Raw genomic sequence first — 49234 nt, forward strand, 5'->3', positions numbered from 1 at the left:
GTCGCCGCGGTCTTCCATATCGTCAACCACGCGACCTTCAAGGCCTCGCTGTTCATGGCCGCCGGCATCATCGTCCATGAAACCGGCACGCGCGACATGCGCCGGCTGAGCGGCCTTTTCCATTACATGCCGATCACCGCGACGCTCGCCATGGTGGCGAGTGCCGCCATGGCCGGCGTGCCGCTGCTCAACGGCTTCCTGTCGAAGGAAATGTTCTTCGCCGAGGCTATCGAGACGCATCTCGTCAATGCGCTCGATTCGGCGACGCCCTATGTCGCGACGATTGCCAGCATGTTTGCGGTCACCTATTCGCTGCGCTTCATTCACAGCGTCTTCTTCGGGCCGCTGCCGTCCGACCTGCCGAAGAAGCCGCACGAACCGCCGCGCTGGATGCGCGCCCCCGTCGATTTCCTGGTGCTCGCCTGTCTGGTCGTCGGCATCATTCCGGCGCAAACGATCGGGCCCTTCCTGGATGCCGCTGTCGTCTCGATCCTGCGCGAGGATACGCCGAGCTACAGCCTGGCCGTCTGGCACGGCCTGAACATCCCGCTGATCATGAGCTTCGTGGCGCTCTCAGGCGGCGTCGGTCTCTATTTCCTGATGCGCTCCTATCTTGCGACGGGCACAGAGGGTCCGCCGGTCTTCCGCCTGCTCCAGGGGCAGCGCATCTTCGAGCGCGTTCTGGTGACGCTGTCGTGGAAATGGGCCCGCTCGCTCGAGCAGCGCCTCGGCACCCGCCATCTGCAGCCACAGATGCGGCTCCTGGTGTCCCTGGCGCTCGCCGCCGGGGCCCTGCCGCTTGCTCTTGGCGGCTTTCGGCTGCCGCCGCTCATCGTCCGCGGCATCGATCCGGCTTTCGCCCTGCTTTGGGGTGTCGGCATCGCCTGCGCTGTCGGCTCGGCAATCCTGGCGAAATTCCACCGTTTGGCATCGCTCGTGCTGCTCGGCGGAGCTGGGCTCGTCACCTGCATCACCTTCGTCTGGCTGTCTGCTCCCGACCTTGCCGTCACCCAACTCCTCGTCGAGATCGTCACCACGGTGCTCATCCTGCTCGGTCTGCGCTGGCTGCCGAAGCGCATCGAGGAGCCCGCGACGGCGGATATTCCGATGAAGGTCCGCTTCCGGCGCCTGCGCGACTTCCTGCTCGCGACCATGGCGGGCGGCGGCGTGGCGCTCGTCGCCTACACGGTGATGACCCGGCCCCTGGTGCCGGAGACCATCGCCGGCTACTTCCTCGGACAGGCCTATCACGAGGGCGGCGGCACAAATGTCGTCAACGTCATTCTTGTGGATTTCCGCGGCTTCGACACGCTCGGCGAGATTGCCGTCCTCTGCATCGTCGCGCTCACGGTCTTTGCGCTGCTGCTGCGCTTCCGCCCGCACCTGGACAGCTTGGAAACGCCCGAACAGCAAAGAGTGCAAAACGCCTATGACGACGATCACCCGGAGCGGGCCGAGGGCGACAGCGTCGCCGAATATCTTCACATCCCTTCGGTGATCATGCGCTGGATGTTTCCCGTCACCGGCATGCTCGCCGCCTATCTGTTCCTGCGCGGCCACGACCTGCCGGGCGGCGGCTTTGCAGCAGGAATAGCCATGTCGATCGGCTTCATCCTGCAATATATGTCGGGCGGCACCCGCTGGGTGGAGGAGCGGTTGCGCATTCACCCGCTTCGCTGGATGAGCATCGGTCTCCTCGTCGCCCTGGCGACGGGCGTCGGATCCTGGCTCTTCGGCTACCCGTTCCTCACATCGCGCGCCGAATATGCCAGCCTGCCGGTCATCGGCAAGGTTCCGCTCGCAAGCGCCATCCTCTTCGACCTCGGCGTCTTCTCCCTGGTGCTCGGCGCCACGGTGCTGATGCTCATCGCGCTGGCGCACCAGTCGGTCCGCCGCGCTGCCCGCGTCCACGCGCGGGCGGCGCGACCCGAAAGGGAGGCGGCACAGTAATGGAGCTCATTCTTTCCGCCGGCATCGGCGCACTGGCCGCATCGGGCGTCTATCTTCTCCTGAGACCGCGAACCTATCAGGTGATCATCGGGCTTGCGCTGCTCTCCTATGCGGTCAACCTCTTCATCTTCAGCATGGGGAGGCTCCGGGTGAACGCCCCGCCGGTGCTCGAACCCGGCGGCGCGGGCGACCTCTTGCGCTATACCGATCCCGTGCCGCAGGCCCTCGTACTGACTGCGATCGTCATCGGCTTCGCGATGACCGCGCTTTTCCTCGTCGTGCTGCTCGCGTCACGCGGCTTCACCGGCACCGACCATGTCGACGGAAGGGAGCCGCCGCGTGGTGACTGATTGGCTGCACCATCTCCTGATCTTGCCGATCCTGCTGCCGCTCGCCGTCGCGGCGGTGTTGATCCCGATCGACGAGCGCGAGCGCACCCTGAAGGGAGCGATCGGCTTCGCATCGACGCTCGTCGTCTTCATCGTCACGATGATCCTGATGCGGCTTGCGGCGGCAGGCGAAGGCAGCCTGCCGGGCGGCGGCGTCTACCAGCTCGGCAATTGGCCGGCGCCGTTCGGCATCGTCCTCGTCCTCGACCGGTTGTCGGCGCTGATGCTCTGCCTTGCGAGCGGCCTGGCGCTTGCCGCGCAAGCCTATTCGATGGCCCGCTGGCACACGGCCGGTCACCATTTCCACTCGCTGTTTCAACTGCTCGTCGCCGGTCTAAACGGCGCCTTCCTGACGGGCGACCTGTTCAACCTCTTCGTGTTCTTCGAGATGATGCTTGCGGCTTCCTACGGACTGCTGCTGCACGGCTCTGGCCCGCTTCGCGTCAAGGCCGGGCTGCACTACGTCGCCATCAATCTCGCCGCCTCGTCGCTGTTCCTGATCGGTGTCAGCCTGATCTACGGCGCCACCGGCACCCTCAACATGGCGGATCTCGCCACGAAGCTCGCCACGCTCGCGCCGGAAAGCCGGCGGCTGGTCGAAACCGGCGCCGCGGTGCTCGGCGTCGCCTTTCTCGTCAAGGCGGGCATGTGGCCGCTGAGCTTCTGGCTGCCGGCGGCCTATGCGGCAGCGACCCCGCCGGTCGCCGCTGTCTTCGCCATACTCACGAAGGTCGGCATCTACGTCATCCTCCGCCTGCACATGCTCGTCTTCCGGACAGCGGCCGGCGCATCGGCCGGCTTCGGCCAGGACTGGCTTCTGACCGGCGGCATGCTGACGATCGCTTTCGGCACCATCGGCGTGCTTGCTTCGCAGGCCATGGGCCGGCTGGCGGCGTATTCCGTCCTCGTCTCTTCTGGAACGCTGCTCGCGGCGATCGGCCTCGGACGACCGGAAATGCTCGCCGGCGCCCTTCTCTATCTGGTCAGCTCGACGCTGACGATTGCCGCCTTCTTCCTGCTCATCGAACTCGTCGAACGCGGCCGTGATGCCGGCGCCGACGTTCTGGCGGTGACGATGGAAGCCTATGGCGACTTCGACGAGAACGAGGAAGAGGAGGAAGTGGGCGTCGCCATTCCTGGCACGATGGCCATTCTCGGTCTCTGCTTCTGCCTCTGCGCCATTCTGCTGTCGGGCCTGCCGCCCCTTTCGGGCTTCATCGCCAAATTCGCACTGCTGCGCGGGCTCTTCAACGGGCCCGAGGCGAACCAGGCGATCCCGATTTCCGCTGGCGACTGGACATATGTGGCGCTTCTCATCCTTTCGGGCCTCGCCGCCATGATCGCCCTGAACCGTGTCGGCATCCGCACCTTCTGGGCGTCGATCGAGGGAACCATACCGCGCGTCGTCGTCATCGAGATCACGCCGGTTGCCATTCTCCTCGCCGCCTGCGTCTTCCTGAGCTTCCAGGCCGGCCCCGCGATGCGATACATGCAGGCGACCGCCGACGATCTGCTCGCCCCCCTTGTCCATAGCGAGCGGGTCCTCTCCGCGCCCAGGGCGGGAGGTCAATAGCGATGCGTGCCTGGCTCCCCTATCCGCTGTTCTCGATCGCCCTCTTCCTCATGTGGTTGTTGCTCAACCAATCGGTTGCACCGGGCTCGATTGTCGTCGGCGTCTTCCTGAGCGCGCTGCTCGGCTGGGTCCTGGTGAAGCTGCAGCCGACCCGATCGCGGCTGCACCGTCTAGGACTTATGGGAAGCCTCGCGCTTGCGGTCGCCGCCGACATCGTTCGCTCGAATGTTGCCGTTGCGGGGATCATCCTGCGAGCCCGGGGCAGGCCGGCGAACACCGGGTTCATGAGCGTCGACGTCGATCTGGAAAACGAGAACGCGCTGGCGCTGCTCGCCTGCATCCTGACGGCGACCCCCGGCACCGCTTGGCTAGAATACGACCGGCGCCGGAAGAGCCTGCTCATACATGTGCTCGATATCGACAACGAGGATCTGTGGCGGCGAACGGTCAAGCGCTACGCAGCAGGACTGAAGGAGATACTTCAATGATCGCGCTTGCAATCGTCTGGTCGATCCTGCTCGCCCAGGTCATGCTCGCTTTGGCGATGGCCTTCGCACTCTATCGGATGATCAAGGGACCACGCGCCCAGGATCGCATCCTCGGGCTCGACACCCTCTATATGAACGCGATGCTGATGCTGCTTGCCTTCGGCGTTCGCACCGCCAACTCGATCTATTTCGAGACAGCGCTGATCATCGCTCTGATTGGCTTCGTCTCTTCCATCGCTTTCGCGAAATTCCTCATGCGCGGCGAGGTGATCGAATGAGCCATCTGACCGACTTGCCGCCCTGGGCGGCGATCGCCGTTTGCGGCTTGCTGCTCTTCGGAGCCGCGATGACGCTCATCGGCTCGCTCGGCCTGTTGCGCCTGCCGAGCTTCTACGACCGTCTGCACGCCCCGACAATCGCGACCAGCGGCGGCACGATTCTTATCTGCCTCGCCTCGATGCTCTGCTTCGCGGTGCTGCAGAGCCGCTGGATTTTCCACGAACTGCTGATCATCTTCTTCATCACGGTGACGACGCCGGTGACGCTGATGCTGCTCGGCCAGGCGACTCTTTACCGCGACCGTGTCGAGAACCGCCAGGACGTGCCGCGCAAGCCGAAGCCCGCCGCGGAACTGGACTCCGAATGATGCCGCTCTATTCGCGGCCGCGGAAGCGGCGCTGATAGGCCGGATCGTAGAGCGAGCTCTCCCGGAAGTCCGATGCTTCCAGCCCCGGTCCCACGAAGATCAGCGCGGTACGCTCGATCGGATCGGCCGCGACCCTGTCGGCGATGTCCCCGAGCGTGCCGCGCAGGACGCGTTCATCCGGCCAGGAGGCCTTGACGACGATCGCCACCGGGCATTCGGCGCCGTAGAGCGGCGTCAGTTCCTCGACGACGCGGTCGAGCGCATGGATGGCGAGGTGGATCGCCAGCGTCGAGCCGGTGGCGCCGAAGGCGGCGAGCGTCTCGCTGTTCGGCATCGGTGATGCACGGCCGGAAACGCGCGTCAGCACCAGGCTTTGCGACACCGCCGGAATGGTCAATTCGCGGCCGAGCGTCGCCGCGGCGGCGGCGAAGGCCGGCACGCCCGGCGTCATCGTATAGGCGATGCCGTGTTTCTCCAGCCGCCTTATCTGCTCGGCCACCGCACTCCAGACGGAGAGGTCGCCGGAATGCAGCCGCGCGACATCCTCGCCGGCTTCGGCCGCGCGCACATATTCCGCCTCGATCTCGTCGAGCGACATCGGCGCCGTGTCGATGATGCGGGCGCCGGGCGGGCAATATTGGAGGAGCTCCGGCGAGACGAGCGAGCCGGCATAGAGGCAGACTGGGCAGCGGCCGATCAGGTCCCTGCCCCTGACCGTGATGAGGTCTGCTGCGCCCGGTCCCGCGCCGATAAAGTGAACGGTCATTGTCTACCTCTTGTTCTGCTCAGCTCTTGACCCAGGACCATTGCGTCACCGGCATGGCCGGACGCCAGCCCGTCATCGTGCCGACCGGCGCAGCGCGGGCGATATCGATGCGGATCAGCGAGCCGCCGAGCCGGGCGTGATGGGCAAGCAGCACCGCTTCCATTTCCGTCGTCACGGCGTTGGCGACCAGCCGGCCGCCGGAGGAAAGCGCGGCGATCGCCGCCTCCATGACGCCGGCATCGCTGCCGCCGCCGCCGATGAAGATCACGTCCGGACGGGTGAGCCCGCGAAGCGCTTCCGGCGCCTGCCCCTCGACCACCGTCAGGCCGGGCACGCCGAAGCGGCCGGCGTTGCGGCCGATCCGCGCCGCCCGCTCGGGCGATGCTTCGATGGCGATCGCCCGCATCGCCGGATCCGCCAGCATCCATTCAATGGCGATCGAGCCGGAGCCGGCACCGATGTCCCAGAGAAGCTCGCCCTTGCGCGGCGCCAGCGCCGAGAGCGTCAGCGCCCTGACCTCGCGCTTGGTGATCTGACCGTCATGCTCGAAAAGCGCATCGTCGAGCCCGCCGGCAAGCGGCAGGACGCGTGCCCCGCCACCCGCGACGATCTCGACCGCGCAGACGTTCAGGGCGGCGATGTTTTCCAGCGCGAAGCTCGCGGCAATATTCCGGGAGATGCGCTCGCGTTCGCCGCCAAGCGCTTCGAGAACGGTAAGCCGTGACTGACCGAAGCCGCTTTCGCTGAGCAGTTCGGCAAGCGCCCTGGGACCGTTCCCATCCGACGTCAGCGCCAGCACGCGGGCGCCCGGCTGCAGCTGCGGCCGGATGAGGTCGAGCGGGCGGCCGTGCAGCGAGATGGTTGCCACGTCCTGGAGCGGCCATCCGAGCCGCGAGGCTGCAAGGCTGAAGGCCGAAGGCGCGGGGATCGTCCGGATTTCGCTGGCATCGATACGGCGCGCCAGTGTGGCGCCCACGCCGTAGAGGAAGGGATCGCCGGAGGCGAGCACCACGACGGGACTGCCGCGCCTCGAAGCGATCGCCTCGACCGATTTCTCAAAGGGGCTTTGCCAGGCTTCGCTCTCGCCCTGGATCAGGCACGCCGCAAGCTCGATATGACGGACGCCGCCGAAGACGACGGGGGCTGCTGCAATCAGCCGCTTGGCCTCGTCGCCGAGACCGGCTACACCATCTTCCCCGACCCCGATTACGGTCAACCAGGGAGCGACAATGGCCGAGCCGCTATTCGACATGTCAGCCACGGGCAGACCTCGCATCCTGATCCTCGGCGGCACGACCGAGGCGCGGCAACTTGGCGAAAGGCTTGCGGCCGATCCGCGCTACGACGCGGCGATCTCGCTGGCCGGGCGCACCGCCGATCCGCGGCCACAGCCATTGCCGACGCGCGTCGGCGGCTTCGGCGGCGCCGAGGGACTGGCCGTTTTCCTGCGTGAAGAGAATATCTGCCTGCTCGTCGATGCTACCCATCCCTTTGCCGCGCGGATTTCCCACAATGCAGCGACTGCCGCGGCGGCAACCGGAAAGCCGCTCTTCGCGCTGCGCCGGCCCGCCTGGGAGGCCCAACCGGGCGACCGCTGGACGCGCGTCGCCAGTGTCGCCGAGGCGGTGTCCGCCCTTGGCGCCGCGCCGCGCCGGGTCTTCCTGGCGATCGGCCGGCAGGAGGCGTTCCACTTCGAGAAGGCTCCGCAGCACAGCTATCTCGTTCGCAGCGTCGACCCCGTGACGCCGCCGCTCAATCTTCCCGATGCCACCGCGATCCTCGCGCACGGCCCGTTCGCGGAAGCCGACGAGCTCGACCTGCTCCGTCAACAGGAGATCGATGTCATCGTCGCCAAGAACAGCGGCGGCACCGCCACCTACGGCAAAATCGCCGCGGCCCGGAAGCTCGGGCTCGAGGTGGTGATGGTCGAGCGCCACAAGCCCGCCGATGCGCCGACGGTCTCCACCTGCGATGAGGCGCTCGAACGCATTCATCAATTCCTATCCCCGGTGAAGGACCGCGGCGTGTAGACGAGATCCGGTTTGCCGCTACGGGCAACGATCCGCGTCTCCGGCGAGCCGATGATCACGCAGGTCGCCATGTCGGCGCGATCGGCATCGGCTTCGCCGAGCGGCATGACCGCGATGTGCTCGTCCGGCCGGCCGGCCGCCCGACCGAAGATCACCGGCACGCGGGGCGGCAGGACCTCGCGCAGGATATCGAAGGCCTTGCCGAGTTGCCAGGGACGTGCCTTGCTGATCGGGTTGTAGAGGGCGATGACCAGTCCCGCTTCCGCCGCGAGCCGCAGCCGCTTGGTGATGACCTCCCAGGGCTTCAGATTGTCCGACAGCGACATGGCGCAGAAATCGTGTCCGAGCGGCGCCCCGATGCGCGCCGCCACGGCAAGCATGGCGGTGACGCCGGGGGTGATCGTGAGATCGACCTGCCGCCACGCCTCTGGCCCATTGTCGATCGCCTCGCAGACGGCGGCCGCCATCGCGAAGATGCCCGGATCGCCGCCGGAGACTACGCAGACATCAACACCGGCGCTGGCGCGCATCAGGGCGGCGCTCGCCCGGTCCAGCTCTTCGCGGTTGTCGGAGGCGATCCGGCGCTGGTCGGCTCTCAGATGCAGCCGGTCGAGATAAGGAGCATAGCCGAAGAATTCGGTCGCGACCGCAATCGCATCCTGCGCCTCCGGCGTCATCTGCCCCGGATTGCCAGGCCCCGTTCCGACGATGAAGAGCTTTCCGGTCATGATCTCTCCCCTGCACCGGGCCGATCCTTCCAGCCGGGAACGAGCACCAACGAGAAATATGGGGCGGCATCGTCCGGCTTCTCGCCGAGCGGAACCATCGCCGCGTTCTTCATCGTGCCGCGCTCGACATAGACGGCGGCGTCGAGCCTGCCCGCGGCCGCAAGGGCGCGGCGGATCTTTGGCAGGTTGCGGCCGACTTTCATGATCACGGCGGCTTCGGTGTCGGCGAGGCGGCGCTGAAGCTCTGCCTCGCCCATCGTGCCGGGAAGAACCGAAAGCACCTCGTCCCCCTGCACCAGCGGCAGGCCGGCAACCGACCAGCAGCCGGACATCGCCGTGATGCCGGGAATGACTTCGGCCGGGAACCGGCCGGCGAGCCGCACATGCAGGTGCATGTAGGAGCCGTAGAAGAGCGGATCACCCTCGCTCAGCACGGCGACGGTCCGCCCGGCCTCGAGATGTGCGGCGACCCTTTCCGCGGAGGCGTTGTAGAAGGCGGTGATCTGGCGCTTATAGGCCTCGTCGTCCTTGTCGATCTCGGTCGTCACCGGATAATAGAGCGGCAGTTCCACGAGGTCCGCCTTGAGAAGACCTTCGACGACGGCGCGGCCGTTGCCATTGCGCCCGGCCTTGGCGAAATAGGCGACGACATCCGCCTCGCCGAGCGCCCGCACCGCCTTGACGGTCAGAAGCTCCGGATCGCCGGGGCCGGTCCCGACGCCGATCAGCCTGCCCAACCCGCTCACAGCCCCGGCCTCGCCAGCGAATTCAGCGCCGCCGCCGTCATCGCACTGCCGCCGAGGCGGCCGCGAACGATCGCGAAGGGAACGCCATAGGAATTCTCGGCAAGCGCGTCCTTCGATTCCGCCGCGCCGACGAAGCCGACCGGCATGCCGAGGATCGCCGCCGGCTTCGGCGCGCCGTCGCGCAGCATTTCCAGGAGATAGAAGAGCGCCGTCGGCGCATTGCCGATGGCAACGACCGAGCCCGCCATCCGCTCGCCCCAGAGCTTGAGCGCCGCCGCCGAGCGCGTATTGCCGATTTCGGCGGCGATCTCCGCCGTCCGCGGATCGCGAAGCGAGCAGATCACCTCGTTGCCGGCCGGCAGCCGCGCCCGGGTGACGCCGTGGGCGACCATCTCCGCATCGCAGAAGATCGGCGCACCGTTCTTCAGTGCCGTGCGTGCGGACGAGACGAAATCGGGAGAGAACACGAACTGGCGCGCTGCCTCGACGGAACCGCAGGCATGCACCATGCGAACCGCTAGGTCGGCCTCCTCGTCCGAGAAGCCGGAAAGATCGGCTTCCGCCCGGATGATCGCGAAGGAACGCTCATAGATGGCGTTGCCATCGCGGATATAATCGTAGTCAGGCATTTCTATCCCTGTTCAAACGCTGCGGCGATGCGCGCGGCCCCGAGCCGTGTAAGACAGGAGCGCGCCGATTCGCCAGCGTCTTTGTTTTTTCTGACCAGCGCATTGAGCCCGGCCAGCACGGCTTTTATTCCGTCTTCATCCGTGTAGGCGCTCGGCGCGACGGAAGCAGCCCCATTTACGACAAGCGCGTATCCTGATGGCGCACCGACAAGCGTCAGCGCGGAAGCCGTGGGCCTGGCGCACCCTTTGGGACAGCCCGAGAGATGGACTGCGAGCGAGCCGTCGAGAAGGTCGGCACCGACGTCGAGCAATAGCCCGGCCACCGCCTTGGTGTCCATCAGCGCCGAGGCGCAAGCAAGTCCGGCGCAGGTGGCGATGTGATTGCGCGGATCATCGGCGGCGACCAGGAAACCATGGGAAAGCGCGAGCCGTTGCGCGACGGCGGCAGCCTCGCGCGACAAGCCGAGGACGAGGAGGCCATGGCGTGGTGCGAGCCGTATTTCCGTTGCGCCCAGTTCCTCGGCGTGGTGCAGAAAGGCAATGAGGCTGGCGCTATGCGTCTGTGCAAAAGCGAGAGCCATACCGAGCACGATGCGACCGTCGCCGAAATCGTGAATGCCCGCCGGCAAAAATGGCAAGGCGCCGCGCTCTATCGTCGGGAAGGCGCCGATATCAGCGGACAAGCGCTTCCGGATGCGGTCCGCATCGAGGTCCCGACCGCGTGCGGCCGCGCCCAGGGAATCCAGGCCAGCGAGAATTTCCATCACCGCGGGGACAACCCGTTCCGTCTCCAGAAGGGCAACGGTCCGTTCCGAACGCGCCGTGCCGCCGAGAGACAACAGCCAGCGAAAACCATCGTCGCTGTTCTGCGCTTCAACACGCAGGTCAGCCGAACTATCACGCAGATGAAAGCGGCCACACCCATCGATAACGATCGACAATTTCGGCGCGAGTGCAAGCGCCGGCCGCCGGCCGGCAATCGCCGCTCGCAGCGCCGCTGCCAATGGTCGAGGATCGGCGATCTCGTTTGGATCGAATCCGGCAAGCGGTGGCGTTTCGATCACGATCCCAGTCGCAACGGCAATTCCCGCTTCACCAATCGCGGCGGCAAGGGCCGGAACGCTTGCTGCGGTCAGCCCGCGGACCTGCAGGTTTCCCCGGGCAGTTACTTCGATGATGCCGCTGCCACAGGCCGCCGCCGCGTCGGCCAGCGCCCGTAGCTCGGCAGGTGTGAGACCATCCGTCGCCGGACGCAGCCGCACGAGCAGACCATCTCCGGTCTGCATCGGCGTTGCGAGCGACGGACAGGCGCCGCGGCGCATCGATGTGCCGGGTTTAATTTGTGACCTGGGCGCAGCGCAGCTCGTCATCCTGTTCCAATATCCTCGGGGCGCATTGCGGGCACACACTCCGCGTCTGTGATAAAGCCTATATCACAGCCGCCTTCCTTGAGAGAGATCAAAGCCCCGGCATGCGTCCACCCTTACGACCGTCCGTGGCGGCTACTCGTCGAAGTCGGCACCCTTGCGCAGCAGATAGATATCCATAATCCAGCCCATGCGCTCGCGCGCTTCGGCTCGCGTCTTTAGGATTTCTTGCCTTACGTCGGCGAGGCGCCCGGAAATGACGATCTCGTCCGGCGTACCGAGATAGGCGCCCCAGTAAATCTCCGCATCCGGATCGTCGATCTTCTGAAACGCCTGTTCGCCATCGAGCATGACGACGGCCGTCTCGCTTCTGTGCGGAAAGCTCTCGGCAAGCCGGCGACCGGTAGTGATCTCCACGGGCTTGCCGACGAGGTTGAGCGGAATGCGATGGCTGGCGCAAAGCGCCTGAAGGCTGGTGATGCCCGGAACCACGTCAAAGTCGAAGGCAACGCTGCCCCGCGCACGAACCCTTTCGACAATGCGGATCGTGCTGTCATAGAGCATCGGATCGCCCCAGACGAGAAAGGCGCCGGTCTGCCCGTCCGCGAGTTCGCTCTCGAGCAGCGCCTCATAAGTGCCGGCGATGCTGGCATGCCAATCATCGACGCTTTGCACGTAGCTGCGCTCCTCGGTCCGGCGGACCGGCACGGCGAATTCGACGGTCCGGCTGTCGCTGCGCGTCACGTAGCGAGCGCAGATGTCGCGGCGCACTTCGGCAAGCTCCGTCTTCTTCGCTCCCTTGGTCGGGATGAAGAGCACGTCGGCCCGGTTCAGCGCATTGATCGCCTGGACCGTGATGTGTTCGGGGTTGCCCGCCCCGATCCCGATGACCAGGATATGCCGCATGCCGTTTCTCCCGCTATGCGCAGTGCATGTCGCCCAAAAGTGTGCAGCGGTTTTGGGGCACCGACATGCACAAAACAAATTCCTAAAGCGCGTCGCATCTTTGAGTGCGCCGCGCTTTAGACACCAGCCTTTGACGGATCGGCACCGGCGACGCAAGGTCCATGCACGACAGGAGAGGCCACGACGGCGTCAGCAGGGTGCCGCGGCCTGCCGATCGACGGCGAGAGGAGGATCCTCCGGCAGCCGCCAATCGATCGGATCGAGCCCCTTCGACTCCAGGAAGGCATTGGCCTTGGAGAAATGCCTGCAGCCGAGGAAGCCCGCATGCGCCGAGAGCGGCGACGGATGCGGCGCGGTCAGCACTAGGTGGCGGGAGCGATCGACGAAGGCCGCTTTCTTCTGCGCGTAGGAGCCCCAGAGCAGGAAGACGACCGGCTGGGCCTGCTCGTTGACGGCGCGGATGACCGCATCGGTAAAGCGTTCCCAACCCTTGCCCTGATGCGAAGCCGCCCGGCCCCGCTCGACCGTCAGCACGCTGTTCAACAGCAGCACCCCCTGGCGGGCCCAGCTTTCGAGGAAGCCGTGCCGGGCCGGTGGAATGCCGAGGTCGTCGCGAAGTTCCTTGTAGATATTGACGAGCGACGGCGGCGTGCGCACGCCCGGCCGGACGCTGAAGCAGAGTCCATGCGCCTGGCCGTCGCCGTGATAGGGGTCCTGGCCGAGGATGACGACCCGGACCCTGTCGAGCGGCGTCAGGTCGAGCGCCCGAAAATATTCGCTGCCTCTCGGAAAGACCTGCCGGCCGTGCTGCTTTTCATCCGTGAGAAAGCGCTTGAGATCGGCCATGTAGCCGTGGAGGAATTCGTGCGCCAGCGCCGTCTTCCAGCTCTCTTCCAGCCTGATCGTCGCATCCATGGATTCGCCTCGCGTGGTTCCGCCTCGCAAATTTAGCCCGATGGGCGCCTATCGCAAGCGCTTGCGTGGCATTTGCCCTTTCCGTTCACCGCTTTGATTACCCTTGTCACGGAGCATTGTATTTCTACGGATATAGCGCTAACGAAGACGGAGAGCCGTTATACCCTGACAAATATCACGAGAGATGGAGACAGGCATGCTCAAGGGACGGAGAGAGTGGATCAAGGGCTTCGGGTTGTCCGGCTTGATGCTGGCGCTCGGCATGACTTTGGCGGGCGCGGCATTCGCCCCCGCCCAGGCAGGCGAGAAGGTAATGGTATTCGCTGCGGCGAGCCTGAAGAATGCACTCGACGAGATCAACGCCAAATGGAAAGAGGAAACCGGCAAGGAGACGACCGCCTCCTATGCGGCAAGCTCGGCGCTCGCAAAGCAGATCGAACAGGGCGCGCCCGCCGATATCTTCATCTCGGCCGATCTCGCCTGGATGGATTACCTTGCCGAGAAGAAGCTGATCAAGGACGAAACCCGCTCCAACCTGCTCGGCAACCGTATCGTTCTCGTTTCCGGCAAGACCGACGCCGCGCCTGTCGAGATCAAGCCGGGCCTGGACCTTGCCGCTCTTCTCGGCGACGGACGCCTCGCGATGGGCGCCGTCGATTCGGTTCCGGCCGGCAAATACGGCAAGTCGGCACTCGAAAAGCTCGGCATTTGGCCGACGGTCGAAGCAAAAGTCGCGGGAGCTGAAAGCGTGCGCGCCGCCCTGCTTCTCGTTTCGCGCGGCGAGGCCCCCTATGGCATCGTCTACCAGACAGACGCGGCCGCCGATCCGGGCGTGAAGGTGGTCGGAACCTTGCCCGAAGACAGCCACCCGTCGATCATCTACCCGATCGCGATCACGGCCGAGAGCAACCCGGACGCCGCGGCCTATCTTGAATTCGTCAAGTCGCCCAAGGCCGCAGCACTTTTCCAGGCACAGGGATTTATCGTGCGTGAATAGGGTCTTGCGCCACTGGCCTTCGACCGGGCAGAAGGTTTTCGCGTCGTGCGTCTAGTTTCGGCGAGGCGCCTCTGTGATACGGGAGCACGAAATTTGGAATGGATGGCCTTGAGCGACGCGGAATGGACGGCCGTCCGGTTGAGCCTGCGGGTGGCAACGGTCGCGATGCTTTCGAGCCTGCCGGTCGCACTTCTCGTCGCCATGGCATTGGCACGCGGTCGCTTCTGGGGCAGGTCGATCCTGAACGGCATCGTGCACATGCCGCTGATCCTGCCGCCGGTCGTCACCGGCTTTGTGCTGCTCCTGCTGTTCGGCCGGCGCGGACCGATCGGCGCCTTCCTCGCCGACAATTTCGGCCTTGTCTTCTCCTTCCGCTGGACCGGTGCGGCGCTCGCCTGCGCCGTCATGGGCTTTCCGCTGATGGTGCGCAGCATCCGGCTGTCGATCGAAGCGGTCGACCGCAAGCTGGAGGACGCCGCCTCAACGCTCGGCGCCAATCCGATCTGGGTTTTCCTGACCGTGACCGTGCCGTTGATCCTTCCCGGCATCGTCACCGGCATGATCCTTTCCTTCGCCAAGGCGATGGGCGAGTTCGGGGCGACGATTACCTTCGTCTCCAACATCCCGGGCGAGACGCAAACGCTTTCCGCGGCGATCTACAGCTTCACCCAGGTGCCGGGCGGCGACGCCGGCGCCATGCGGCTCGCCATCATCTCCATCATCCTTTCGATGACGGCGCTCATGCTGTCGGAATTGCTCGCCGCCGCTGCTGCGCGACGGACGGTCGCCGCATGAGCCTCGAGGTCGAAGCCAGCCACCGGATCGGCTCATTTGCCATCGACGCCGCCTTCCGCTCGGAGGGCGGCGTGACGGCGCTTTTCGGCCGTTCCGGCTCCGGCAAGACCTCGCTGGTCAATATCGTCGCCGGGCTGCTGCGACCCGATCGTGGCCGCATCGTGCTCGACGGCGACGTTATCGCCGACAGCGGGAAGCGGCTCTTCACCCCCGTTCACCGCCGGCGCTTCGGCTATGTCTTCCAGGAGGCCCGGCTCTTTCCGCATCTGAGCGTCCGCCACAATCTCGCCTATGGGCGCTGGTTCGCCGGTGCCGGCAAATCCGCCTCCGAGTTCGCCAAAATCGTCGAGATGCTCGGCATCGGGGATCTGCTCGAGCGTCGTCCTTCGACTCTCTCTGGCGGCGAGCGCCAGCGCGTCGCCGTCGGGAGGGCGCTGCTTGCTACTCCGCGGCTGCTGCTGATGGACGAGCCGCTCGCCGCCCTCGACGAGGCCAGAAAGGCGGAGATCCTGCCCTATATCGAGCGGCTCCGCGACGAGACGAAGATACCGATCGTCTATGTCAGCCATTCCGTCGCGGAGGTGGCGCGGCTGGCGGAGCGCGTGGTGGTGATCGAGGACGGCCGGGTCAAGGCATCCGGCACGGCCTCCGTGATTCTCAACCAGCCGGCAGCCGCCATCGCGCGGCGCGAAACCGGCGCCCTGGTCGAAGGCGCGGTCGAAAGCCATGACGCCCAGCACAGGTTGACGGTCGTGCGGGCCGGCGAATGCCTGATCCGCATACCGCATCTCGTCTCCGCGCCGGGCAATCGCCTCCGCCTTTACATCGCCGGGCGCGACGTGATGCTCGCCACGACGAAACCGGAAGGAATCAGCGCCCTCAACGTCCTGATGGGAACGATCGTCGACCTTTCACCGGCGCAGGAGGGCAGCGTCGACGTGCGCGTCGATTGCGGCGGCAATGTCATCGTCTCCCGCATCACCGCCCTCTCCCGCGATGCGCTCGGACTTGAGCCCGGGAAGCCCGTCCACGCGATCATCAAGACGGTCGCGCTGGACTATTAGGACGGCTGCGCAGGTCGTTTCGGGGATGCGCTTTCCGTTCGGTGCGATGCTTCGCCGGATCGCGCCGCTTCCAGCCAATCGAGGTCCTCCGCGATCGCCTCCCTGGTCCTCGCTTCCATCCCCCGAAAGCGCTCGATCAGCGTCTCGCCGAAGACGGTAAGCGCCGCACCCCCGCCCTGCTTGCCGCCGCGCTGCGACTCGACTGCGGGCTCTTTGAACATTCGGTTGAGCGCATCGACCAGCAGCCAGGCGCGCCGGTAGGACATGTCCATCGCGCGACCGGCGGCGGAGATCGAGCCGGTCTCGCGGATCAATTCGAGAAGCATGATCTTGCCGCGCCCGAGGCGATCCTCGGGCGGGAAATCGATGCGCAGGACGGGGTGTAGCTCATTGTCGGCTTCGGGCATGCGCCGCAGCATAGACATTGCGGCAGGCGGCGAAAAGGCCTGCACTCAGAGGCTCATGCCGCCGTCGACCACATGCACATGGCCGGTCGTATAGGCCGAAGCGTCGCTGGCGAGATAGACGGCGAGGGCAGCGATTTCCTCGGGCGTGCCAAGCCGGCCCATCGGCTGGCGGGCGATGAAGGCGGCGCGCGCCTCCTCGTAATTGCCCTGCGCCCGCATCCGTTCCTCGAGCGACGGCGATTGCACGGTGCCGGGCGCAATGGCGTTGCAGCGAATGCCCTTGCCGATGTAGTCGATCGCCACCGACTTGGTGAGGCCGATGACCGCCGCTTTGCTCGCGGAATAGACGAAGCGGTTCGGCACGCCCATCGGCACGCCGGCGACCGACGACATGTTGATGATCGAGCCGCCGCCTTTTTCGAGCATGCCCGGCAGCAAGGCGCGGATCATCCGGAACATCGATTTGACGTTCAGGTCGAAGGCGAAGTCGTAGTCCTTCTCGCTCGTCTCCAGGATCGTGCCGGCATGGACGAAGCCGGCGCAGTTGAAGAGGACGTCGACGGGACCGGTGCGCGCGGCAAAATCGGCGATTGCCGCTTCGCTCAATACATCGAGCTTCGCGACCTCGATACCGACGGCCGCAAGCTCGGCGAGCTTGTCCTCGTTGACATCCGTCGCGATGACCGACGCCCCTTCCCGGCTGAACGCCTCGGCCGCCGCGCGGCCGATACCTTGTGCCGCAGCCGTGATCACAGCACGCTTGCCCGCAAGAAGTCCGCTCATTATCCGCCCCATCGAACCGGTATGATTGTCAGCGGGGGCCTGCTCTGCGGCCCCGCATCTCGCTTCTCAACAGACATCGAAGCCTGCGGGCCTGTCAAGCGGGTACTTCGTATTTTTATCGAAAAAAGACAGAACCCGGCGATGATAGAGCTGTGCATGACGAGCCGCAGCGGTCTCCTGCAAGCTTGATCCCGGCGGCCGAAAAATGCAGCGATAGAAGACCGCCCCTGCCCTTCTGCGAGAACTACGATGCCTGGCCCCACCCTTGATCCCGTCGTCACCGACCCGTCGCTGCCGCGCAAAGCAGATGTCGTCATCATCGGCGGGGGTATCATCGGCGTCAGCGCGGCGCTTTTCCTCGCCGAGCGCGGCGTCAAGGTGGTGCTCTGCGAAAAAGGCGTGCTAGCCGGCGAACAGTCGAGCCGCAACTGGGGCTGGGTGCGGGTCATGGGCCGCGACCGGCGCGAGATCCCGCTGGCGATGGCATCGCTGAAGATCTGGGACACGCTCGATCGGCGGGTCGGTGGCGAAACCGGATTTCGCCGCAGCGGCATCCTCTATATCTCCGAGACCGAGCAGGACATCGCCAATCGCGATGCCTGGCTGGCGCTTGCCAAACCGCATGGCGTCGATAGTCGACAGATCGGCCCCGAAGAGACCGAAGCTCTGATGGCCGGCGCCGCAATCCGCTACAAGGGCGCACTCTACACGCCGAGCGACGGCAGGGCCGAGCCGCAGAAGGCCGTGCCGGCGATCGCGGCTGGAGCCCGCCGCGCCGGTGCGACGATCGTCACCGCTTGCGCCGTGCGCGGCATCGAGAAAAGTGGCGGACGGGTGAGCGCGGTCATCACCGAGAAGGGCCGCATCGAAACGGCGGCGGTCGTGCTTGCCGGCGGCGCCTGGTCGCGGCTTTTCTGCAAGGGGCTCGGCATCCGCCTGCCGCAGTTGAAGGTGCGCAACACCGTGCTCAGGACCGCGCCGGTCGAGGGCGGGCCGGACGGCGCCGGCGCAACGGGAACCTATGCCTACAGGAAACGCCTCGACGGCGGCTATACGATCGCCACCGCCGGTGTGAACCTGCATCCGTTCGTCCCCGACAGCCTGGCTTTTTTCCGTGACTTCCGGCCGGTGCGGAAGGCCGACCCGGACTCGGTCCAGGTGGGCTTCAGCGCCCAGAGCTGGCGCGAACTGTTCGAGATCACGCCCGTTCCGCTCGACCGCCCGGGCGCCTTCGAGCGGCACCGAGTTCTCGATCCGCAACCGAATGCGCGCTCGGTCCTGCGCACCCTTGAGGCGGCGAGACGTGCGTTGCCGGCGCTGCGGCAGGTCGAGCCGGTGCAGATCTGGGCCGGGCTGATCGACGTCACGCCCGATGCGGTGCCGGTCATTTCGCACGCCGACGCACTTCCCGGCCTCGTCATCGCCACCGGCTTTTCCGGCCATGGCTTCGGCATCGGGCCCGGTGCAGGACACCTCGTGGCGGACCTTGTCACCGGCGACAGACCGATCGTCGATCCCAGCGAATTTCGGCTGTCGCGATTCTCGGACGGCACGCCGATCGAGATCGCACCGCCCGTCTGAGAGCGATTTTCCCAAACCGATCGCGAAAGAAAATTACGCGCTGCCGGGGCACGGTCACGGCTCCGCGATCAGTCCGGCGCGGACGCCGGCATGAATCTGTCTTTCTTCATCCGGACGTTCGGCTCGCTGCCGAAAACCCTTCATCAAACCCCGAACTCATGGCAGTCTGTGGCTGTAACCCTTTGGGAGAACGAGGGTTGTCTATGACTGCACTGCCCGAGGCGCAGGAGCGCCCCGGGCAATCGCCGATGGTCATGGACGTCGCACGACCGCGAGACCATTCGCTCAGCGGTTGACCTCTGTGCGATGCGCAATCCGGAAGGGAGGCCGGAACCTGCATGGATGAATTCAGCCGACTGAGTCTGCATGTCCCCGAACCGGCCGTCCGGCCCGGTGATCAGCCCGATTTCTCCAACGTCAAGATTCCGAAGGCGGGGTCAGTGCCGCGGCCCGAGGTCGATGTGGAGCCCGAAGCGATCCGCGATCTCGCCTACTCGATCATCCGGGTGCTCAACCGCGAGGGAGAGGCAGTCGGCCCCTGGGCCGGTCTGCTCTCGGACGAGGAGCTGCTGACGGGTCTTCGGCACATGATGATGCTGCGCGCCTTCGACGCCCGAATGCTAATGGCGCAGCGCCAGGGCAAGACTTCCTTCTACATGCAGCATCTCGGCGAGGAAGCAGTGAGCTGCGCCTTCAGAAGAGCGCTCCGCAAGGGCGACATGAATTTCCCGACCTATCGCCAGGCGGGGCTGCTGATCGCCGATGATTACCCGATGGTCGAGATGATGAACCAGATCTTCTCGAACGAGCTGGATCCCTGCCACGGGCGGCAGCTGCCGGTCATGTACACGTCGAAGGAGCACGGCTTCTTCACCATTTCCGGCAACCTCGCCACCCAATATGTCCAGGCGGTCGGCTGGGCGATGGCGTCGGCCATCAAGAACGACACCCGGATTGCCGCCGGTTGGATCGGCGACGGCTCGACGGCCGAGTCGGATTTCCACTCGTCGCTGGTGTTCGCCTCCACCTACAAGGCGCCGGTCATCCTCAACATCGTCAACAACCAATGGGCGATCTCGACCTTCCAGGGCATCGCCCGTGGCGGTTCCGGAACCTTTGCCGCCCGCGGCCTCGGCTTCGGCATTCCGGCGCTGCGCGTCGACGGCAACGACTATCTCGCCGTCTATGCGGTGGCGCGTTGGGCCGCGGAGCGGGCGCGGCGCAATCTCGGCCCGACGCTCATCGAATACGTGACTTACCGGGTCGGAGCGCACTCGACCTCCGACGATCCGAGCGCCTACCGGCCGAAAACGGAATCGGAGGCCTGGCCGCTCGGCGACCCGGTGCTCAGGCTGAAGAAGCACCTGATCCTGCGCGGCGCCTGGTCCGACGAGCGGCATGCGCAGGCCGAGGCGGAGATCATGGATCAGGTGATCCAGGCGCAGAAGGAGGCCGAAAGCCACGGCACGCTGCATGCCGGCGGCAGGCCCTCTGTGCGCGATATTTTCGAGGGCGTCTATGCCGAGATGCCGCCGCATATCCGCCGCCAGCGGCAGAAGGCAGGGTACTGACATGGCCAGAATGACGATGATCGAAGCAGTGCGCAGCGCCATGGACGTCTGTATGGGGCGAGACGAGGACGTCGTCGTCTTCGGCGAGGACGTCGGCTATTTCGGCGGCGTCTTCCGCTGCACCCAGGGGCTCCAGGCGAAATACGGCAAGACCCGCTGCTTCGATGCGCCGATCAGTGAATCCGGCATCGTCGGCACCGCCATCGGCATGGCGGCCTACGGGCTGAAGCCCTGTGTCGAGATCCAGTTCGCCGATTACATGTATCCGGCTTATGACCAGCTCACCCAGGAGGCGGCCCGCATCCGCTACCGCTCGAACGGCGACTTCACCTGTCCGATCGTCGTGCGCATGCCGACCGGCGGCGGCATCTTCGGCGGCCAGACCCACAGCCAGAGCCCGGAAGCGCTCTTCACCCATGTCTGCGGCCTCAAGGTCATCGTGCCGTCGAACCCCTATGACGCCAAGGGCCTGCTGATCTCGGCAATTGAGGATCCGGACCCGGTGATGTTCCTGGAGCCGAAACGGCTTTATAACGGCCCCTTCGACGGCCATCACGAGCGCCCGGTGACCCCGTGGTCGAAGCACGAGCTCGGCGACGTGCCGGAGGGGCATTATTCTATCCCGATCGGCAAGGCGGAAATCCGCCGCAAGGGATCGGCCGTCACCGTGATCGCCTATGGGACGATGGTGCATGTGGCGCTCGCCGCCGCGGAGGAAACCGGCATCGATGCGGAAGTCATCGATCTGCGCAGCCTGCTGCCGCTCGATCTCGACACGATCGTGCAATCGGTCACCAAAACCGGGCGCTGCGTCGTCGTGCATGAGGCGACGCTGACCTCGGGCTTCGGGGGCGAACTCGTCGCGCTCGTCCAGGAGCACTGCTTCTACCACCTCGAAGTCCCGGTCGTCCGGGTGACCGGCTGGGATACGCCCTACCCGCATGCCCAGGAATGGGACTATTTCCCCGGTCCGGCGCGCGTCGGCCGCGCGCTCACCGAAGCGATGGAGGCCTGACGCCATGGGCGAATTCATCATCAAGATGCCGGATGTCGGCGAAGGCGTCGCCGAGGCCGAGCTCGTCGAGTGGCACGTCAAGCCGGGCGACCCGGTGCGCGAGGACATGGTGCTCGCCGCGGTCATGACCGACAAGGCGACGGTCGAGATCCCCTCGCCGGTCACCGGCAAGGTCCTCTGGCTCGGCGCCGAGATCGGCGACACGGTCGCCGTAAAGGCACCGCTGGTGAGGATCGAGACCGCCGGCGAGGCTGGCGAACCCCCGCCGGACAGCGTTCCGGAGGCGCTTGCCGAAGCCGTGCTGGAAGAGCCCGTCGCAGTCTCCGCGCCACCGGCCCCCAAGGCGCCGCCTAAGCTTGAGAAGGTCGAGCCCCGACCGGCGCCACGCGAGGCGGCAGACATCGCGAAGAAGCCGCTGGCTTCGCCGGCAGTCAGGCTGCGCGCCAGGGAGAGCGGCGTCGATCTCCGGCAGATGATCGGCACCGGGCCGGCCGGGCGTATCACCCATGAAGATCTCGATCTCTTTATCAGCCGCGGCGCCGAACCGCTGCCCGCCCAGGTCGGCCTCGTCCGCAAGACGGCGGTCGAGGAGATCAAGATCGCCGGCCTGCGGCGGCGGATCGCCGAGAAGATGTCGCTCTCCACCTCGCGCATTCCCCACATCACCTATGTCGAAGAGGTGGACGTGACGGCGCTCGAGGATCTGCGGGCGACAATGAACCGCGACCGCAAGCCCGACCAGCCGAAGCTGACGATCCTGCCCTTCCTGATGCGGGCACTAGTGAGGACCGTCGCCGAGCAACCGGGCGTCAATGCCATTTTCGATGATCACGCCGGCATCGTCCATCGTCACGCGGCCGTCCATATCGGCATTGCCACCCAGACGCCCGCCGGCCTGACCGTGCCGGTCGTGCGCCACGCCGAGGCACGGGGGATCTGGGATTGCGCCGCGGAATTGAACCGGCTGGCCGAAGCGGCCCGGACCGGTACCGCGACGCGCGACGAACTGATCGGCTCGACGATCACCATCTCTTCGCTCGGCGCGCTTGGCGGCATCGCCTCGACGCCGGTTATCAACCATCCGGAAGTGGCGATCGTCGGCGTCAATAAGATCGCCGTGAGGCCCGTTTGGGACGGGTCGCAGTTCGTGCCGCGAAAAATCATGAACCTGTCGTCGAGCTTCGACCACCGCGTCATCGATGGCTGGGACGCCGCCACCTTCGTGCAGCGCCTGAAGACGCTGCTCGAAACGCCGGCTCTGATTTTTGTTGAAGGGTGACGCGACCATGAAGGAAATCTCCTGCAAGCTCCTGGTGCTCGGCGCCGGCCCCGGCGGCTATGTCTGTGCCATCCGCGCCGGACAGCTCGGGGTCAACACCGTGATCGTCGAAAAGGCGAAGGCCGGCGGCACCTGCCTCAACGTCGGCTGCATTCCTTCGAAGGCGCTGATCCATGCGGCCGAGGAATTCCACAAGCTTCGCGTCGCCGCTTCAGGCAGCAGTCCGCTCGGCATCTCGCTGGAGACTCCGGCAATCGACCTCAAGCGGACGATAGCCTGGAAGGACGGGATCGTCGGCCGCCTGAACGGCGGTGTGACGGGCCTTCTCAAGAAGGCCGGCGTCAAGGCCGTCGTCGGCGAGGCGCGATTCGTCGACGGCAAGACGGTCGACGTGGATACGGAAACCGGCGTTCAGCGCATCCGCGCCGAAGCGATCGTCATCGCCACCGGCTCGGAGCCGGTCGAACTTCCCGACCTGCCGTTCGGCGACAATGTCATTTCCTCGACCGAGGCGCTGGCCTTGAAGGAGGTTCCGCCGACGCTCGCCGTCATTGGCGGCGGCTATATCGGCCTCGAACTCGGCACCGCTTTCGCCAAGCTCGGCTCGAAGGTCACCGTGCTCGAAGCCATGGACCGCATCCTGCCGCAATATGACGCCGATCTGTCGAAGCCAGTGATGAAGAGGCTCGGCGAACTCGAGATCGAGGTCTTCACCCGTACGGCGGTCAAGCGCCTGTCGGCCGACCGGCGCGGCCTGCTTGCCGAGGAAAGCGGCCGCGCCTTCGAGGTGCCGGCGGAAAAGGTGCTCGTCACGGTCGGCCGCCGGCCCGTCGTCGCGGGCTGGGGATTGGAGGAGGTCGATCTCGACCGCTCGGGCAAGTTCATCCGCATCGACGACCAGTGCCGGACCTCGATGCGCGGCATCTATGCGATCGGCGACGTCACTGGCGAGCCGATGCTCGCTCACCGCGCCATGGCGCAGGGCGAGATGGTCGCGGAGATCGTCGCCGGCCAGAAGCGAAGCTGGGACAAGCGCTGCATTCCGGCCGTCTGCTTCACCGATCCGGAAATCGTCAGCGCCGGTCTCTCACCAGAGGAAGCACGCGCGGCCGGCATCGAGGTCAAGATCGGCCAGTTCCCCTTCCAGGCGAACGGCCGCGCCATGACGACGCTCGCCGAGGACGGTTTCGTCCGCGTCGTCGCCCGCGCCGACAACCACCTCGTGCTCGGCATCCAGGCCGTCGGGCATGCCGTCTCGGAGCTTTCGGCCACCTTCGCGCTAACGATCGAGATGGGCGCCCGGCTGGAGGACATCGCCGGCACCATCCATGCGCACCCGACGCAGTCGGAGGCATTTCAGGAAGCCGCGTTGAAGGGCTTGGGGCACGCGCTGCATATTTGAGCGCCTCGGAAAGACCCCTCCCCAACCCCTCCTCACAGGTGTCCGCAGGTGGGAGGGGCTTCCCCCGCGGCTCGCTTGGCGCATGACCTGCAATGCCGCTACTTTGTGGAGACGCTTTGATGCGCAGGGCGTTGCTGGTTAGCCCCTCCCACCTGTGGGGAGGGGTTGGGGAGGGGGCTTTTCTGCCCTACTGCACCAACTCCAGCCCCACCGCCGTCGCCTCGCCGCCGCCGATGCAGAGCGAGGCGATGCCGCGCTTGACGCCGTTGGCGCGCATCGCATGGAGAAGCGTGACGACGATGCGCGCACCCGAGGCGCCGATCGGGTGACCGAGCGCACAGGCGCCACCGTGGATGTTGACGATGTCGTCGGAAAGGCCGAGGTCGCGAATCGCCGCCATGGCGACGACGGCGAAGGCCTCGTTGATTTCGTAGAGACCGACGCTCCCCTTGTCCCAACCGAGTTTTTCGGTGAGCTTGTCGATAGCGCCGATCGGTGCGGTCGTGAACCAGGCGGGCTCCTGCGCATGGCCGGCATGGCCGGCGACGACGGCGAGCGGCGTCAGCCCGCGCTTCTCCGCCTCGCTGGCGCGCATCAGGATGAGCGCCGCGGCACCATCGGAGATCGACGACGAGTTGGCGGCCGTGACGCTGCCGCCGTCGCGGAAGGCGGGCTTCAGCTTCGGGATTTTCGTCGGATCGGCCTTCGTCGGCTGCTCGTCTCGATCGAGATTGGCGTTGCCGCGCTTGCCGCCATCGGTCACCGCCACGATCTCCTCGGCGAAGGACTTGTCCTCCGTAGCCTTCAGCGCCCGTTCGAGCGAGCGCAGGGCAAAAGCGTCCTGGTCGGAGCGGGAAAACTGATAATGCTGGGCGGTGTCCTCGGCATAGGTGCCCATCAGCCGCCCCGAATAGGCGTCCTCCAGCCCGTCGAGGAACATGTGGTCCTTGACCTCGCCATGGCCGAGCCGGAAGCCGCCGCGCGCCTTCGGCAGGAGATAGGGAGCATTGGTCATCGACTCCATGCCGCCCACGGCAACGAGCGATGCGCTGCCGGAGAGAAGCGCATCATGGCCGAGCATCAGCGCCTTCATGCCCGACCCGCAGACCTTGGAGACGGTCGTCGACGGCGTCTCCTGTCCAAGGCCGGCGCCAAGCGCCGCCTGCCGGGCCGGATTCTGCCCGAGGCCGGCGGGCAGCACATTGCCCATCAGCACTTCGTCGACTGCGCCGAGGCCGGCGCGATCGAGCGCCGCCTTCAACGCGACGGCGCCGAGTTCCGGCGCCGTCAAATCCTTGAGGCCGCCCTGAAAGGCGCCCATCGGCGTCCGTGCCGCCGAAACGATAACCACCGGATCGCGACTGCTCATCTTGGTCCTCCCAAAAGCTTTGAGACGACTATAGCCATCGCACGCTGCGAGGCAACGCCGGCGGCACCATGCCTATTGGCAGGGCCGCCGGCTGGTGCGGGCGTATCAGCCCATGCGTTCCGACGCATAGCTCCCGGGGCTCGGCGGAAACACCACGACGCGATTGCCGTTGATGAAGGTGCGGTGGTGGATATGGGCATGCACGGCGCGCGCCAGCACCTGGCTCTCGACGTCGCGGCCGATCGACACATAGTCCTCGGCCGACTGCGCATGGGTGATGCGGGCGATGTCCTGCTCGATGATCGGGCCCTCGTCGAGATCGGCGGTGACGTAGTGGGCCGTCGCGCCGATCAGCTTGACGCCGCGCTCATAGGCCTGCTTGTAGGGGTTGGCGCCCTTGAACGACGGCAGGAAGGAATGGTGGATATTGATGATCCGCCCCGACATCTGCTTGCAGAGCGCATCCGACAGCACCTGCATGTAGCGGGCCAAAACGATCAGCTCGGCGCCGGTCTGCTCGACGAACTCCAGCAGCTGCGCCTCAGCCTTCGGCTTGTTCTCCTTCGTCACCTTGATGTGGTGGAAGGGAATGTCGTGGTTGACGACCACCTTCTGGTAATCGAAGTGATTGGAGACCACGCCGACGATGTCGATCGGCAGCGCCCCGATCTTCCACCGGTAGAGCAGGTCGTTCAGGCAATGACCGAAACGCGACACCATCAACAGCACCTTCATCCGCTCTTCGGAATCGCGGATCTCCATCGCCATGCCGAACCGCTTGATGACAGGAGCGAAGCCTTCGCGCAGTTCCTCGAGCTTGGCGCCCTCCTGGCTGATGAAGGTGAGGCGCATGAAGAACAGACCCGTCTCGAGGTCGTCGAATTGCGAGCTGTCGCTGATGTAGCAGCCTTTCTCCGCGAGATAGCCGGTGACGGCAGCAACGATGCCGCGGGTGGATTTGCAAGTGACGGTCAGCACATAGCTTTTCATCGATGGGTCTCTCGTTCCTGAAGTGTTTCCGCGCCCCCTTACACGGGCAGTCACGCGAAAACTACCGTGGCGATTTGAGACCTGCCGATCCATTCGCGACATCGGATGGACCGAACGGGCCACGGTGCAGCCAGCCGGGCGAAAGTGGTGATCTGAGAGGTCTACGGCTTCGTCCGGTCCGGATGCGCTCTGGCAAAGGCGTCGATCTCGGCGCAGCGCGCGTCGATGGCCACGAGCCGGGGGCAGCAGGAAAGGTCGACCTGCCAGCGGCGCGCGTTATAGAGCTGCGGCACGAGGCAGATATCCGCCATGCTCGGACTTTCGCCGTGGCAGAAGCTGCCGGTCGAGGGATGATCGAGCAGCCGCTCGAAAGCAGCAAGACCCTCGCCGATGAACTTCTGCATCCAGGCGAGGCGTACCGCCTCGCCATCCGTCGCGCTCGCCATCACATGGGCAACGACTCCGAGATTGCAGACAGGGTGAATATCCATCGCGATGGCGTGGGAGAGCGCCCGCACCCGCTGCCGCCCGATTGCATCGGCAGGAAGGAGAAGGCCGGCCGTCCTCGTTTCGGCGAGATACTCGACAATGGCGAGCGACTGGGTGAGGCGCTCGCCGTCGATGTCTAGGACTGGGACCAGACCTTGGGGGTTGCGGGCGAGATGCTCGGGCGCTCGATGCGCCCGCGCGAGAAGATCGACAGGAACGGAGCGGTAGTCTTCGCCGACGAGATTGAGGGCGATCCGCACCCGGTAGCTCGCCGATGAGCGCCAATAGTCGTAGAGGACGGTTCCGTTCGCCACGATGCCCATCAGCCGCGCTCGTAACTTGCCACCTTCTGCTCGATGGCGCCGAAGATCGAATGGCCGGTGCCATCCCGCATTTCGATACGGACGATGTCGCCGAATTTCAGGAAGGGCGTTTTCGGCGCTCCGCTCTCGATCGTTTCGATCATGCGCAGCTCCGCGATGCAGGAATAGCCGACGCCGCCTTCCGAAACCGGTCTGCCCGGCCCGTCGTCAAGCTTGTTCGAAACCGTACCCGAACCGATGATGGTGCCGGCAGAGAGCGGCCGTGTGCGGGCCGCATGCGCGATCAGTTGCGGAAAATCGAAGGTCATGTCGATCCCCGCATTGGCGCGGCCGAAGGGCTTCCCGTTCAAGTCGACGCGAAGCGGCAGGTGCAGCGTACCGCCGTCCCAGGCCTCGCCCAATTCATCCGGCGTCACGGCGACCGGCGAGAAAGCAGAAGATGGTTTCGACTGGTAGAAGCCGAAGCCCTTGGCGAGTTCCGCGGGGATGAGCCCGCGCAGCGAAACGTCGTTGACGAGCATGACGAGGCGGATCGCCGCGCGTGCCTCCTCGAGCGTCGCGGCCATCGGCACGTCATCGACGATCACCGCCACCTCGCCCTCCATGTCGATACCCCAGGCCTCGTCGGCCATGAGGATCGGATCGCGGGGGCCGAGGAAGCTGTCGGAGCCGCCCTGGTAGATCAGCGGGTCGATCCAGAAACTCGCCGGCATCTCGGCATTGCGCGCCTTTCTGACGAGCTCGACGTGATTGACATAGGCCGAGCCGTCGGCCCAGTGGAAGGCCCTCGGCAAGGGCGAAGCAGCATCATGCTCATGGAAGCGCATGGTAGGCTGCGAGCCGGTCTCGATCCCCTCGGCGACGCGCGCCAGCCGCGGCCCCGCATGCGCCCAATCATCCAGCGCCGCCTGCAGCGTGCGGGCGATGTGCCCGACTTCCGAGCAGCGCGTCAGATCCCGGGAAACGACCACAAGCTTTCCGTCACGCGTGGAGTCTTTCAACGTCGCCAGTTTCATGCAGTCCTCCCTCTACCCGGACGAATCGTCCGCAAATTCCACAACAAGACCGTCAGAAGCGATCGTCAAGGCGCCCGGCCAGTTTTTGCGCGCCGCCGCGATCCAGTCGGCTTGCGAGATCTCCGGGTCATCGGCCGGAATAAGGTGATGCAACACGAGCCGGCCGACCCCGGCCGCCTCTGCGATCGTGCCCGCCTGTTCTGCGAATGTGTGGCTCGCCAGCAGATGTTCTTTGAGCCCCGCACCATTTCCAGTGCGCGCCACCAGACGGTCGACCCCTGCAGCGAGCATCGCTTCGTGAACGAGAATGTCGGCGCCGCTCGCAAAATCGGCCAGCGGCGGGAAATAGGCCGTGTCGGAGGAGAACACGATGGTCCCCTCCGCATGATCGAAGCGCAGAGCGAAGCAGTCGGTGACCGGCGGGTGGTCGACGCGCAGCGCCGAGACCGTGAGGCCATTCTCCGAAAAGACTTGACCGTCGGAGAATTCGACAACCTCAACGAGCCTGCGGAGATCCGGCCTGCCCTCGTCGACGATACGAATGTCGACATCGAAGGCCATCGACTGGAGGAAGCCCTGCCAATAGCCGCGTGTGCCGGCGGGTCCGAAGACGCGTACGCCATGCGCGAGCCCCGCAGTCCAGGCGGTGTGGATCAGCGGACCGAGTTCCAGCACGTGGTCCGAATGCAAATGGGTGACGACGATCAGGTCCAGCGCCTTGAGGGGCACGCCGGCATCGGTCAGCCCACGGGTGACGCCGAGCCCGCAGTCGACCACGATCGTGCGGCCGGCGATCTCAAGCAGCGACGATGTCGGCCAGGGGCCGCCCGGCCGGATCGCCGGGCCGCCTTTGCTGCCGAGCAAGACAAGGCGTGCACTCAAGACCAATCGCCCTCCGGCGTCCCGTTGAAGCGCTTCTTGAGATCGGCCCAGCAGTCGATGTAATTGTCCTGCAGCGTTTCCAGTTCGGCTGCGAAGCGGGTCAGTTGCTGCGGGAAACGGGTCTCGAACATGAAGGCCATGGTATTGTCGAGCTTCACCGGTTTCAACTCGCTGTTTGTCGCCTTTTCGAAGCCGGATGCGTCCGGCCCGTGCGCCAGCATCATGTTGTGCAAGCTCATGCCGCCGGGCACGAAGCCCTCCTCCTTCGCGTCATAGCGCCCGTAGATCAGCCCCATGAATTCGCTCATGATGTTGCGGTGATACCAAGGCGGCCGGAAGGTGTGCTCGGCGACCAGCCAGCGCGGCGGGAAGAGAACGAAGTCGACATTGGCAGTCCCCTCCTCTCCTGACGGCGCGGTCAGCACCGTGAAGATCGACGGATCAGGATGATCGAACAGAATCGCACCGACCGGCGAGAAAGTCTTGAGGTCGTATTTGTAGGGCGCGTAATTGCCATGCCAGGCGACGACGTCGAGTGGCGAATGGCCGATCTCGACCACGTGGAAGGAGCCGCACCACTTCACCTGCACCCGGCAAGGCGTCTCCTTATCCTCATAGGCCGCCACCGGCGTCTTGAAATCGCGCGGATTGGCAAGGCAGTTGGCGCCGATCGGCCCGCGGTCCGGCAACGTGAACTTGGCGCCGTAATTCTCGCAGATATAGCCGCGCCAGACCTCCCCCTCGCCGATCCGAGTGACCTTGAACATCATGCCGCGCGGCACAAGGCAGATTTCCGACGGCGCCACATCCATCTTGCCGAGTTCGGTAAAGACCTGGATCGCCCCCGTTTCCGGCACGATCAAGAGCTCGCCGTCGGCATTGAAGAAGTAATCATCGACCATATCGGCATTGAAGACATAGGCATGTGCCGCCATGCCGACCTGGGTCAGCACATCGCCCGCAGTCGTCATCGTCCGAATGCCCTGTAGAAAGTTCAGTTGCCCGGTCGGCGCCGGCAAAGGGTCCCAGCGCAACTGCCCGAGCGCCAGCGCGTGCTCGGCGGCATGCGGCGCCGTCTTCCAGTGCGGATAGTCGATCTTCGCGAAGCGGCCGGTGTGCCGGACGCTCGGGCGGATCCGGTAGAGCCAGGAACGCTCGTTCGTGCCGCGCGGCGCCGTAAAGGGGGAACCGGAGAGCTGTTCGGCATAGAGACCGTAGCTGCATTTCTGCGGGCTGTTCTGCCCCTGCGGCAAGGCGCCGGGCAGGCTTTCAGTCTCGAAGTCGTTGCCGAAGCCCGGCATGTAGATAAGCGACTGTTCCTCGCCCATGGCGGCTCCGTGCCGCTGCTCCGCCTTGCCCAACATGGCTTGCATCTCCTTTTTTGATCGGCATATTAGTTACAAGCGTAACTATTGATTTTGTAACTATCAAGGATGGAAGGGATGGAGGCAAACGGGTTCGAACTGGAGAACTTCCTGCCCTACCGGCTGAACCGGGCGGCAGAATTCGTGGCGCTGCGCTTTGCCGCTCAGTACAAGGCGCGCTACCAGTTGACCCGTCCCGAATGGCGAACGCTGGCTGCTTTAGGCAGCTCGGAACGCCCGATGACGGCGACCGAGATCGGCGCCCATTCGACAATGCACAAGACGAAGGTCAGCCGCGCCGTTTTCGGTCTCGAGCAGCGCCGCTGGCTGAAGCGCGAGGAGGACGGCCGCGACCGGCGGTTCGAGCACCTGGCGCTGACACCGGCAGGCGAGCAGGCCTACCGGGAACTGACGGCGCTCGCGAGTGCCTATCAGAACGAATTGCTGTCGATGCTCGGGGTAGAGAATATGCAGGCGCTTTCGGCGGGCTTGCTGGCGGTGGAACGGGCTATGCGGAAACGGGGCACTGCGTCACCCCTCCCCAACCCACAAGGGGGAGGGACTTAACCTGCTGCACCGCTCCTGCCCATATTTCGCTCTTCGCGTATAGGCTAAGCCGTTAAATTTGGGAGCGGTGCGGCAAGCGCCAAGCCCCTTCCCCCTTTTTGGGCGGGGGCTTGCCTCTACCCCCTCGCCCGCTCCGGAATCGGCAGGCCCTCGAAGCTCTTCAGCGTTTCCAGGACGATCGACGTCTTCACATGCTGGACGCTGTCATGCGGCAAGAGCACGTCGTTGACGAAGCGCGAAAGACCGGCAAGGTCGGGAGTGACGACGCGCAGGTGATAGTCCATCTCGCCGGTCAGCGCATAGGCCTCCAGCACCTCCGGCAGGCCGGAGACGAGCTTGCCAAAACGCTTGGCGTTGTCGCGGTTGTGGGTGGCGAGCGTGACCGAAATCACCACCATCAGGTCAAGTCCAAGCTTCTGCCGGTCGATCTGCGCCTGGTAGCCGGTGATGAAGCCTTCCGCCTCGAGCCGCGAGCGCCGCCGCGAACATTGCGACGGCGAGAGTGCTATGCGTTCGGAGAGTTCGTTGTTCGTCAGATGGCCGTCACGCTGCAATTCGGCGAGGATTTTGAGATCGAATCCATCAAGCTGCTCCATTCATGCACACTCACGCCATTCACCGCACAACTCATGCATGATCTTGGCGAAATCACGCAAGAATACAAGCATCATGCATCGGATCTGCGCCATACTCCAACAAAGGTCGGAGGAACGAGAGGAGATATTCGATGGGCCCGTTTCCGCATGATGCCCCACCCGCAACCATATCGGCGGACAATCCCGCCGGCACGGATGGATTCGAATTCGTCGAGTTCGCGCACCCGGAACCGGAGAAGCTTCAGGAACTCTTCTGCCGCATGGGCTACACGCCGGTTGCAAGACACCGGACGAAAAACATCACCGTCTGGCGACAGGGCGACATCAACTACATCCTGAATGCCGAACCCGGCTCGCATGCGATGCGCTTCGTCGACAAGCACGGGCCCTGCGCCCCATCGATGGCCTGGCGCGTCGTCGATGCGAAACATGCCATCGAGCACGCCGTTGCCAAGGGTGCCGAACCTTATACTGGCGACGACAAGAGCCTCGACGTGCCCGCGATCGTCGGCATCGGCGGCTCGCTTCTCTATTTCGTCGAGACCCATGGCGACAAGGGTTCCGCCTATGACGCCGAGTTCGAATGGCTCGGCGAAAGCGATCCGAAGCCGGACGGCGTCGGCTTCTACTATCTCGATCACCTGACCCACAATGTTTACCGCGGCAACATGGACAAGTGGTGGGCCTTCTACCGCGAGCTGTTCAACTTCAAGCAGATCCATTTCTTCGACATTGACGGCCGCATCACCGGGCTGTTGAGCCGGGCGATCACCTCGCCCTGTGGCAAGATCCGAATTCCCCTGAACGAGTCGAAGGACGACACCAGCCAGATCGAAGAATATCTGAAAAAGTACAAGGGCGAAGGCATCCAGCACATCGCCGTCGGCACCGAGACGATCTACGACGCGACCGACAGGCTGGCCGAGAACGGTCTCAAATTCATGCCCGGACCGCCGGACACATATTACGAGATGTCGCACAAGCGCGTCCACGGCCATGACGAGCCGATCGGACGCATGAAGAAGCACGGCATACTGATCGACGGCGAAGGCGTCGTGGATGGCGGCATGACGAAGATCCTCCTGCAGATCTTCTCGAAAACCGTCATCGGGCCGATCTTCTTCGAGTTCATCCAGCGCAAGGGCGACGAAGGCTTCGGCGAGGGTAATTTTCGGGCACTGTTTGAGTCGATCGAGGCTGACCAGATCCGCCGCGGCGCGCTGAATACACCGCCGGCCGCAGCCGAGTAGAGGCGGAGCCGTTCCGAAGCCCCGCTCGCCTATCAGCGCGGCGAGAGGCGCTGCGCACCCCCGTCGGGCGCGCAGCGCGAACTTTGTTCACTCCCTCAGTTGGACCAGCGGTGCCGTGGCTCGCCCAGATCGCCCTCGTGCCGAAAATAGCGGGACGCCGCTTCGGTGCGGTTGCGCACGTTCATCTTCTTGTAGATGTTGCGCACGTGCACCTTGACGGTGTTCTCCGAGAGCCCGAGCCGGTCGGCGATGATCTTGTTCTGGGTTCCCATGCAGATCAGATCGAGAATCTGGATCTCCCGGGTCGTCAGCACGCCCCTGCCGTTTTCACGCCGCCGCTCCGAGTCGCTCTCTTCGACGGCCGATTGCCGCTGGACAGGCGAGCCGCCCGCCGCGAACCCGCGAGGCGCCAGACGCCTGAGCAATGCTGCCGGAAAGTGCTCGCCGCCCTTCATCAGCAGATCGATGGCGGTCAGGCAGACATCGAGATGCAGGTTCAAGGGCAGCACGCCATGGATGAGACCCTCATCGACGAAGCCAGCGATCGACGTATCGAGCTCGTCTGCATTCTCCACGACCACTCCGATCGAGGCCTTGGGATGGAATTCATGGATCATTCTGATGATCGACGGGAAAGTGCTTGCCGGCACGCGGTAAAGCATGACCAGAGCGACATCGACGAGATTACCATCGAGCAGACTGTCGGCTTCCGACAGGCTTACTATGTCATGACCTTGAAAGCGGGCGCTAATTGCTTGCGTCAGGCATTCGGCGAGCAAATCCGCTTTGGCGAGCATTACAATCTTGTTTTTCTTTACTAAAACCTTGTTGCTGTCTTCAAAATTACTCAGGGCCGAACTCTCACGATACATTTATCCCTCCTTGGGCGTTCCCTGAATTCTTATGGGTGTGAAGCCCCTCTTGAAGAACGCCTGCTATTAAAAATTAATTCGATTAAAAAGCGAATTCCCACAACGGTAGAATTCGTAATGACTAATGTATCGTAAATAAGGGCGATGGGAAACAGCCCAAATGGGTTAGATTGGCGAGGCGAGACGATCTAGATCGTCCGAAATCGAACCAATTTTGGGTCTATCCACCCAAAAGCCTGGGACAAGCCGGGATGCGGCCGTGCATTTTGCGCCGGCTTCGAGCACCCTTTGCTTTTCAGGGGTTCGGCGGACCGAAGGGGCGGGGCACAAAACGGTGGGCCGTGAGAACATTCAAGTCTGGGATGTAGATCACGGCCCCGCACCTTCTAGCCTGTTCCAGATGGAAGGCGGTACCCACAAAGGGTTATCGAAGGCCCGGCGCGCACCCGACCGGTGGGCCGCCTGTGCGGGCCGTCGCACGTCTCGCGCAACCGCTGAGGCTCAAGTACACGTTGAAGATCGGCGCCGTTGGGAGCGCGTGGCGGGTAGCCCGATGGCCGCAGTGGCGGTGTCGGATTCACAATATTAACATTGCCTTAACGCGCATGGCGAGAAAGTGCTACCCGGGATTGCGGAGATAACGGGGGCGCCTCCCTCTTCGCAGCGTCTGATCTACCACCGGGGGGTCTCGCCGTCACATTCGCAATGCGAGTTCGAAGGGCGCGAGCTCCGTCGAGCGGCTGCCCAGACTAACCATAATTGGTATCTATCGCTTCCTCCCATTCCGGATCACACTGCAATCATCGCATAGCGTTTTATGCGTTCCGGATGTTGTCCTGCGTATGTTCGGAAGTATTTATATTGCGTTTGCATGACAAGGCGTATGACATCTTATATTCTGACGTATAAATTTTCGACGGGGCCTAAGCCCTGCCTGCATCTATACTGAAAAAAGAAATAGAAGATATCGAGACCCGCAGATGAATGGTATCACCGTTGTCTGACTGAAGAAGAGCCAGCGCCACAAGAATCCTAAAAGAGATGAAAGGGTTTCGGTGCTGGCTCACTCTCCTCGCATCTCCTTGCAGCGTCCAGCAGAACCAAGTACAGTTCGCCTCGCCCGTCGCGAGCCAGCCTGTATCTATCCGAACTTGACGTCATTTGGACCGGTCCCGGCCTTAGTGCACTCGCCTAAAAGTGTGCAGCGGTTTTGGGATGACGAAACAATGACCTAAAGCGCGCCGCCTGAATACGTTTGAACGCGACGCGCTTCAGGCGTGACGCCGACAGCTCAGTGCCTGTTGGTTAACGCGGAAAGTCATATCGCTCGACGATTGCCCAGATCGATTTGTTGATCTTCATAATTTGGTCGATGGCCTCGCTGATCCTCGCCAATTCCGCGTCGTCGATCTGCTCGATCTTGCCGTATTTAATGGTTTCCTTGCTGTCGAATATGGCCATGAGCTGGGTGCTGGCCTGGTCCCCGGTCTCGTCGAACGAATAGATGCAATGGCTGTACTTGTTCCTGAGTTTCGCCTGTTTGCCCAGCTGCTGTGTCACGGCGAGAATCTCCTGCCGGCGATTGGAAGGCGTCTTAGCCATCTTGGCGAGCCGCTCGACGAGCTCGATGCGGGCGCGCGTCGTGTTCAGCGTCAGGAAAATAATGACCGCCGTTTCCTTATCCACGTTCGCAAGTCCGGCGATCAGATAGATGAGCAGGCTTTCCGTGTTCGTCCACGTGTAGTTCAGCTGCCCAATCAAAAGAAGGATCTCGTGGAATCTCTTCATCGGCCCTGCCTGCTGTTGCCGAACGCCTCGGTCCGCATCGCTCATACTCGCTTCCAATCCATCGCTTCCCTTTAGTAGGTTTGGATCCTAAACCTGCCCTCCGCAAGTAGCCCTAAGGGAGTATGGCTGCAAATCCATTCCGAAAATTTGGCTGAGCGCGAATTTTCTTTCCTCGCATCGTCAACCTTGGGATGATCATCCCCGCCCAGGACTACCCTACGGGGCTAGCTCGAACTGACAGCTTACATTTCGTGCAACTTGGCAACAGACTGCCCGGGCAAATCGATGAGCAGGGAGGCTCGAGCCTTGGGACCGGTAGTGCGCCGGATGCGCAGGTGCCCCTTGGATAGGCCCGAGCAGTGCTCCAGCATGGAGGAGGGCATCTACCACTACATTAGAACGTCTGATCCCCGGTCGCGCTTTGTCGTCCGGCGATCGAAATTTTCTTCATTGAAGTAGCTTTGTTCATTTCAACCCTGGACCGCACATCCGTGAGCTGCGTGAGAGAAAAAGGCGGCTTGGCTGTCGCGGCCTCAACCTGAGGAAGACCATTATGGGCAAGGACAAGAATTTCTTGTGGCCGTGGGAAGACCAATCACAGGATCAGGACCAATACCAGGATCAGGATCAGGAGCAGGAATCCGAACAGGAGCAAGAGCAGGAGCAAGAGCAGGAGCAGGAGTCCGAACAGGAGCAGGAGCAGGAGCAATCCAGCGAGTCCTATAACGGCAACCTGAACGGCAACGGCAACCTGAACGGCAATGGCAACCTGAACGGCAACGGCAATGCCAATGGCAACGGCAACCTGAACGGCAACGGCAATGCCAACCTGAACGGCAACGGCAACCTGAACGGCAACGCCAACCTCAACGCCAACGTCAACAAGAACGAAACCGACGTCGACGTCGACGTGGATAGCAAGACTGAAGTCGAGGTCGACGTCGACATCGATCTTGATGGCTACAAGCCCTCCGACGACGACTTCGTCGACATCGACAATTCTGAAATCGAGGGCCTTGCTGCCGTCAGCTTCAAGGACATCCTGGACGAGTCGCTTAACGGCGCGGGAAATGACGTCGGTAACGTCTTCAGCCAGAACGCCATCATGTCGGATGACGACGAGCTGTCCCACGTCTCCAACGACGGCACCCTTTACCAGAACGGCGATGCCCACGGCGGTTATGCCAAGTCGGACGACGGCATTTCCGCCAGCGGTGACGGTGGCGAAGGCGGCGACGACGCCGATGCCGACGGCGGTGACGGCGGCGACGGTGGCCTCGCGATCGGCGGCTTTGCCGGTGGCGGTGAGGCGGAGAGCGAAGCCGAGAGCGACGCGGACGGTGGCGACGGCAATGGCGGCGGCGCTTTGAGCGTTGGCGTTGGCGTTGGCGGTGACAGCGGCAACGCCAATGGCGGTGCGGCAACCGGTGGCACCGGTGGTGCCGGCGCTGCGGGCACCGGCCTCGGGCTCGGGCTTGGTGTTGGCCTCGGCGTCGGTGCCGCAGCCGGCGGTGAAGGCGGCAACAGCAACGCTGGCGATGGCGACGATACCGGAGACATCGAGAGCGACGAAGCGGAAGCCGAAGACGCCGGCGACGGCGGCGACGGCATCGATGCCGACTTCGGAATCCCGATCCTGAACTTCGGTAATGACGGTGGGGACGGCGGCGACAATGACGGTGGCAACAGCGTGGCCTTCGGAAGCACCGGCGACTCGACTGGCGGCAGCTCCGGTGATGCCGGCGACGGCGGCGATGCGCTTGGTGCCGGCTTCGGCGCCGGATCGGGCGTCGGCCTCGGCGCGGGCATCGGTGGCGACGGCGGTAATGCCAATGCTTCGGCGGATGGCGGAACGACCGGTGACGGCGGAGCCGGAAGCGGCACGGGCACGGCGACCGGCGGTGAAGGAGAAGGCGGCCTCGCTCTCTCCGGCGCATGGGCTGGCGATGCCTTTGCCGGCGGCGGCACGGGCGGTGCAGCAAACGCCGGCGGGGGCGGTGGCGGTGGTGCAGGTGGTACCGCTACGACCGGCGATGGCGGGGCAGGCTCGGGCGGCACCTGGGGCTCCTACAATGGAGACGATAGTTTCCTCGAAGGAATCTCCTCGGCATCGGCCGATGCGGTGATCGACACCAACGCCTTCAACCAGCAGATCGTGCTTGGTGCCAACCTGCAGGGCAACACCATCGACATGACGGTCGTCGGCGGCGATTACAGCTCGACGGCGATCGGCGAAGACGACGACGCCGCATAACGGTAAGGCGACACCACCGGTTCGCAACTTCGCAATCGGGCATTGAAATGGACTGCGCGGGTTCGCCCCGCGCAGTCCAACAGCACCGAAATAAAAACTGGGGGCTGACAATGACCCTGTATTTCGACAAGACGACCGAGGCGATCGCCCACTTCGTCGGCCTGTTCGCCATTGCTCTTGAAGAAATTCGCCTGCGCGACGCCTATGAAGAATTCAAGGCGCATCAGGAGGCGCAGGAGGAACCGCCGCAGCTCCCATCCGTGCCGGTCACGGTGAAGGCACCCTACGAGCTCAAGGATTTCGACCCGGGTATTCCCTACCGTCCGGCCGAGCCGGACCCGACCGAGCCGACCCCGGGCTTCTATCCCGGGCTTCGTCCGCCGGAAATACCGATCGCGCGGCCGGCCGCCGAGATCGACAATCCCCACCTTTTCACCCGCGGCAGCTCGAGCGCGTCATCCGCGAGTGCGCCTGAATTTCAAATCGATCCGCCCGGTTCCGTGGCGGTCTACGCATCGCAGCAGATCCGGCTTTCGGATAACGACTTCGTCAGCCTAGGCGGTCACGGGCTGAAATTCTCCCCGCAGGTGGACAACAGCGCCCTGATGAACGATCTCATCGAAGCGGCGCGGCAGTTTTCTCCACTCGGCGATACAGAGATTCCCGGCTCCCCGGAGGAAATCGCCAGCTTCATCAGCACGACGGCTGAGCAGCTTGATGCCTTTGCCGCGCAGCAGGACGGACAGGAAGGCACCGTCGTTGCGAAAGGCGAGACGGTCGCAGGCACCTTCGTCAACGGAGAACTCGTCGAGGAGGCGCCGAGTCTCGATGACTACTTGCCGCCACCCGAGGAAACGCCGGACGAAAAGCCGGCCACCTCCACTGAAGCCGGCGGCAAGTTCACCGCAGGCCAAGGCAAGGTCACGATCGAGGCATCGGTCGAACTGGAAGCCGGCGGCAACACGCTGGTCAATTCCGTCGAGCTGACGAACAATTGGCTTCAATCGAATGTGCTGGCGGTTGCCGGTGATCATGTCGAGCTCAACGCAATCGTCCAGATTAACGTCCTGTCCGACAGCGATCTCGTGAGCACCAGCCTGAATGGCTGGAACCTCGACCCGGGTAAACCGTCTGAGGCCTTCAATATCGCGATGTTCAAGCATCTCGACCCGCAGCCGAACGGTGCAGAGCAGGCCGGAAGCGGCGACTTCCCGAAGGCTTGGGCGGTCACCGAGATCAAAGGTGACCTCTTGATCTCGAACTGGTTCGAGCAACTCACCTTCATGAGCGATGAGGATACGGCCATCCTGGCCTCGGCTGGCACGACCGCTTCGATCATCACCGGAGACAATACGGCGATCAACAACGTCTCGCTTGCTGAGCTCGGACACCATTACGATCTCATCTTCATCGGCGGCAATGTCTACGACGCTAACATCATCCAGCAACTGAATATCCTGCTCGACAACGACCTTGTCGGCGCCGTCGAGGGGTTTGGCACAAGCGGCAAGGGCTCCGCGTCCACCGACGGCAACCTGCTCTGGAACGAAGCGGCGATCGTTGAAGCCGGTGGCGGGTCCAGCGTCAAACCGATGCCGAAATCCTATCTCGACGCCTTCGGCGATCTCGCAGGCGGGAAAAAGACGCTGCCGGACGGTGTGCTAAAGGATGGCGCCTTCGCCGGCATGGACGGCCTGCGGGTGCTTTATATTTCGGGCGACCTCGTTAACCTCAACTATGTCAAGCAAACCAACATTCTGGGCGACAGCGACCAGATTGCGCTCGCCATGAGCAAGCTTACCGCCGATTTGGATGCGGACTGGACGATTTCGACCGGTTCGAACACCTTGGTCAACTACGCCGGGATCATCGACGTCGATGCCGGCCAGACCATTTACACAGGGGGCACCGCCTATTCGGACGAGATCCTCGTCCAGGCCGAACTGATCAAGACCGACCCTTACCTCGGCGGCCAGGATCCTGACGCGCTCGTCAGCGAAGCGGTTGCTTTCCTCGGTGACGACATGATGGCCCCCGACCCCGGGCCCCATCCGCCGGATCACGCGCCGCCTCCGCTCGATACGACGAATGCCGATCCCATGCATAGCATGTTGGCCTGATCGGACGCGGGGGCGACGATGACCGACGACCGCAATCCGTCATTTGAACATTTCACCATAAGCGGCGACGAGGAGGCGGAACCCTCTCCCCAGACGCCGAAGGCGGAGGATGCCCGGCAGCAATTGCTACGCAGGATAGACCGCAGTGAAGATATTTTGGATCGCACTGTTAAGGAGTTCGACCAGGTGATTGACCAGCTTCGCGGCGCGGCGGCCGCAAGAACCAGCCAGGCAACCAATCATGACAACAAGGCCGCACCGACCGTTTCCGAATGGCGTGCGGCCCCCGAGGTCATGCAACAGACAAGGACGCCACCGCGGACGGCCGACAACGCGAACGTGGCGGAAATCGTGTCTGGCCAGCAAGCCGCCGGCGCCGGCCAGCGTTCTCCTGTCCAGGAAGCGCGCAAGCCGGAACCACGCTTCGAGAAGCCGACCGTCGAGACCACGGCGGAAATGAAGAACAATACCGCGATCCCAGGAATGGTGGTGATCGACGGCGACCGTGGCCCGATCAAGGCCGAGCCCAAGTCGCCCGACAAGGGAGGCTCCGGGGGCGGCGGCGGCAATGGCGGCGGAAGCGGTGGCGTTTTTCATAAACGTCTCGGGCCGGTCGATTTTGCCGCCAGCCTCAAGGCGGGTCTGCGGGCGATCAAGCAGAACCTGATGGTCGTGATGGTCTTCACCCTCGCCACCAACGTCCTGGTGCTCGCGATTCCCGTCTATCTGTTTCAGATTTCGGACCGGGTGCTGACCAGCCGCTCGGTCGATACGCTTGTCATGCTGACCGCTCTGATTGTCGGTGCGGTCATCCTGCAAGCCGTTTTCGACGGGATTCGCCGCATGATCCTGATGCGGACGGCGGTGGAGGTTGCCGCCCAGCTCGGCGCGCCAATCCTCAGTGCGGCCGCCCGAGCCTCGCTCCACAGCAACGGGCGCGAATATCAGACGCTGGGCGATCTGCAGCAGCTTCGCTCCTTCCTCGTGTCGAGCACCCTGCTTTCCTTCCTCGACGCCCCGATCGCGCCATTCTTCGTGCTGGCGGTCTTCCTGATCCATCCGCATCTCGGCTCGATCGTCATCGCCTCGGCTCTGCTTCTGCTCATCGTCACCATTTTGAACCAGAAGGCGACGGCCGCTCCCTTCGGCGAGGCCAACAGCTTCCAGAGCAAGGCCAACCTCCATCTCGACTCGATGTCGCGCAATTCGCAGATCATCAACGCGCTCGCAATGATCCCGGAGGCGGTCCGCATCTGGGGCAAGGACATGGCAGGGTCACTTCGAGCTCAAGTGCTGGCGCAAGACCGCAACATCGCCCTCGCCTCGCTTTCCAAGGCCGTTCGGCTGCTGACCCAGGTGATGATGCTCGGCTGGGGCGCCCATCTCGCCCTTGACGGCGCGCTCACCGGCGGCATGGTCATCGCGGCATCGATCGTCGCCGGCCGCGCGCTCGGCCCGATTGAAGGAGCGATCGAAGGCTGGAACCAGGTCGTCCAGTCGCGCGCCGCCTATGGGCGTATCTCTTCGCTGCTCCAGAACTCGCCGCTGAATTTCGAGCGGCTGAAACTGCCGCGCCCTGAAGGACGGCTCGACGTCGAACGGCTGCTGTTCGTGCCCAACGGCACCAAGCGTGTGGTCCTGAACGGCGTGACCTTCGCGCTCAATCCGGGCGACTCGCTTGCCGTGATCGGCAGTTCCGGAGCCGGCAAGACGACTCTCGGCAAAATGCTCGTCGGCTCGATCCTGCCGACATCCGGCAACGTACGGCTCGACCTCATGGATTTGCGGAACTGGGATCAGCGCCAGTTCGGCGAAAGCATCGGCTACCTGCCGCAGGACGTTCAGCTGTTTCCGGGAACGATCAAGGCCAACATCGCCCGCATGCAGGAAGACGCCACCGACGCGGACATCTATGCGGCCGCCAAGCTCGCCGACGTGCACGACATGATCGCCCTGCTGCCGCATGGCTACGAGACCTTCGTGGCGGCCGACGGATCACCGCTCTCCGGCGGCCAGAAGCAGCGCGTTGCGCTGGCCCGGGCTTTTTTCGGCAACCCGCGCATGGTGGTGCTGGACGAGCCAAATTCCAATCTCGACAGCGCTGGCGAAGCAGCCCTTACGCGGGCGCTCGCCCATGCCAAGCAGCAGAAAATCACCGTCATCACCATCACCCAGCGGCCCGCGCTGCTCAACAGCGTGGACAAGGTCCTGCTCCTGGTGAACGGCACCGTCGCCCTTTTCGGCATGCGCCAGGACGTCCTCAAGGCTCTCGCCTCGCGCGGCATGAACCTCGAGGGCAACCCGCTCGACCACAACCAGCTTACGTAGGCAAGCCATGACAGACATAGTCAAAGTTTACGATCTTGAATGGTATGCAGAGGTTCCGCGGTCGATCTGGAAACAGACCATTGCCGGACTGGCGTTGATGGCGGTCACATTCGGCGGCTTCGGCCTCTGGTCCTTCACCGCGCCGCTCGCCGCCGCCGTCATCGCCCAGGGCAGTTTCGTCGCCACCGGTCAGAACAAGATCATCCAGCATCTGGAAGGCGGGATCATCGAGGATATCCTGGTCAGCGAGGGGGATCATATCGTCGCCGATCAGCCGCTGATGCGGCTGGACGAGACGGCAGCGCTCGCCAACCAACGCCAGCTCTTTCTGCGCCGCGCCAGGCTCGAGGCGATCGTCGCCCGCCTGATGGCCCAGGTCGAGGGTGCCGACAATATCGAAATGCCGGAAATCCTCGCCCCACATCTGCAGGATCCGGAGGTCGAACCAATGGTTCGAAGCCAGGAGCTCAATTTTCGTGCCTGGAAGAGCAAGCTCGACAGCGAAATCGGCCTGTACAAGCAGAATATCGAGGGTTTCCAGTTCCGTGCCGAAGGCTACCAGCAGCAACTCGCCGCGGTTCGCCAGCAGCATACGCTACTCCAGGAGGAATATGCCGGCAAGAAGTCGCTGCTCGACAAGAACCTGATCCGCAAGACGGAAATCAAGAGCATCCAGCGGGCGATTGCCGACGCCGAGGGGCAGGTCGGCAGGCTGAGTTCCGAGATCTCGGAAACCGGCTCGCAAATCCTGAAGCAGGAGCAGCAGATCCGCCAGACGGAGGAAAGCTACCGCGAAGCGGCTTTGGAAGAACTCCAGAAGGTGGAAGCCGAACTGGACTCAGTCCGCGAGCAGTTGACGGGAGCCGCCAGCGTGTTGCGCCGCGCGACGATCAACGCCCCGGTCAGCGGCACGGTCGTGCGGCTCTACTATCATACGCCCGGCGGCGTTGTCGAAACCGGCAAGCCGATTATGGAAATCCTTCCTTCGGACGTGCCGCTGATCATCGAAGCCCAGGTGCTGCGCACCCAGATCGACAGCGTCAAAATCGGCCAGAAGGCGACCGTGAGGCTCACCGCCCTCAATCAGCGGACGACGCCGGTCCTGAACGGCGAGGTCTATTACGTCTCCGCCGACTCCATGCCCGACCCGGCGACCAACGGCATGCAGGAAGTCTATCTCGCCAGAGTGAGCCTGCCGATGAGCGAAGTCTCGCGGGTCTCCGGCTTCGTGCCGACGCCGGGCATGCCTGCCGAGATTCTCATCCAGACGGCCGAGCGGACCTTCTTCGACTACCTGACGAAACCGATCCGCGACAGCATGGCGCGCGCCTTCATGGAGCGCTAATGCATGTCGCCTAAAAGTGTGCAGCGGTTTTGGGATGACGACATGCACGAAAACAAAGACCTAAACCGCGCCGCGTGACTACGTTTGAACGCGACACGCTTTAGAGCCAGCCGCCTTGGAGAGGCAGCCGCCGTCGACGCCGCCAATGCCCTCCCGAAGCGGACCGCCTGACGCCCCGGGCGTCGGGTGGTCGCAATTGGCCGTCTGCGAACGTGCCACCTTGTCCGCGCATGTGACGGTGTTAAAGGGCCGGATTATTGCTCAGTCGCCCCACATCCTCGGCGTGCCTAGCCATTGCAAAATAACTCGCAAATTGCTACTATCATGACTTATTGCTAGCTCATCTTTCGATAATTTAAGTCCTATAGTCGAAGTTTTATTTTCATTACTTATTTCATTGCGAGGAGCTATGTTTGCAGAAATTATTGAGCGTATTGAGGATTTTGAGAATATCCGGAAAACCTGGGACGAGCTTTATCGCAGCGATCCCGACTCCCACCCTTGCCTTTCCTGGGATTGGCTGCGCCAGTACCTGCCCCGGCAGGAGCGGTGGTTCATCCTGGCTCTAAGGCGACCCGACGATGCGGATTACTGCGCCTTTCTGCCGCTTCGCGTGGCAACCTACCGCGACAAGACGAGCGGCCTGTTCTGCGACGAGATTCTGATGATCGGCAATCACGGCTCCGGCCGCGCCGGGCTGCTTTGCATGCCGGGCCTCGAGAATGAGGCGGCGGATGCATCTGCCAGCATTATCCGCCGCGAGAACTGGGCGAGCCTGCGGTTCGATTACCTCGATCTCGCCTCCGATAGGACTGAGCGACTGCTCGACGCCTTTGCCGACGAACAGTTTATCCGCGAGGATGGCGTCGGCCGCGAGAGTGGGTTCGACGTCTCCGAACGGCCGGTCCGCTGCCTCATCGTCAAGACCCGGACCGGCCGCAATCTGCGCGACTGTCTCAATCACCGCAGCATCGACTTCGTCTTCGAGCGCGCCATGGACCTGCACAGCCAAGGCAAGCTGGACGCGGCAGAGACCGGCTATCGCCAGGTGATCCACGCGGCCCCCAAGCATGTCTATGCCCGCTACGGCTTGGCACAGCTCTGCACCGAAAGGGGGGATCACGCCGAGGCCGAACATCTTTATCGCGGCCTGCTCTCGGCCATGCCGGAGGCGGACAAGATCCAGCACCGGCTGGGAGACGCACTGATGGCGCAAGCCCGCTACCACGACGCGAGCGAAACCTTCGAGGATCTGCTTGCCCGAAGCGCGCATCTCGGCCTCGTCCGGTTCAAGCTGGCCGTCTGTCTTCTGGCCGCAGGCCAGAGAGACGCCGCCATCGCCATCTTCCGGAGTTTCGAAGACATCGCGTCCGACGATCCGGAGCATCTTCGATGCAAGCTCAGATCGCGAGAGGCGGTGTCGCGCCTGAGGTTGCGATCGGCAATGGAAGAGCAGAGGACAGCCAAGCGGACGCAAAAACCGCTCTCGGAGGCGGGTCGTCGCTCCGGCGAGGGGCCAGTTGCTCCCGCAATAGCCGTCCGGCTCCTGCCGCCGGCCGCACTCCTCAAGCCTTCCCTGCCTGCCGGCGTTTCCGCCCATCTGCATGCGAGACCGATCCGGTTCGATCCCAACGGATCGAAGCGGAAACACTGACAGGCTGGTTCTGGAATCAGCTTCTCCATCCCGCTCGCGAGGGAGCGGGATGGAGCGCTTCAGTGCTGTTGCGCATCATACTGGATGCGGAAACGAAGCCGGTCGCGAACTGGGCGGTGCCCCGAGCGGCTTCGGCGCTGCCTATGAACGCTTCTGCAGGATGCCGTAGACTATGTTGCGGTTGGCGCCGAATTCCAGTCGAGCGTTGATCGCGTTGCGGTCGACGCTCGCATTGATGATGCTCCACATGTCCGCTTCCGAGCGCAGCAGCAGCGCCCAGTTCATCAAGGTCTCCATGTATCCGTCTTCGCTGATGTCGCGGGCGAAATTGGCAAAGAGGAAGATCCCGTTCGGCTTCAGCATTTCGAGGCACCGCTGCGTGAGCTTCACCGCCACCTTGTCGGCCAGGTAATCATAGAGGCCGGCGGCGTAGATGAAGTCGAACTGGCCCAGTTCCTGGGACCTGGTCAGAAGGCCGCGAACGGAACCGTCGATCGCCTCGACGCAAGTTCCCCTGAAGTCGCGAACCATCGAACCGACACTCAAGGGGTCCTGATCGAGGGCGATCCAGCGCTTTATTTGCCGCTCCCGCAACGCCACCGAGCGATCCGCCTCGCGCAGATGTCCAGCGGCGATCGTCAGGATTTCGGTCTCGGGGCCCTTTTCGGCCGCGATCGCGTCGACATGCCGGGTCAGCAGGTCGCGTCGTTCCCTGACGGCGACCGAGGACGGCGCATTCTTCGTGTATTCGTAGAGGGTGCGCCCAAGCGGCGAGGCCTTGCCGATCTCCTCGGACACGCTCGGATGACCGTAGATGAAGTCAATCAGCTGTGCGTCGCCGGAATAGCCGCGCGGTTTGTGGAAAGACCAGCGCGTGAACGGGTCCTCATGGAAGTAACTCGCCAGCGGATGGTTCTGAACGATCGGGATCAGCTCTTGCCAGACGCTTGCATCGAACTTGCGGCGTATCTCGTGAAGCGCGCCGATCAGCTGGTGAATGATCACCGGCGGTTCGCGGCGCTGCTCGACCTGCTGCTGGGCAATCAGCAGCGCCAGAGCGACCTCGGCTTCGCCGGTTCTGAGCTGCTCCTCATGGCGATCCGTCTTGGCTGTCGAGAGTTCGGTTGTAATGGCAGTGGGGGTAATCAGGCTTTCGCCGTCGAGGGCAATCTGAATTTGGGTCACGCGAGACTCGTTCGTTAATAGATCGTTAACATTATGCGCAAGAACCCCGAGCGCGCCAAATCCAATTTCAACCTTTCCAATATTATGGTTAACAGCCGCTCAGACTGATCTGTTTTGCTACACTATTACGTGCGTATTTGATCCATTCCCAATTCAGCAAAACTTAATGGACCTGAACTAATGTGCCGAATAAAGCTGCGCGCCCTTAGTATCTCCCTAAGCAAGCGGCAAGTGCAGGACGCCCCGGTGGCACTCGTCGAAGAGAGACTTCGGGCTTATAAGAAGACGCAAACGCAATGGATCGGTGCATGAAGCACAGGCTCGCCGACGTAGTTGAGATCGACCTTCACAGCGAGCCGCCGCGACCGGCCTCGACCGAGCTTCGCGCGCTCTATGAAAACGAGGGTGAAGGCGCCCGCAAGCAGGCGACGCGGCACGGGTTCTGGACCGCGGTCGCTGTCTATCTCTTGTTTTCGATTACCGACATCCTGCTGGTTCCGGATGTGGCGCATTATACGATCGCCGCGCGGTTCACGATTGCCATCGTCGCGCTGATGCTGATCGAAGCGCAGGTCCGACTGAACGCCAGCGCGAACGCCATCGATGTCACGGCTGCCGCAGCGCTCGTCGTCGCCTATGCCGGATGGCTCTATCCGGCGATGATGACTGCGGACACCGAAAGCATCTCCTATTACATGGTCTTCGGCGCAATCTTCATGATGAGCGTCAACCTGTTCTTCAGCTTTCAGTTCCGCATTTCGCTGTTCGCATCCGTCACCATCCTGATGATTTTCTTTGCGGCGGTGCTGTCCTTCTCTCCGGCGGAGGTCTCCTACCGGCTCGCCTTCGGCACCTTCAACATCTCCTGCTTCGTCTTCACCTCCTATGTGAACTGGAAGCTCAACAGGGAACGCTACAAGGTCTTCCTCAACGCATTCGAAGCGCGGATTCAGCAGAAGGAGGCTTCCGAGCGCGGCAGGGCCTTGCTGCGCCTGTCGAATACCGATTCGCTGACGGGGCTAGACAACCGGCGCGCCGTCGACCAGAAGCTCCGCGATTACTGGAGTGACTGGCAGAAGAAGGGGACAAGTTTCGCCGCGCTCCTCATCGATGTCGACTTCTTCAAGAAATACAACGACTTCTATGGACACCAGGAGGGGGACCGCTGTCTCGTTCTCGTTGCCAGCGCTCTCAAGGACTCGATCGAGCCGTTCAACGGCTCGATCGGCCGCTATGGCGGCGAAGAGTTCATTGTGCTCGCCCGCATGGAGACGAGCGACGAGGCGGCGGGACTTGCCGAAGCGATCCGCTGCAGCGTGGAAAAACTGGCTCTGGAGCACGGGCAGCGACGCGACGGCATGTCGGTGGTCACCGTCAGTGTCGGTGCCGCGTTCAGTCGAAACCAGACGGGCTCGAAGCTCGAGAGGCTGATCCACGAGGCCGATCGGGCGCTTTACGGCGCAAAGGCGAACGGCCGCAACTGCGCCCGACTCTTCGATCCGAATGATCCGCACAGCAGCGACGGGAGCGAAAATATTGCCGCCCTGCTGAAAATCGCCGTCGATCAGGACCTCGTCTCGCTCGTTTACCAGCCTATACGAAATGTCGCATCGGGACGCATCGATGCGGTCGAGGCGCTCATGCGGCTTAAAATGCTGGATGGCACCGCCGTGCCCCCCAGCCTCTTCATCCCGGTGGCGGAGCGCACCGGCGCCATCCTGGATCTCGGGCGTTGGGCGATCAGGAGAGTGTGCCGCGAACTTCTGGCCGCCGAGCACGTGCCCGTCGTCAGTGTGAACGTCTCCCCGATCCAGCTGAAATCACCGGGTTTCGCGGCCTCGGTGGCGGCGATTCTCGGCGAAACGGGCGTGGCCGGCGGCAGGCTGGCTCTCGAAATCACCGAGGGCCTGGAGATGGAGATGCATTCCGATGTTCTGCGCTGCATCAGCGATCTCAAGACGCTGGGCGTGAGAATATGGCTCGACGACTTCGGAACGGGCTTTGCCGGCCTCTCCTGGCTGCGCCTGATCGACTTCGACACGGTGAAGATCGATCGCTCCTTCCTGCACGATTGCGACACGCCGCGGGGCAAGGCGATGCTCGAGGACATTATCGGACTCGTGCGAAATCGCGGCCACAAGATCCTCGTGGAAGGCGTGGAGACCGAGGAACAATTGGCGCTGATGCGACAATTCCGGATCGACCAAGTCCAGGGATTCCATGTCGGCCGTCCGGCACCCGCGCAGACCTTCCGGCTCCCCGCAGTGCCAAAAACAAGCCAGCGGCGGCTCTGAGAAAATCGCTCGGCACGCCCGGCCCAGCAAGCACCGCATTGAACCGCCGAGGCTGATTCGACGAGCGCCGGGACATCGTTGCCCGCAACGTGCTCGGTCGGCGTTCAGCGACCAGGCCGCGCAGGGTATTTTCGATCAATTCCCGGGCGCGCTGTCCTCGAGCGCGCAGCCACACACATTCATCAGGCCTGCCTTGCCGATGATATCCGCAAGTTCGTCCGGGCCGACATCGTAAAAGGTTGCGTACCGAAGCGATATGCCTGTCGCTCATCTCCTGCACGGCATCGTTTCATTTCGACGCTGTACCCATTTCATCATGCCGTCGAGCTTTATGCCACCGCTTCTCCGCACCTGCGCTGTCAGTTCGGGATGCTTATGCAGGACGAAGCATTTTGTCGCTCGGGGGCGCGGCGCCGGTGGGCGGAAACCCGACGCGCAGCGGTCGCGCGGGGCAGAACGCAAAAAGGGCTCCGAGAATCTCGGAGCCCTTGATGTTGCTTGTGATTTGGTTGCGGGGGCAG

43 protein-coding genes (1 of these 43 running past the window's edge) are annotated in these 49234 nt (G+C 63.7%); 23 read left to right on the forward strand and 20 right to left on the reverse strand.

Annotation, left to right across the window (positions count from 1 at the left end):
* The 6 genes in view from ATC00_RS28240 to mnhG are tightly spaced (at most 2 nt apart) and all read left to right on the forward strand, a layout consistent with a single transcriptional unit that may run on beyond the window.
* A protein-coding gene (locus ATC00_RS28240; protein WP_064255250.1) for a monovalent cation/H+ antiporter subunit A crosses the window boundary here: on the forward strand, positions 1 to 1950 show its 3' portion. 963 nt of this gene lie to the left of the window's left edge; the window shows 1950 of its 2913 coding nt (coding positions 964–2913); its start codon lies beyond the left edge, outside the window; the stop codon is at positions 1948 to 1950.
* On the forward strand, positions 1950 to 2300 hold the full coding sequence (locus ATC00_RS28245; RefSeq protein ID WP_037389492.1) for a Na+/H+ antiporter subunit C: 351 nt from the start codon (positions 1950 to 1952) through the stop codon (positions 2298 to 2300). Before ATC00_RS28240 ends, ATC00_RS28245 begins: the two co-directional genes overlap by 1 nt.
* Positions 2266 to 3912: a monovalent cation/H+ antiporter subunit D gene (locus ATC00_RS28250; RefSeq protein ID WP_064255251.1), complete on the forward strand. Its 1647-nt coding sequence runs from the start codon at positions 2266 to 2268 to the stop codon at positions 3910 to 3912. The genes ATC00_RS28245 and ATC00_RS28250 overlap by 35 nt, the downstream gene beginning before the upstream one ends.
* A gap of 2 nt (positions 3913 to 3914) precedes the next feature.
* Complete coding sequence (locus ATC00_RS28255; protein ID WP_037389497.1) at positions 3915 to 4400, forward strand: Na+/H+ antiporter subunit E; 486 nt, start codon at positions 3915 to 3917, stop codon at positions 4398 to 4400.
* Positions 4397 to 4678 (forward strand): K+/H+ antiporter subunit F, encoded by a 282-nt coding sequence (locus tag ATC00_RS28260; protein ID WP_037389501.1) that lies wholly within the window; start codon positions 4397 to 4399, stop codon positions 4676 to 4678. Before ATC00_RS28255 ends, ATC00_RS28260 begins: the two co-directional genes overlap by 4 nt.
* Entirely contained in the window at positions 4675 to 5046 is a 372-nt protein-coding gene (mnhG, locus tag ATC00_RS28265; RefSeq protein ID WP_037389503.1) for a monovalent cation/H(+) antiporter subunit G, read from the forward strand. The genes ATC00_RS28260 and mnhG overlap by 4 nt, the downstream gene beginning before the upstream one ends.
* A gap of 7 nt (positions 5047 to 5053) precedes the next feature.
* Here the strand turns inward: mnhG and cobM are convergent, their stop codons facing one another.
* Both cobM and ATC00_RS28275 read right to left on the reverse strand, forming a co-directional pair.
* The gene (gene cobM / locus ATC00_RS28270; protein ID WP_064255252.1) at positions 5054 to 5812 is read right to left on the reverse strand and encodes a precorrin-4 C(11)-methyltransferase; all 759 of its coding nucleotides are present in this window, start codon (positions 5810 to 5812) and stop codon (positions 5054 to 5056) included.
* 19 nt (positions 5813 to 5831) lie between these two features.
* The gene (locus tag ATC00_RS28275; RefSeq protein ID WP_037389508.1) at positions 5832 to 7064 is read right to left on the reverse strand and encodes a bifunctional cobalt-precorrin-7 (C(5))-methyltransferase/cobalt-precorrin-6B (C(15))-methyltransferase; all 1233 of its coding nucleotides are present in this window, start codon (positions 7062 to 7064) and stop codon (positions 5832 to 5834) included.
* Between ATC00_RS28275 and ATC00_RS28280 the strand changes: the two genes are divergently transcribed.
* Positions 7042 to 7842: a cobalt-precorrin-6A reductase gene (locus ATC00_RS28280; protein ID WP_037389606.1), complete on the forward strand. Its 801-nt coding sequence runs from the start codon at positions 7042 to 7044 to the stop codon at positions 7840 to 7842. The two genes, ATC00_RS28275 and ATC00_RS28280, sit on opposite strands and share 23 nt — an antisense overlap.
* Here ATC00_RS28280 and ATC00_RS28285 read toward each other — a convergent pair.
* From ATC00_RS28285 to ung, 6 genes are all read right to left on the reverse strand, one after another.
* Entirely contained in the window at positions 7806 to 8570 is a 765-nt protein-coding gene (locus tag ATC00_RS28285; RefSeq protein WP_037389511.1) for a precorrin-3B C(17)-methyltransferase, read from the reverse strand. The genes ATC00_RS28280 and ATC00_RS28285 overlap by 37 nt on opposite strands.
* Positions 8567 to 9316, reverse strand: a complete 750-nt coding sequence (locus ATC00_RS28290; RefSeq protein ID WP_037389512.1) for a precorrin-2 C(20)-methyltransferase — start codon at positions 9314 to 9316, stop codon at positions 8567 to 8569. The genes ATC00_RS28285 and ATC00_RS28290 overlap by 4 nt, the downstream gene beginning before the upstream one ends.
* Entirely contained in the window at positions 9313 to 9945 is a 633-nt protein-coding gene (locus ATC00_RS28295; protein ID WP_037389515.1) for a precorrin-8X methylmutase, read from the reverse strand. Before ATC00_RS28295 ends, ATC00_RS28290 begins: the two co-directional genes overlap by 4 nt.
* 2 nt (positions 9946 to 9947) lie before the next feature.
* On the reverse strand, positions 9948 to 11315 hold the full coding sequence (gene cobG / locus ATC00_RS28300; protein WP_037389517.1) for a precorrin-3B synthase: 1368 nt from the start codon (positions 11313 to 11315) through the stop codon (positions 9948 to 9950).
* 132 nt (positions 11316 to 11447) lie between these two features.
* Positions 11448 to 12218 (reverse strand): precorrin-6A synthase (deacetylating), encoded by a 771-nt coding sequence (gene cobF / locus ATC00_RS28305; protein ID WP_037389520.1) that lies wholly within the window; start codon positions 12216 to 12218, stop codon positions 11448 to 11450.
* 189 nt (positions 12219 to 12407) lie between these two features.
* Positions 12408 to 13133, reverse strand: coding sequence for a uracil-DNA glycosylase (gene ung, locus ATC00_RS28310; protein ID WP_037389522.1), 726 nt, complete (start codon positions 13131 to 13133; stop codon positions 12408 to 12410).
* 196 nt (positions 13134 to 13329) lie between these two features.
* On the opposite strand from ung, the gene modA reads away from it, so the two are divergent.
* From modA to modC, 3 genes are all read left to right on the forward strand, one after another.
* On the forward strand, positions 13330 to 14130 hold the full coding sequence (gene modA / locus ATC00_RS28315) for a molybdate ABC transporter substrate-binding protein (protein ID WP_064255253.1): 801 nt from the start codon (positions 13330 to 13332) through the stop codon (positions 14128 to 14130).
* 102 nt (positions 14131 to 14232) lie between these two features.
* On the forward strand, positions 14233 to 14925 hold the full coding sequence (gene modB, locus ATC00_RS28320) for a molybdate ABC transporter permease subunit (protein ID WP_037389526.1): 693 nt from the start codon (positions 14233 to 14235) through the stop codon (positions 14923 to 14925).
* A complete protein-coding gene (gene modC, locus ATC00_RS28325) occupies positions 14922 to 15989 on the forward strand; it encodes a molybdenum ABC transporter ATP-binding protein (protein ID WP_037389529.1) in 1068 nt (355 codons plus the stop codon). The genes modB and modC overlap by 4 nt, the downstream gene beginning before the upstream one ends.
* Here modC and ATC00_RS28330 read toward each other — a convergent pair.
* Together ATC00_RS28330 and ATC00_RS28335 are read right to left on the reverse strand one after the other, a co-directional pair.
* A complete protein-coding gene (locus tag ATC00_RS28330) occupies positions 15986 to 16396 on the reverse strand; it encodes a winged helix-turn-helix domain-containing protein (protein WP_052035612.1) in 411 nt (136 codons plus the stop codon). The two genes, modC and ATC00_RS28330, sit on opposite strands and share 4 nt — an antisense overlap.
* A gap of 45 nt (positions 16397 to 16441) precedes the next feature.
* Positions 16442 to 17179 (reverse strand): SDR family oxidoreductase, encoded by a 738-nt coding sequence (locus ATC00_RS28335; protein WP_064255254.1) that lies wholly within the window; start codon positions 17177 to 17179, stop codon positions 16442 to 16444.
* A 249-nt stretch (positions 17180 to 17428) separates the two neighbouring features.
* On the opposite strand from ATC00_RS28335, the gene ATC00_RS28340 reads away from it, so the two are divergent.
* The 5 genes from ATC00_RS28340 (at position 17429) to lpdA (ending at position 24027) form a co-directional block, all read left to right on the forward strand.
* Positions 17429 to 18760 (forward strand): NAD(P)/FAD-dependent oxidoreductase, encoded by a 1332-nt coding sequence (locus ATC00_RS28340; RefSeq protein ID WP_037389535.1) that lies wholly within the window; start codon positions 17429 to 17431, stop codon positions 18758 to 18760.
* Positions 18761 to 19098: 338 nt separating this feature from the next.
* A complete protein-coding gene (locus ATC00_RS28345; RefSeq protein WP_037389537.1) occupies positions 19099 to 20331 on the forward strand; it encodes a 3-methyl-2-oxobutanoate dehydrogenase (2-methylpropanoyl-transferring) subunit alpha in 1233 nt (410 codons plus the stop codon).
* 1 nt (position 20332) lies between these two features.
* Positions 20333 to 21346, forward strand: coding sequence for an alpha-ketoacid dehydrogenase subunit beta (locus ATC00_RS28350; protein WP_037389540.1), 1014 nt, complete (start codon positions 20333 to 20335; stop codon positions 21344 to 21346).
* Between the two features lie 4 nt (positions 21347 to 21350).
* A complete protein-coding gene (locus ATC00_RS28355; RefSeq protein WP_037389542.1) occupies positions 21351 to 22625 on the forward strand; it encodes a dihydrolipoamide acetyltransferase family protein in 1275 nt (424 codons plus the stop codon).
* A gap of 7 nt (positions 22626 to 22632) precedes the next feature.
* On the forward strand, positions 22633 to 24027 hold the full coding sequence (gene lpdA / locus ATC00_RS28360; RefSeq protein WP_037389544.1) for a dihydrolipoyl dehydrogenase: 1395 nt from the start codon (positions 22633 to 22635) through the stop codon (positions 24025 to 24027).
* A gap of 187 nt (positions 24028 to 24214) precedes the next feature.
* On the opposite strand, the gene ATC00_RS28365 is transcribed toward lpdA, so the two are convergent.
* The 6 genes from ATC00_RS28365 to hmgA all read right to left on the reverse strand — a co-directional run bounded on the left by ATC00_RS28365 (position 24215) and on the right by hmgA (position 30460).
* Entirely contained in the window at positions 24215 to 25396 is a 1182-nt protein-coding gene (locus ATC00_RS28365) for an acetyl-CoA C-acyltransferase (RefSeq protein ID WP_037389546.1), read from the reverse strand.
* Positions 25397 to 25501: 105 nt separating this feature from the next.
* Positions 25502 to 26386 carry a formyltetrahydrofolate deformylase gene (gene purU / locus ATC00_RS28370; RefSeq protein ID WP_064255255.1) on the reverse strand — a complete coding sequence of 295 codons (885 nt, stop codon included), beginning with the start codon at positions 26384 to 26386 and terminating at the stop codon, positions 25502 to 25504.
* A 161-nt stretch (positions 26387 to 26547) separates the two neighbouring features.
* Positions 26548 to 27198 carry a maleylacetoacetate isomerase gene (gene maiA / locus ATC00_RS28375; RefSeq protein ID WP_037389550.1) on the reverse strand — a complete coding sequence of 217 codons (651 nt, stop codon included), beginning with the start codon at positions 27196 to 27198 and terminating at the stop codon, positions 26548 to 26550.
* On the reverse strand, positions 27198 to 28214 hold the full coding sequence (locus ATC00_RS28380) for a fumarylacetoacetate hydrolase family protein (RefSeq protein ID WP_037389552.1): 1017 nt from the start codon (positions 28212 to 28214) through the stop codon (positions 27198 to 27200). Before ATC00_RS28380 ends, maiA begins: the two co-directional genes overlap by 1 nt.
* A 12-nt stretch (positions 28215 to 28226) precedes the next feature.
* A complete protein-coding gene (locus ATC00_RS28385) occupies positions 28227 to 29096 on the reverse strand; it encodes an MBL fold metallo-hydrolase (RefSeq protein WP_037389611.1) in 870 nt (289 codons plus the stop codon).
* Positions 29093 to 30460 (reverse strand): homogentisate 1,2-dioxygenase, encoded by a 1368-nt coding sequence (gene hmgA, locus ATC00_RS28390; RefSeq protein ID WP_037389554.1) that lies wholly within the window; start codon positions 30458 to 30460, stop codon positions 29093 to 29095. Before hmgA ends, ATC00_RS28385 begins: the two co-directional genes overlap by 4 nt.
* 78 nt (positions 30461 to 30538) lie before the next feature.
* Between hmgA and ATC00_RS28395 the strand changes: the two genes are divergently transcribed.
* Positions 30539 to 31027, forward strand: a complete 489-nt coding sequence (locus ATC00_RS28395; protein WP_037389555.1) for a MarR family winged helix-turn-helix transcriptional regulator — start codon at positions 30539 to 30541, stop codon at positions 31025 to 31027.
* Between the two features lie 116 nt (positions 31028 to 31143).
* Here the strand turns inward: ATC00_RS28395 and ATC00_RS28400 are convergent, their stop codons facing one another.
* Positions 31144 to 31623: an Lrp/AsnC family transcriptional regulator gene (locus ATC00_RS28400; RefSeq protein WP_037389556.1), complete on the reverse strand. Its 480-nt coding sequence runs from the start codon at positions 31621 to 31623 to the stop codon at positions 31144 to 31146.
* Between the two features lie 131 nt (positions 31624 to 31754).
* On the opposite strand from ATC00_RS28400, the gene hppD reads away from it, so the two are divergent.
* Positions 31755 to 32873, forward strand: coding sequence for a 4-hydroxyphenylpyruvate dioxygenase (gene hppD, locus ATC00_RS28405; protein WP_064255256.1), 1119 nt, complete (start codon positions 31755 to 31757; stop codon positions 32871 to 32873).
* A gap of 95 nt (positions 32874 to 32968) precedes the next feature.
* Here the strand turns inward: hppD and ATC00_RS28410 are convergent, their stop codons facing one another.
* Both ATC00_RS28410 and ATC00_RS28415 read right to left on the reverse strand, forming a co-directional pair.
* Complete coding sequence (locus ATC00_RS28410) at positions 32969 to 33745, reverse strand: helix-turn-helix transcriptional regulator (protein WP_037389562.1); 777 nt, start codon at positions 33743 to 33745, stop codon at positions 32969 to 32971.
* Positions 33746 to 35050: 1305 nt separating this feature from the next.
* Complete coding sequence (locus ATC00_RS28415) at positions 35051 to 35578, reverse strand: hypothetical protein (RefSeq protein ID WP_037389566.1); 528 nt, start codon at positions 35576 to 35578, stop codon at positions 35051 to 35053.
* Between the two features lie 508 nt (positions 35579 to 36086).
* Here ATC00_RS28415 and ATC00_RS28420 point away from each other — a divergent pair.
* The 5 genes from ATC00_RS28420 to ATC00_RS28440 all read left to right on the forward strand — a co-directional run bounded on the left by ATC00_RS28420 (position 36087) and on the right by ATC00_RS28440 (position 45234).
* Entirely contained in the window at positions 36087 to 37787 is a 1701-nt protein-coding gene (locus ATC00_RS28420; protein WP_037389571.1) for a hypothetical protein, read from the forward strand.
* A 110-nt stretch (positions 37788 to 37897) separates the two neighbouring features.
* On the forward strand, positions 37898 to 39907 hold the full coding sequence (locus ATC00_RS28425) for a hypothetical protein (protein ID WP_064255257.1): 2010 nt from the start codon (positions 37898 to 37900) through the stop codon (positions 39905 to 39907).
* A gap of 18 nt (positions 39908 to 39925) precedes the next feature.
* Positions 39926 to 42235 carry a type I secretion system permease/ATPase gene (locus ATC00_RS28430; RefSeq protein WP_037389580.1) on the forward strand — a complete coding sequence of 770 codons (2310 nt, stop codon included), beginning with the start codon at positions 39926 to 39928 and terminating at the stop codon, positions 42233 to 42235.
* A 7-nt stretch (positions 42236 to 42242) separates the two neighbouring features.
* On the forward strand, positions 42243 to 43580 hold the full coding sequence (locus ATC00_RS28435) for an HlyD family type I secretion periplasmic adaptor subunit (RefSeq protein ID WP_037389585.1): 1338 nt from the start codon (positions 42243 to 42245) through the stop codon (positions 43578 to 43580).
* 409 nt (positions 43581 to 43989) lie between these two features.
* The gene (locus ATC00_RS28440; RefSeq protein ID WP_064255258.1) at positions 43990 to 45234 is read left to right on the forward strand and encodes a tetratricopeptide repeat protein; all 1245 of its coding nucleotides are present in this window, start codon (positions 43990 to 43992) and stop codon (positions 45232 to 45234) included.
* A 141-nt stretch (positions 45235 to 45375) separates the two neighbouring features.
* Here ATC00_RS28440 and ATC00_RS28445 read toward each other — a convergent pair whose 3' ends face one another.
* Entirely contained in the window at positions 45376 to 46419 is a 1044-nt protein-coding gene (locus ATC00_RS28445) for a class I SAM-dependent methyltransferase (RefSeq protein WP_064255259.1), read from the reverse strand.
* Between the two features lie 308 nt (positions 46420 to 46727).
* Here ATC00_RS28445 and ATC00_RS28450 point away from each other — a divergent pair, with 308 nt between their 5' ends.
* Positions 46728 to 48713, forward strand: a complete 1986-nt coding sequence (locus ATC00_RS28450) for a putative bifunctional diguanylate cyclase/phosphodiesterase (RefSeq protein ID WP_064255268.1) — start codon at positions 46728 to 46730, stop codon at positions 48711 to 48713.
* Positions 48714 to 49234: the final 521 nt, after the last annotated feature.

Source organism: Sinorhizobium americanum (assembly GCF_001651855.1).
GTDB lineage: Bacteria > Pseudomonadota > Alphaproteobacteria > Rhizobiales > Rhizobiaceae > Sinorhizobium > Sinorhizobium americanum.

Excerpts from the sequence above, each read along its gene's own strand:
- ATC00_RS28245 (WP_037389492.1), top strand. The coding sequence starts at position 1,950 with ATGGAGCTCATTCTTTCCGCCGGCATCGGCGCACTGGCCGCATCGGGC.
- ATC00_RS28250 (WP_064255251.1), top strand. The coding sequence starts at position 2,266 with ATGTCGACGGAAGGGAGCCGCCGCGTGGTGACTGATTGGCTGCACCAT.
- ATC00_RS28255 (WP_037389497.1), top strand. The coding sequence starts at position 3,915 with ATGCGTGCCTGGCTCCCCTATCCGCTGTTCTCGATCGCCCTCTTCCTC.
- ATC00_RS28260 (WP_037389501.1), top strand. The coding sequence starts at position 4,397 with ATGATCGCGCTTGCAATCGTCTGGTCGATCCTGCTCGCCCAGGTCATG.
- mnhG (WP_037389503.1), top strand. The coding sequence starts at position 4,675 with ATGAGCCATCTGACCGACTTGCCGCCCTGGGCGGCGATCGCCGTTTGC.
- cobM (WP_064255252.1), bottom strand. The coding sequence starts at position 5,812 with ATGACCGTTCACTTTATCGGCGCGGGACCGGGCGCAGCAGACCTCATC.
- ATC00_RS28280 (WP_037389606.1), top strand. The coding sequence starts at position 7,042 with ATGGCCGAGCCGCTATTCGACATGTCAGCCACGGGCAGACCTCGCATC.
- ATC00_RS28275 (WP_037389508.1), bottom strand. The coding sequence starts at position 7,064 with ATGTCGAATAGCGGCTCGGCCATTGTCGCTCCCTGGTTGACCGTAATC.
- ATC00_RS28285 (WP_037389511.1), bottom strand. The coding sequence starts at position 8,570 with ATGACCGGAAAGCTCTTCATCGTCGGAACGGGGCCTGGCAATCCGGGG.
- ATC00_RS28295 (WP_037389515.1), bottom strand. The coding sequence starts at position 9,945 with ATGCCTGACTACGATTATATCCGCGATGGCAACGCCATCTATGAGCGT.
- cobG (WP_037389517.1), bottom strand. The coding sequence starts at position 11,315 with ATGACGAGCTGCGCTGCGCCCAGGTCACAAATTAAACCCGGCACATCG.
- cobF (WP_037389520.1), bottom strand. The coding sequence starts at position 12,218 with ATGCGGCATATCCTGGTCATCGGGATCGGGGCGGGCAACCCCGAACAC.
- ung (WP_037389522.1), bottom strand. The coding sequence starts at position 13,133 with ATGGATGCGACGATCAGGCTGGAAGAGAGCTGGAAGACGGCGCTGGCG.
- modA (WP_064255253.1), top strand. The coding sequence starts at position 13,330 with ATGCTCAAGGGACGGAGAGAGTGGATCAAGGGCTTCGGGTTGTCCGGC.
- modB (WP_037389526.1), top strand. The coding sequence starts at position 14,233 with ATGGCCTTGAGCGACGCGGAATGGACGGCCGTCCGGTTGAGCCTGCGG.
- modC (WP_037389529.1), top strand. The coding sequence starts at position 14,922 with ATGAGCCTCGAGGTCGAAGCCAGCCACCGGATCGGCTCATTTGCCATC.
- ATC00_RS28330 (WP_052035612.1), bottom strand. The coding sequence starts at position 16,396 with ATGCCCGAAGCCGACAATGAGCTACACCCCGTCCTGCGCATCGATTTC.
- ATC00_RS28335 (WP_064255254.1), bottom strand. The coding sequence starts at position 17,179 with ATGAGCGGACTTCTTGCGGGCAAGCGTGCTGTGATCACGGCTGCGGCA.
- ATC00_RS28340 (WP_037389535.1), top strand. The coding sequence starts at position 17,429 with ATGCCTGGCCCCACCCTTGATCCCGTCGTCACCGACCCGTCGCTGCCG.
- ATC00_RS28345 (WP_037389537.1), top strand. The coding sequence starts at position 19,099 with ATGGATGAATTCAGCCGACTGAGTCTGCATGTCCCCGAACCGGCCGTC.
- ATC00_RS28350 (WP_037389540.1), top strand. The coding sequence starts at position 20,333 with ATGGCCAGAATGACGATGATCGAAGCAGTGCGCAGCGCCATGGACGTC.
- ATC00_RS28355 (WP_037389542.1), top strand. The coding sequence starts at position 21,351 with ATGGGCGAATTCATCATCAAGATGCCGGATGTCGGCGAAGGCGTCGCC.
- lpdA (WP_037389544.1), top strand. The coding sequence starts at position 22,633 with ATGAAGGAAATCTCCTGCAAGCTCCTGGTGCTCGGCGCCGGCCCCGGC.
- ATC00_RS28365 (WP_037389546.1), bottom strand. The coding sequence starts at position 25,396 with ATGAGCAGTCGCGATCCGGTGGTTATCGTTTCGGCGGCACGGACGCCG.
- purU (WP_064255255.1), bottom strand. The coding sequence starts at position 26,386 with ATGAAAAGCTATGTGCTGACCGTCACTTGCAAATCCACCCGCGGCATC.
- maiA (WP_037389550.1), bottom strand. The coding sequence starts at position 27,198 with ATGGGCATCGTGGCGAACGGAACCGTCCTCTACGACTATTGGCGCTCA.
- ATC00_RS28380 (WP_037389552.1), bottom strand. The coding sequence starts at position 28,214 with ATGAAACTGGCGACGTTGAAAGACTCCACGCGTGACGGAAAGCTTGTG.
- hmgA (WP_037389554.1), bottom strand. The coding sequence starts at position 30,460 with ATGTTGGGCAAGGCGGAGCAGCGGCACGGAGCCGCCATGGGCGAGGAA.
- ATC00_RS28395 (WP_037389555.1), top strand. The coding sequence starts at position 30,539 with ATGGAGGCAAACGGGTTCGAACTGGAGAACTTCCTGCCCTACCGGCTG.
- ATC00_RS28400 (WP_037389556.1), bottom strand. The coding sequence starts at position 31,623 with ATGGAGCAGCTTGATGGATTCGATCTCAAAATCCTCGCCGAATTGCAG.
- hppD (WP_064255256.1), top strand. The coding sequence starts at position 31,755 with ATGGGCCCGTTTCCGCATGATGCCCCACCCGCAACCATATCGGCGGAC.
- ATC00_RS28410 (WP_037389562.1), bottom strand. The coding sequence starts at position 33,745 with ATGTATCGTGAGAGTTCGGCCCTGAGTAATTTTGAAGACAGCAACAAG.
- ATC00_RS28415 (WP_037389566.1), bottom strand. The coding sequence starts at position 35,578 with ATGAGCGATGCGGACCGAGGCGTTCGGCAACAGCAGGCAGGGCCGATG.
- ATC00_RS28420 (WP_037389571.1), top strand. The coding sequence starts at position 36,087 with ATGGGCAAGGACAAGAATTTCTTGTGGCCGTGGGAAGACCAATCACAG.
- ATC00_RS28425 (WP_064255257.1), top strand. The coding sequence starts at position 37,898 with ATGACCCTGTATTTCGACAAGACGACCGAGGCGATCGCCCACTTCGTC.
- ATC00_RS28430 (WP_037389580.1), top strand. The coding sequence starts at position 39,926 with ATGACCGACGACCGCAATCCGTCATTTGAACATTTCACCATAAGCGGC.
- ATC00_RS28435 (WP_037389585.1), top strand. The coding sequence starts at position 42,243 with ATGACAGACATAGTCAAAGTTTACGATCTTGAATGGTATGCAGAGGTT.
- ATC00_RS28440 (WP_064255258.1), top strand. The coding sequence starts at position 43,990 with ATGTTTGCAGAAATTATTGAGCGTATTGAGGATTTTGAGAATATCCGG.
- ATC00_RS28450 (WP_064255268.1), top strand. The coding sequence starts at position 46,728 with ATGAAGCACAGGCTCGCCGACGTAGTTGAGATCGACCTTCACAGCGAG.